The sequence below is a fragment of the Embleya sp. NPDC059237 genome, assembly GCF_042754105.1.
Lineage (GTDB): Bacteria > Actinomycetota > Actinomycetes > Streptomycetales > Streptomycetaceae > Embleya.
In genome coordinates this window covers 40373-95472 of record NZ_JBHZAE010000009.1, presented here as the reverse complement: position 1 = coordinate 95472, position 55100 = coordinate 40373, and the positions used below count along the sequence as shown (strand labels likewise).

49 protein-coding genes and 2 pseudogenes (1 of these 51 cut by a window edge) are annotated in these 55100 nt (G+C 72.4%); 25 read left to right on the top strand and 26 right to left on the bottom strand.

From position 1 onward, the window contains the following. Window positions 1-171 carry the start of a VOC family protein gene (locus tag ACFXKZ_RS27130; RefSeq protein WP_380003621.1) on the bottom strand. Its footprint begins 291 nt before the window's first position, so only the first 171 of its 462 coding nucleotides appear in the window; it begins with the start codon at window positions 169-171; the stop codon falls past the left edge of the window. A 149-nt stretch (window positions 172-320) separates the two neighbouring features. Here ACFXKZ_RS27130 and ACFXKZ_RS27125 point away from each other — a divergent pair, with 149 nt between their 5' ends. Beyond that, a complete protein-coding gene (locus ACFXKZ_RS27125; protein WP_380003620.1) occupies window positions 321-1325 on the top strand; it encodes a helix-turn-helix transcriptional regulator in 1005 nt (334 codons plus the stop codon). 139 nt (window positions 1326-1464) lie between these two features. On the opposite strand, the gene ACFXKZ_RS27120 is transcribed toward ACFXKZ_RS27125, so the two are convergent. Next, window positions 1465-1788: a hypothetical protein gene (locus ACFXKZ_RS27120; RefSeq protein ID WP_380003619.1), complete on the bottom strand. Its 324-nt coding sequence runs from the start codon at window positions 1786-1788 to the stop codon at window positions 1465-1467. Between the two features lie 252 nt (window positions 1789-2040). On the opposite strand from ACFXKZ_RS27120, the pseudogene ACFXKZ_RS27115 reads away from it, so the two are divergent. The 5 genes and pseudogenes from ACFXKZ_RS27115 to ACFXKZ_RS27095 all read left to right on the top strand — a co-directional run. After that, window positions 2041-2242 (top strand): annotated as a pseudogene (locus tag ACFXKZ_RS27115) (family 1 glycosylhydrolase); the annotation flags it as partial. A 92-nt stretch (window positions 2243-2334) separates the two neighbouring features. Next, window positions 2335-2634 (top strand): SH3 domain-containing protein, encoded by a 300-nt coding sequence (locus ACFXKZ_RS27110; RefSeq protein ID WP_380003618.1) that lies wholly within the window; start codon window positions 2335-2337, stop codon window positions 2632-2634. A gap of 289 nt (window positions 2635-2923) precedes the next feature. Beyond that, window positions 2924-3544, top strand: a complete 621-nt coding sequence (locus tag ACFXKZ_RS27105; protein WP_380003617.1) for a GNAT family N-acetyltransferase — start codon at window positions 2924-2926, stop codon at window positions 3542-3544. Between the two features lie 184 nt (window positions 3545-3728). Further along, entirely contained in the window at window positions 3729-4766 is a 1038-nt protein-coding gene (locus tag ACFXKZ_RS27100; RefSeq protein ID WP_380003616.1) for an aminotransferase class I/II-fold pyridoxal phosphate-dependent enzyme, read from the top strand. A gap of 91 nt (window positions 4767-4857) precedes the next feature. Next, window positions 4858-5364 carry a VOC family protein gene (locus ACFXKZ_RS27095; protein ID WP_380003615.1) on the top strand — a complete coding sequence of 169 codons (507 nt, stop codon included), beginning with the start codon at window positions 4858-4860 and terminating at the stop codon, window positions 5362-5364. A 43-nt stretch (window positions 5365-5407) separates the two neighbouring features. On the opposite strand, the gene ACFXKZ_RS27090 is transcribed toward ACFXKZ_RS27095, so the two are convergent. The 4 genes from ACFXKZ_RS27090 to ACFXKZ_RS27075 all read right to left on the bottom strand — a co-directional run bounded on the left by ACFXKZ_RS27090 (window position 5408) and on the right by ACFXKZ_RS27075 (window position 9146). Next, a complete protein-coding gene (locus tag ACFXKZ_RS27090; protein ID WP_380003614.1) occupies window positions 5408-5974 on the bottom strand; it encodes a dihydrofolate reductase family protein in 567 nt (188 codons plus the stop codon). A gap of 129 nt (window positions 5975-6103) precedes the next feature. Beyond that, entirely contained in the window at window positions 6104-7348 is a 1245-nt protein-coding gene (locus ACFXKZ_RS27085) for an RNA polymerase sigma factor (protein WP_380003613.1), read from the bottom strand. 2 nt (window positions 7349-7350) lie between these two features. After that, complete coding sequence (locus ACFXKZ_RS27080; RefSeq protein ID WP_380003612.1) at window positions 7351-7713, bottom strand: YciI family protein; 363 nt, start codon at window positions 7711-7713, stop codon at window positions 7351-7353. Window positions 7714-7895: 182 nt separating this feature from the next. Continuing rightward, entirely contained in the window at window positions 7896-9146 is a 1251-nt protein-coding gene (locus tag ACFXKZ_RS27075) for an MFS transporter (RefSeq protein WP_380003611.1), read from the bottom strand. A gap of 86 nt (window positions 9147-9232) precedes the next feature. On the opposite strand from ACFXKZ_RS27075, the gene ACFXKZ_RS27070 reads away from it, so the two are divergent. Then, window positions 9233-10219, top strand: a complete 987-nt coding sequence (locus ACFXKZ_RS27070; RefSeq protein ID WP_380003610.1) for a DUF5937 family protein — start codon at window positions 9233-9235, stop codon at window positions 10217-10219. A gap of 23 nt (window positions 10220-10242) precedes the next feature. Here the strand turns inward: ACFXKZ_RS27070 and ACFXKZ_RS27065 are convergent, their stop codons facing one another. Beyond that, the gene (locus tag ACFXKZ_RS27065; protein WP_380003609.1) at window positions 10243-11046 is read right to left on the bottom strand and encodes an SGNH/GDSL hydrolase family protein; all 804 of its coding nucleotides are present in this window, start codon (window positions 11044-11046) and stop codon (window positions 10243-10245) included. 233 nt (window positions 11047-11279) lie between these two features. On the opposite strand from ACFXKZ_RS27065, the gene ACFXKZ_RS27060 reads away from it, so the two are divergent. From ACFXKZ_RS27060 to ACFXKZ_RS27050, 3 genes are all read left to right on the top strand, one after another. Further along, complete coding sequence (locus ACFXKZ_RS27060) at window positions 11280-12836, top strand: alkaline phosphatase D family protein (RefSeq protein WP_380003608.1); 1557 nt, start codon at window positions 11280-11282, stop codon at window positions 12834-12836. A 233-nt stretch (window positions 12837-13069) separates the two neighbouring features. Next, complete coding sequence (locus ACFXKZ_RS27055) at window positions 13070-14704, top strand: ABC transporter substrate-binding protein (RefSeq protein ID WP_380003607.1); 1635 nt, start codon at window positions 13070-13072, stop codon at window positions 14702-14704. 115 nt (window positions 14705-14819) lie between these two features. Further along, window positions 14820-15752: a MerR family transcriptional regulator gene (locus tag ACFXKZ_RS27050; RefSeq protein WP_380003606.1), complete on the top strand. Its 933-nt coding sequence runs from the start codon at window positions 14820-14822 to the stop codon at window positions 15750-15752. An 86-nt stretch (window positions 15753-15838) separates the two neighbouring features. Here the strand turns inward: ACFXKZ_RS27050 and ACFXKZ_RS27045 are convergent, their stop codons facing one another. Both ACFXKZ_RS27045 and ACFXKZ_RS27040 read right to left on the bottom strand, forming a co-directional pair. Beyond that, window positions 15839-17968, bottom strand: a complete 2130-nt coding sequence (locus ACFXKZ_RS27045; protein ID WP_380003605.1) for an MMPL family transporter — start codon at window positions 17966-17968, stop codon at window positions 15839-15841. Window positions 17969-18325: 357 nt separating this feature from the next. Beyond that, window positions 18326-19054 (bottom strand): TetR/AcrR family transcriptional regulator, encoded by a 729-nt coding sequence (locus ACFXKZ_RS27040; protein WP_380003604.1) that lies wholly within the window; start codon window positions 19052-19054, stop codon window positions 18326-18328. A 228-nt stretch (window positions 19055-19282) separates the two neighbouring features. Here ACFXKZ_RS27040 and ACFXKZ_RS27035 point away from each other — a divergent pair, with 228 nt between their 5' ends. Then, the gene (locus ACFXKZ_RS27035) at window positions 19283-20905 is read left to right on the top strand and encodes an MFS transporter (RefSeq protein WP_380003603.1); all 1623 of its coding nucleotides are present in this window, start codon (window positions 19283-19285) and stop codon (window positions 20903-20905) included. 78 nt (window positions 20906-20983) lie between these two features. Here the strand turns inward: ACFXKZ_RS27035 and trpS are convergent, their stop codons facing one another. Further along, on the bottom strand, window positions 20984-22111 hold the full coding sequence (gene trpS / locus ACFXKZ_RS27030; protein WP_380003602.1) for a tryptophan--tRNA ligase: 1128 nt from the start codon (window positions 22109-22111) through the stop codon (window positions 20984-20986). A 1613-nt stretch (window positions 22112-23724) separates the two neighbouring features. On the opposite strand from trpS, the gene ACFXKZ_RS27025 reads away from it, so the two are divergent. Beyond that, window positions 23725-24642, top strand: a complete 918-nt coding sequence (locus ACFXKZ_RS27025) for a serine/threonine protein kinase (RefSeq protein WP_380003601.1) — start codon at window positions 23725-23727, stop codon at window positions 24640-24642. A gap of 96 nt (window positions 24643-24738) precedes the next feature. Here ACFXKZ_RS27025 and ACFXKZ_RS27020 read toward each other — a convergent pair whose 3' ends face one another. Further along, the gene (locus ACFXKZ_RS27020) at window positions 24739-25911 is read right to left on the bottom strand and encodes an ROK family protein (RefSeq protein WP_380003600.1); all 1173 of its coding nucleotides are present in this window, start codon (window positions 25909-25911) and stop codon (window positions 24739-24741) included. A gap of 566 nt (window positions 25912-26477) precedes the next feature. On the opposite strand from ACFXKZ_RS27020, the gene ACFXKZ_RS27015 reads away from it, so the two are divergent. Continuing rightward, window positions 26478-27731 carry an MFS transporter gene (locus ACFXKZ_RS27015; protein ID WP_380003599.1) on the top strand — a complete coding sequence of 418 codons (1254 nt, stop codon included), beginning with the start codon at window positions 26478-26480 and terminating at the stop codon, window positions 27729-27731. A gap of 73 nt (window positions 27732-27804) precedes the next feature. Here the strand turns inward: ACFXKZ_RS27015 and ACFXKZ_RS27010 are convergent, their stop codons facing one another. Further along, window positions 27805-28500, bottom strand: a complete 696-nt coding sequence (locus tag ACFXKZ_RS27010; RefSeq protein ID WP_380003598.1) for a type 1 glutamine amidotransferase domain-containing protein — start codon at window positions 28498-28500, stop codon at window positions 27805-27807. Between the two features lie 132 nt (window positions 28501-28632). On the opposite strand from ACFXKZ_RS27010, the gene ACFXKZ_RS27005 reads away from it, so the two are divergent. After that, on the top strand, window positions 28633-29667 hold the full coding sequence (locus ACFXKZ_RS27005) for a LysR family transcriptional regulator (RefSeq protein ID WP_380003597.1): 1035 nt from the start codon (window positions 28633-28635) through the stop codon (window positions 29665-29667). 30 nt (window positions 29668-29697) lie between these two features. Here ACFXKZ_RS27005 and ACFXKZ_RS27000 read toward each other — a convergent pair whose 3' ends face one another. Next, window positions 29698-30750 (bottom strand): 2-dehydropantoate 2-reductase, encoded by a 1053-nt coding sequence (locus ACFXKZ_RS27000; protein ID WP_380003595.1) that lies wholly within the window; start codon window positions 30748-30750, stop codon window positions 29698-29700. A 322-nt stretch (window positions 30751-31072) separates the two neighbouring features. Here ACFXKZ_RS27000 and ACFXKZ_RS26995 point away from each other — a divergent pair. Further along, window positions 31073-31502 (top strand): annotated as a pseudogene (locus ACFXKZ_RS26995) (sigma factor); the annotation flags it as partial. A gap of 130 nt (window positions 31503-31632) precedes the next feature. On the opposite strand, the gene ACFXKZ_RS26990 reads toward ACFXKZ_RS26995, so the two are convergent. Further along, complete coding sequence (locus tag ACFXKZ_RS26990) at window positions 31633-32022, bottom strand: MerR family transcriptional regulator (protein WP_380003593.1); 390 nt, start codon at window positions 32020-32022, stop codon at window positions 31633-31635. Window positions 32023-32086: 64 nt separating this feature from the next. On the opposite strand from ACFXKZ_RS26990, the gene ACFXKZ_RS26985 reads away from it, so the two are divergent. The 3 genes from ACFXKZ_RS26985 (at window position 32087) to ACFXKZ_RS26975 (ending at window position 34913) form a co-directional block, all read left to right on the top strand. After that, complete coding sequence (locus tag ACFXKZ_RS26985) at window positions 32087-33304, top strand: MFS transporter (protein WP_380003592.1); 1218 nt, start codon at window positions 32087-32089, stop codon at window positions 33302-33304. Window positions 33305-33397: 93 nt separating this feature from the next. After that, window positions 33398-34177 (top strand): SDR family NAD(P)-dependent oxidoreductase, encoded by a 780-nt coding sequence (locus ACFXKZ_RS26980; RefSeq protein WP_380003591.1) that lies wholly within the window; start codon window positions 33398-33400, stop codon window positions 34175-34177. 166 nt (window positions 34178-34343) lie between these two features. Further along, window positions 34344-34913: a GNAT family N-acetyltransferase gene (locus ACFXKZ_RS26975; protein WP_380003589.1), complete on the top strand. Its 570-nt coding sequence runs from the start codon at window positions 34344-34346 to the stop codon at window positions 34911-34913. A 39-nt stretch (window positions 34914-34952) separates the two neighbouring features. Here the strand turns inward: ACFXKZ_RS26975 and ACFXKZ_RS26970 are convergent, their stop codons facing one another. Further along, window positions 34953-36419 (bottom strand): MFS transporter, encoded by a 1467-nt coding sequence (locus ACFXKZ_RS26970; RefSeq protein WP_380003587.1) that lies wholly within the window; start codon window positions 36417-36419, stop codon window positions 34953-34955. Window positions 36420-36649: 230 nt separating this feature from the next. Here ACFXKZ_RS26970 and ACFXKZ_RS26965 point away from each other — a divergent pair, with 230 nt between their 5' ends. Further along, window positions 36650-37027 carry a VOC family protein gene (locus tag ACFXKZ_RS26965; RefSeq protein WP_380003585.1) on the top strand — a complete coding sequence of 126 codons (378 nt, stop codon included), beginning with the start codon at window positions 36650-36652 and terminating at the stop codon, window positions 37025-37027. Between the two features lie 72 nt (window positions 37028-37099). Here ACFXKZ_RS26965 and ACFXKZ_RS26960 read toward each other — a convergent pair whose 3' ends face one another. Then, complete coding sequence (locus tag ACFXKZ_RS26960; RefSeq protein ID WP_380003583.1) at window positions 37100-38530, bottom strand: PLP-dependent aminotransferase family protein; 1431 nt, start codon at window positions 38528-38530, stop codon at window positions 37100-37102. Between ACFXKZ_RS26960 and ACFXKZ_RS26955 the strand changes: the two genes are divergently transcribed. Further along, window positions 38529-39446, top strand: coding sequence for a DMT family transporter (locus tag ACFXKZ_RS26955; RefSeq protein ID WP_380003582.1), 918 nt, complete (start codon window positions 38529-38531; stop codon window positions 39444-39446). The two genes, ACFXKZ_RS26960 and ACFXKZ_RS26955, sit on opposite strands and share 2 nt — an antisense overlap. A 32-nt stretch (window positions 39447-39478) precedes the next feature. Here the strand turns inward: ACFXKZ_RS26955 and ACFXKZ_RS26950 are convergent, their stop codons facing one another. Beyond that, on the bottom strand, window positions 39479-40384 hold the full coding sequence (locus ACFXKZ_RS26950) for a LysR family transcriptional regulator (RefSeq protein WP_380003581.1): 906 nt from the start codon (window positions 40382-40384) through the stop codon (window positions 39479-39481). Window positions 40385-40543: 159 nt separating this feature from the next. On the opposite strand from ACFXKZ_RS26950, the gene ACFXKZ_RS26945 reads away from it, so the two are divergent. From ACFXKZ_RS26945 to ACFXKZ_RS26935, 3 genes are all read left to right on the top strand, one after another. Beyond that, window positions 40544-41479 carry an NADP-dependent oxidoreductase gene (locus tag ACFXKZ_RS26945; protein ID WP_380003580.1) on the top strand — a complete coding sequence of 312 codons (936 nt, stop codon included), beginning with the start codon at window positions 40544-40546 and terminating at the stop codon, window positions 41477-41479. Window positions 41480-41690: 211 nt separating this feature from the next. After that, window positions 41691-42359, top strand: coding sequence for an alpha/beta fold hydrolase (locus tag ACFXKZ_RS26940; RefSeq protein WP_380003579.1), 669 nt, complete (start codon window positions 41691-41693; stop codon window positions 42357-42359). Window positions 42360-42547: 188 nt separating this feature from the next. Beyond that, window positions 42548-43186 carry a LysE family translocator gene (locus ACFXKZ_RS26935; RefSeq protein ID WP_380003578.1) on the top strand — a complete coding sequence of 213 codons (639 nt, stop codon included), beginning with the start codon at window positions 42548-42550 and terminating at the stop codon, window positions 43184-43186. Window positions 43187-43228: 42 nt separating this feature from the next. On the opposite strand, the gene ACFXKZ_RS26930 is transcribed toward ACFXKZ_RS26935, so the two are convergent. From ACFXKZ_RS26930 to ACFXKZ_RS26910, 5 genes are all read right to left on the bottom strand, one after another. After that, window positions 43229-43588, bottom strand: coding sequence for a GNAT family N-acetyltransferase (locus ACFXKZ_RS26930; RefSeq protein ID WP_380003577.1), 360 nt, complete (start codon window positions 43586-43588; stop codon window positions 43229-43231). Window positions 43589-43758: 170 nt separating this feature from the next. Then, window positions 43759-43941: a hypothetical protein gene (locus ACFXKZ_RS26925; RefSeq protein WP_380003575.1), complete on the bottom strand. Its 183-nt coding sequence runs from the start codon at window positions 43939-43941 to the stop codon at window positions 43759-43761. A gap of 136 nt (window positions 43942-44077) precedes the next feature. Further along, a complete protein-coding gene (locus ACFXKZ_RS26920) occupies window positions 44078-44467 on the bottom strand; it encodes a hypothetical protein (RefSeq protein WP_380003574.1) in 390 nt (129 codons plus the stop codon). Between the two features lie 250 nt (window positions 44468-44717). After that, window positions 44718-45839, bottom strand: a complete 1122-nt coding sequence (locus tag ACFXKZ_RS26915; RefSeq protein WP_380003573.1) for a hypothetical protein — start codon at window positions 45837-45839, stop codon at window positions 44718-44720. Window positions 45840-45933: 94 nt separating this feature from the next. Continuing rightward, the gene (locus ACFXKZ_RS26910) at window positions 45934-46470 is read right to left on the bottom strand and encodes a helix-turn-helix domain-containing protein (RefSeq protein WP_380003572.1); all 537 of its coding nucleotides are present in this window, start codon (window positions 46468-46470) and stop codon (window positions 45934-45936) included. Between the two features lie 84 nt (window positions 46471-46554). Here ACFXKZ_RS26910 and ACFXKZ_RS26905 point away from each other — a divergent pair, with 84 nt between their 5' ends. Then, a complete protein-coding gene (locus tag ACFXKZ_RS26905; protein WP_380003571.1) occupies window positions 46555-47721 on the top strand; it encodes a pyridoxal phosphate-dependent aminotransferase in 1167 nt (388 codons plus the stop codon). Window positions 47722-47788: 67 nt separating this feature from the next. Here the strand turns inward: ACFXKZ_RS26905 and ACFXKZ_RS26900 are convergent, their stop codons facing one another. Together ACFXKZ_RS26900 and ACFXKZ_RS26895 are read right to left on the bottom strand one after the other, a co-directional pair. Continuing rightward, entirely contained in the window at window positions 47789-48391 is a 603-nt protein-coding gene (locus ACFXKZ_RS26900) for a hypothetical protein (protein ID WP_380003570.1), read from the bottom strand. A 135-nt stretch (window positions 48392-48526) separates the two neighbouring features. Continuing rightward, a complete protein-coding gene (locus tag ACFXKZ_RS26895) occupies window positions 48527-48970 on the bottom strand; it encodes a MarR family winged helix-turn-helix transcriptional regulator (protein ID WP_380003568.1) in 444 nt (147 codons plus the stop codon). Window positions 48971-49026: 56 nt separating this feature from the next. Here ACFXKZ_RS26895 and ACFXKZ_RS26890 point away from each other — a divergent pair, with 56 nt between their 5' ends. Next, on the top strand, window positions 49027-49437 hold the full coding sequence (locus ACFXKZ_RS26890) for a VOC family protein (RefSeq protein WP_380003567.1): 411 nt from the start codon (window positions 49027-49029) through the stop codon (window positions 49435-49437). On the opposite strand, the gene ACFXKZ_RS26885 is transcribed toward ACFXKZ_RS26890, so the two are convergent. Further along, window positions 49434-52697 (bottom strand): BTAD domain-containing putative transcriptional regulator, encoded by a 3264-nt coding sequence (locus ACFXKZ_RS26885; protein ID WP_380003566.1) that lies wholly within the window; start codon window positions 52695-52697, stop codon window positions 49434-49436. The genes ACFXKZ_RS26890 and ACFXKZ_RS26885 overlap by 4 nt on opposite strands. Before the next feature lie 191 nt (window positions 52698-52888). After that, window positions 52889-54886 (bottom strand): CocE/NonD family hydrolase, encoded by a 1998-nt coding sequence (locus tag ACFXKZ_RS26880; protein ID WP_380003565.1) that lies wholly within the window; start codon window positions 54884-54886, stop codon window positions 52889-52891. Window positions 54887-55100 lie beyond the last annotated feature (214 nt).

The following is a 55100-nucleotide window of genomic DNA, read 5'->3' as shown; positions in this document are numbered from 1 at the left end:
CGGGACGCCGATCCGGGCGAGGAAGTCGTCCCAGGCGGCGAGGGGGTCGGCGCCCTCGGGCAGGTCGACTCCGGGCGGGGCGGGGTGCACGTAGCCGAGGGCGTCGCGCCAGAAGGTGGACAGGGCCTTGGGGTCGTGGGCGTCGAAGGTGACCTGGATGTGGCGGCTCATGGGGTGATCCGTTCGTGGGGGTTCGGGGTGTGACTTCGTGGGGGTTCGGGGGTGTTTCTTCATTGGGCTCTTGCTGCTCCTCCCACCTCGGCGATCCTGGCACGCATTGCGGACAGGATCGGTCCGCTGTCTCTGGCACCGTGGACGGCATGGTTGTGGCGAGCGGTGGCGAGTTGGGGACCACGGAGCGGGTGCTCACGTTGCTCGGGTTGTTGCAGCAGCGGCGGGTGTGGACCGGGGTGGAGTTGGCCGATCGGCTTCGGGTCACCGCGCGGACCGTGCGGCGCGATGTGGAGCGGCTGCGAGTGCTGGGGTATCCGGTGCACGGCGGGCAGGGGGTCGGCGGGGGCTACCGGCTCGGGGCGGGGCAGGAGGTGCCGCCGCTGCTGCTGGACGACGAGGAGGCGATCGCGACCGCGGTGTCGTTGCTCGCGGGTGCGGGCGGCGCGGTCGCCGGTGCCGGGGAGGCGGCGCTCCGAGCGTTGACCAAACTCGATCGGGTGTTGCCCGCGCGGTTGCGGCACGAGGTGCGGGCGCTGTCGGGTTCGGTGGAGTTCTTCGGCCGGGGGCGTACGCCCGTCGACCCCGAGGTGGTGATGACGCTGGCGGGGGCGTGCCGGGACGAGGTCGAGGCAGGCTTCGACTACCCGTCCGGGGGCGAGGTACGGCGGCGGCGGGTCGAGCCGTATCGGCTGGTCGCCTCCGACCGACGGTGGTATCTCCTCGCGTACGACCTCGACCGGGACGGCTGGCGCAGTTTCCGGGTCGACCGGATGACCGGGGTGTCGGCGCGGACCTGGCGCTTCCGGCCGCGCGCCGCGCCGGACGCGGCGGCTTATGTACAGGAGGGTGTGGCGAGTCGGGTGTACGCGCACCAGGCCCGCTTCCTGGTCCACGCGCCGGCCGACACGGTACGCGCGCAGATCCCCCCGTCGGCGGCCGTCGTACACCCGCGCGGGGACGACCGCTGCGAGGTCGTCAGCGGTGGGGGCAGCCTCGACTACGTCCTGATGCACGTGGCGCTGCTCGGCCACGACTTCGAGGCGATCGCCCCGCCGGAACTGGGCGCCCGCTGCCGCGAGTTGGCCGGCCGGCTGGCCGCGGCCGGGGCGGCGCTGCCGGGTGGGCCCGGCGGCGACCCGACTCCGGGGTAGGCGTGGGTCGTTCCCCGTCGAGGTGAGTGCCCCGTGAAGTCGCGGGCGGCGGGCGGTCAGGGCATGTGGCCAGGGGCCGGTCGGGTTGCTCGCTCTGTCGTTGGTCGGGGCGCCGCGACCGGTCGGTCACCGGCCCCGGTCAACCATCCGTGGTGCGGGGCCCGTTGACGGTGGGCGGGCGGGGTCGGCCCGATGGGCGGCGGCGGTGTACGACGATCAGGATGTCGGTCCAGGCGATGCCGGCTCCGATGATGGAGCCGATCGCGGCCAGGATCCACAGGGCGCGGGCGCCTGCCGCGTTGGTGTCGGCGGCCACCGCGAACAGGGTGGCGGCCAGGATCAGGACCGGTAGCGCGATGCCGGCCGGGGTCAGGCGGCGGGCGAGTGGGCTGAGATGGACGGGTAGGTGATGGTGACCGCCGGCGCTGCGGCTCGGAGGTGGCTGGGCTGCTCGTGCGGTCATGGTCGACATCTACCCGACGATGCCCCCGCCACGCCAGACCGGAACGACGACTCGGCGGTTTCGTGCCCGGGCGGAGATGGTGTGGGCGAAGGGGTGAGAGCGTCCGGTTCAGTCGTCCTCGGGGATGGGGTTGCCGGCCGCCGCGCTCTCGTTCCATGTCCGGCTTCAGGAGCCACTGGAGCCGAAGGCCGTCGACGGCGGCGAGCAGGATTCGGGCCACCCCGGCGGCGTCGGGTACGGAGCCCGCGCCGGGCGACGAACGACGACACCCGGCGGATCGCCCATACCTCGGGCGCCCTGACCGAATTGGCGGCGGCGCCGGTCGACGGCATCGACGTACGCGGCTACCTGCACTGGTCGTTGCTGGACAACTTACGAATGGGGCTCCTACGGACCGACGTTCGGCCCGGTCACCGTCGACCGGCACACCTTCGCCCGGCCCCCTGAGTGGTGAGTTCGTCGCGAGCGTTGACGGTCCTGCGGAACTCGGCGTACCCGGACGGGGAATCGGCCTCGCCCCGGCACCGGCCCTGCGCGCGGATGTCCATGTCCGCGATGACGGTCCGGTCGGCCTTCTCGGACTGCGCCACCGCAGCGGCGCGAACCGCTACGGTGCAGAGCAGCCCGGGACACTTCCTCGCCGACGGCGTCAACATCCGCAGCGGACCGGGACTCGGCTACACGATCCTGGGCCAGGGCTACAACGGTGAAACATTCACCGCCCACTGCGCCGTGGCCAACGCCGAGGGCCACTGGTACCACCTGACGACCCACAGGGGCAACGTCACCGGCTATGCGGACCAGAACTACCTGTTCAACGACGGTGGCCTCCTGGGCAACTGCTGACGTCAGGCACAAGCGTTCCGGACACGTCGGCACCCGTTGAAGACCACAACCGCGTGCGATCCGTCACCAACCTCCGTGGGCAATACACCTAGCCGTCCGCGGAGTGGCTCGCGGACCTGGGCTGCTCGGGTGCCCTTCCGCACCTGCGCGGCTGACGCACGGGGGCGGGTCCATCCACCGCGCGAATTCGGCCCGGCGGTCGACGGGAATGGGCCCGTACGCCCGCGCATTCGGGCTGACCGGACGGGGTTGGGGCGGGCCGCCGGCAGGGTCGGCCTAGGCTGGGCGTGTGAGCACTTCCCCGTACCAACCCGTACCCGCACGGGTGGCGACGAGCGCGGATGTCGACGCGATCGTCGCCGCCCTGACCACCGCTTTCTTCGACGACCCCATGTGGGGACCGGCGTTCCCCGACGTCGAGCGTCGGGCCGAACAGGCGTCCCAGCTCTGGCGGTTGCTCGCCGGCTCCGCGCTGCGTCACCCCTGGGCGCTGGTCACCGAGCACGTGGAGGCCGCGGCACTGTGGATCCCACCGGGCGCGAGCGAGTTGGCGGCGGAGGAGGAGAGCGATCTGGAGACGTTCCTGGTCGAGCTCACCGACCGCCCCACCGCCGACGCAATCCTGCGCATCTTCGAGCTGCTCGGCGACGCGCAACCGAGCGAACCGCACTTCTACCTGAGCCTGTTGGCCACCCACGACGACCACCGCGGCCGTGGCCTCGGCATGGGCCTGCTGACCGAGAACCTGGCCCGGATCGACGCCCTCGGCGAGCCCGCCTACCTCGAGTCGTGCAACCCGGCCAACAACGCGCGTTACGAACGGGCGGGCTTCACCACTCTCGATACGATCACCCTGGACACCGGCCACGTGGTCACCACCATGTGGCGCCCGGCCCACCCCACGCCCTGAGCCGCCCGGCGCCCCGAGCCACCGCACGCCGACTCGTCCGGCGCCACCACCCACCCCCCGAACCTCACGTTTTGCTCAGATCCCGCCCCTCCCACGCGCCACCCTCCTAGCCTCGTCGCCTACGGGCGATCCCCCGGCCCACGCACCGGATCGGCGGCCCGGCGAGTGCGGCAACGGAGGTGCGATGAGCCCGAGTCGGACACCCGATACGTGGATCGCCCCGGCACGCGTCGACCCCGTGCTGCGCTCGACCGCCCTGCTCGACGAGGTCGCCGACCGCTACCCGCGTGCGGTATCCCTGGCCGCCGGACGTCCCGTCGACCCGGCCCGCGCCGAGCCGGCCGACGGGCATCAGGAGGCGCTGACCCATGCGTTGCGGGCGCTGCGCCGTTCGGATCGCGACGTGGTCCTTGCCGTCGCGCCCACCTACGTCGGCCTCACCCGCGCCGCCCGCCTCACCGAACTGCCGGTACTCCCCGTCGCCGACGGCCCGCGCGGCGTCGACCTCGACGACCTCGCCGCCCAGGTACACGGCGCCCGCGCCGCCGGACTGCGCCCCCGAGCGCTGTACCTGGTCCCGGACTTCGCCACTCCGGCCGGAATCAGCCTGGACCTGCCCGCCAGACACGAACTGCTCGATCTCGTAGCCGACTTGGACCTCCTGCTCTTGGAGGACGACCCCTACGGCCCGGCGCTCGTACCCACCACCGCCGACCCCCACCGCCCACCGGCACTGCACACCCTCGACACCCGCCGCCGGGTCGTACACGTGGACACCTTCACCCGAAGCACCCACACCCCACCCACCAATACGAACACCAACACCCCAGACCGAACCACCTGGGCCGCACGCGTATACCTGCACAACCCCCGTCACCTCCTCGAAGGTCTCGCCGCCCGCTTCGGCCACGGCCCACTGGCCGGCCGAGTGCACTGGCACAGCCCCGCCGGCGGCCTGTTCACCGTGCTGACCGTCCCGTTCGTGGTCGACGACGCGCTGCTGGAGGTGTCCGCAAGGGAGTTCGGCGTGTTGTGGACGCCCATGGCGCACTTCTACGACCCGGGTATCGGACCCGCCCACCGGCTGCGCCTGTCCGGCGGCGCCCTGGACCCGGCCCGCATCGACGCCGGCCTGGACCGCCTGGCCGCCCTGGTCGGCGACCGCTCGGGCCACCACTCCCGCCGCCCGGATCGCCGCGCGTCCACCCACCTCGTCCCCTGACGCGTCCACGACCGACCCGAGCCGATACAACCAGCGATATGGTGTGCTGTGTACGGGAGTTGCCCACAGCTCGACCGGACGGGAGCACACCATGGCAGTACCCGTGGCGATGAATCACCTCGCCTACCAGACCCGGGATCTGGCCGCGACGCACCGCTTCTGGACCGAGGCGGTCGGCGCCGAACTCGCGGGCGCGGTCCGCGAGGAGTCCCGGACCACCAGCAGCGGCGAGGTCACCCCGCCGTTCCTGCACGTCTTCTACGCGCTCGCGAGCGGCGAGTGCATCGCGTTCTTCGACGTGGCCAAGGAGTACGAGCCGGTCCCCGACGGCCTGGAGTGGTGGACTCGGCACGTCGCGCTCGCCGTCGACTCACCCGCCGAGGTCGACGCGATGGCCGAGCAGATCCGCCGACACGGCGTCGAGGTGCGCGGCCCGATCGACCACGAGGGCGTCTGGTACTCCGTCTACTGCTTCGACCCCAACGGCGTACACCTCGAAATCACCCACCAGAACCGCCCGTTGACCAAGCAGGACGCCGACGAGGCCCGGTCCGCGTTCGACGGCTGGCTCGCCGACCGGGCGGCCGGCCGGGTCTGAGGCGCGAGCCCGGGACACCCCCGTAATCCCGGGCTCGACCCGGTCAGCTCTCGACGCGCGCGTAGCGCACCATGACCACACCGGCGTCGAAGGTTCGCGTATCGACCAGGCGCAGCCCACGACGCACGTCGTCGTTCCGGAAGACCGGCTTGCCGCCGCCCAGGATCACCGGGTGCACGAAGAGCGCGTACTCGTCGATCAGGCCCAGTTCGGTGAGCGTATTGGCCAGTCCCGCGCCGCCGCTCAGCAGGATGTCCTTGCCGGGCTCGGCCTTGAGCGCGGCGACGTCCGCGGCCACGTTCGCGCCGATCACCTCGGCGCCGTGCTCCGCCTGCTTCAGCGTGGTCGAGACCACGACCTTGCGGGTGGCCCGCCAGACCGGCGCGAACCGCAGGTCGTGCGGATGGGTGGAGATGGTCTCGACGATCGGCCAGTAGCCGGCCATCATCTCCCACACCACGCGGCCGTACAGGAACGTGTCGACCCCTTCGTTGATGGTCTGCCCGAAGTCGGACAACTCCGGACCCATCGTCGGCCAGTCGAACTCACCGTTGGGGCCCTCGATGTAACCGTCGACCGACTGGTGGACCATGTAGAGGATCTTGCGCATGAGGTGCTCCCTGGGAGGATCGGGGGGCGGGGGATCGGGGGATTCCGGCCGTTTCCGCTGTTCTCATGGTGAGGTCGGACCCGGCGACACGTTCTCGACATCGACGACGAAAAATCCCCCGGAAGTTCTTCAGGCGCCCTCGCCCACCCGTGCCGCGCGTATCTCCAGGTAGCGGCGCTCCGGCAGGCTCGTGGTGCGGCGGGCCGCCTCGCGGTACGCCTCCCGGGCCGCCTCGCGGTCCCCGGCCAGTTCGAGCAGGTGGCCCCGTACCGCCCAGACCCGGTGCCGGCCGGCCATGCGCTCGTCCCCCGCCAGCGTGTCGAGCAGGTCCAGGCCGGCCTGCGGGCCGTGCACCATCGCCGCCGCGACGCTCTGGTTCAGGGTGACCATCGGCCCCGGCGACAGGTGGGCGAGGAGCCGGTACAGCGCGAGGATCTGCGGCCAGTCGGTATCCTCGGCGCGCGCCGCCTCGGCGTGCACCGCGGCGATCGCGGCCTGGACCTGGTACGGCCCCGGCGGCCCCCACGTGAGCGCGTCGGTGACCAGGTCCGTGCCCTCGCGGATGGATTCGGCATGCCAGCGGGTCCGATCCTGCTCGGCCAGCGGGATCAGCGCGCCGTCGGCGCCGGTCCGCGCGGCCCGCCGCGAGTCGGTGAGCAACATCAGCGCCAGCAGCCCGGCGATCTCGCCGTCGTCCGGCCGCAGCCGGTGTATCGCCCGGGTGAGCCGGATCGCCTCGGCGGTCAGGTCGGTGCGGTGCAGGTCGGGGCCCGAACTGGCGGTGTAGCCCTCGTTGAAGATCAGGTACAGCACATGCAGCACCGCCCGGAGCCGCTCGATCGCCTCGGGCCCGGCGGGGGTGCCGAATCGGCCGCCGGCCGCCTTGATCCGCTGCTTGGCCCGGCTGATCCGCTGCGCCATGGTGGCCTCGGGGACCAGGAAGGCGTCGGCGATCTGCGCCGTGGTCAGGCCGCCGACCGCGCGCAGCGTCAGCGCCACCTGCGAGGCCCCCGACAGCGCGGGATGGCAGCACAGGAACAGCAGGGTCAACGCGTCGTCGTGGGCGCCGGTCGGCTCCCCGTCGGGCGCGGGCGCCACGTGCTCGTCGGCCGGCGCCTGGGCGGCGAGCCGCTCCTCGCGGTTGCGCCGGGCACGTTCGCTGCGCCAGTGGTCGATCAACCGCCGATCGGCCACGGTGAGCAACCACCCGAACGGATGATCGGGCAGCCCGTCCACCGGCCACTGCACGGTCGCCGCGAGCAGCGCCTCCTGTACGGCGTCCTCACACGCGTCGAACTGGCCGTGTCGGCGGACGAGCACACCGAGGACCTGCGGGGCCAATTCCCGCAGCAGGTCCTCGGCGGGCGCGTCCATGCTCACATCTCCGTCCCCGACTCGGACATCACCGGCCGTACCTCCATCGCCCACCGCTTGGCGTCCGGCCAGCGGGCGGCGATGTCGGTGGCCCGCTCGGTGCTCTCGCACTCGACGAGGAGATAGCCCGCGAAGTGCTCCTTGGCCTCCATGAACGGACCGTCGGTGACCGCCGGCACCCCGTCCCGCGTCCGGACCGTTTTGGTCTGCGTCGGGTCGGCGAGCGCCTCGCCGCCGAGCAGTTCACCGGACGCGGTCAGTTCGGCCATGATCGTGCCGACCTCGCCGAACAGCTCGTTGCGCTCGGCCTCGGACAGCTCCTCCACGAAACCCGGGCGGTTGTAGATCAGCAACATGAACTTCATGACTTCGCTCCTCGTGCGTGCACTGCGTCGGCCCCTGCGGGCCGCTCGTATCCGGGTCGGAGTCGGCCGACCGTTCTCGACATCCCGGCGCACACAATGTCGGATCGACATCCCGAAGGCGATTTTGCCGCGCGAAGCCGCGCAAAGCCGCGCAGAAGTCGGACCAGTCCCCCACCGGCCGTTCACACCACCGCGGCCTGCGCCGCCGGCACGTCCCCGGGCCGCAACATCCGCCACACCATGGCCGTCCCGACGATCGTCGCCACGCCGGACAGCGCGATCACATGCCCGGGGTCGAACACCCCGGCCAGGGCTCCGGCGCCGGCCATACTCACGCCCTGGAGGGTCATCGTCCCGGTCATCGCCAGCCCCATCGCCTGCCCGGTGCCCGCCTTCGGGACCGCGGCCAGGAACCGGCGTTGCAGGCCGAGTTGGTAGGCGAAGCCCGCGTTGGAGAGCACGAACAGCGCGGCCGTCACCGCCACCGGCGGGCTCGCGGCGACGAACAGCAGCGGGATACCGAGTTGGAGCGCCAGCCACGGCACCAGCCGCTCCCGTCGGGCCGGCCGGACGAAGCGCCCCACGAGCAGATTGCCGAGCAACATCCCGGCGGCGGCCGAGCCGTACAACAGCCCCGCGTGATCGGGCGCGTACGGCACGATCACCCCCTCGGCGGCCACGATCAGGTTCGCCGGCACCCACTGCGCCAGCAGCAGCCCGCGCACGACCGGATCGGCGAGCAGTTCGCGATTGACCCGCCACGTAGCCCGTATCGTGCCCTCGGGCCGAGGCGCCGGCCCGCCGTCGCCGCCCGCCTCAGCCTCGTCCCCCTGCGCCGCCGTCTCGCGCGCCAGCCCGAAGCGCACCACCACCGCCGACACCAGCGCCACGACCCCGGCGAACACCAGCGCACCGCCCGGCCCGACCAGCGCCAGCAACACCCCGCCGACCGCGTACCCGAGCACCTGCATCGCCCCGGCCGTCACCCCGAACACCGAGCGGCCCAGCACATAGGCGTCACCGTGCAGCAGTTCGGGCAGGGTGCGCTGCCGGGCCGCACCCGCGACCGGGCTGACCAGGCCGACGCTCGCGAGCAGCGCCAACACCGCCCACACGGGCAACACGTCGACCGCGAGCACCAGCGCCATGACGCAGCGGATCAGGTCGTAGCCCACCATCGCCGCCCGCACCGGCAGCCGGTCGGTCAGCGAGAGCAACAGCGCCCCGCCGAACGCCTGCGGCACGAATCCCGCCACATACGCGAGCGCGGACAGCGCCGGAGAGCCGGTGCGTTCGTAGACGAGCACCGCGAGCGCGAGCATCCGCACGGTGTCGCCGATCAGCAGGAGTACGTAGGAACCGAAGAGCACCCGGAAGGCGCCCACCGCGAAGATCTCGCGGTAGGTCGCCGGTCTGACGTCGTCACCGATCATGCGGCGAGCCTGCCGAGGCGCGCCGGGCGTGAGCCAAGCTTTCGGCACAGGCCGAAACCTGGGAGGCTGCGGGCGGGAGGTGTCGGGTGCTCAGGATCGAGGTCGGGCCGGCCGACGTGGCGCGCAGCAGGTTCGCGATCTCCCCGCTGGGCGAGACCGTGTTGGTGTTGCGAACCCTCGCGGGCAGTCATAACGCCGGGCCGCTGCGGCCGTGGATCGAGCGGCTGCGGCCCGCGTACGAGCGGCTGCGCCGGGAGATGGCGGCGGTCGCCGCGATGACCTCGCTGTATCGGCGCGGCGCCTACAACGCCGACTTCCTGCACCCGCCGCCGGCGGGGATACCGACCGGCATCGGGGACGAACTCGCCGCGGTACGGGCCACCCCGCTCGACCGGGCTCGGGGCGAGCTGGCGCGCAACCTGGCCGGGATGCGCCCGCCGTCGGCTGCGGCGCGCGCGCTGTTCGAGGCACCCGACGTGGTCGCGCGGCTCGCGGACGCGATCGAGGCGGCGTGGACCACGCTGCTCGAACCGGAGTGGCCGGCGCTGCACGCGGTGTTGCAGCACGATCTGGTGCGCACCGCCGGGCGGTTGACCACCTACGGCTGGGGCGCCGCGCTGAGCGACCTGTCGCCCCGGCTGCGCTGGCACGACGAGGGCACGATCGAGGTGGCCGGCCACCAGGACAACGGCACGATCGTGCTCGGCGGCGCGGGGTTGTTGTTCGTGCCCTCGGCGTTCGGCGCGAGCATCGCCTACGTGGAGCCGCCGTGGCCGTACGCCATCGTCTATCCCGCGCGCGGCGTGGCCGAACTCCTGGGCGCCCCGGCCCCCTCCGACGACGCGGCGCTGGCCGACCTGCTCGGCGGCACGCGCGCGCTGATCCTGCGCGCGTTGCACATCCCGGCCACCACCACCCAACTCGCCGCCCGGCTGAACCTACCCCTGGGCACCGTCGGCGACCACCTGGCCGTACTACGCCGCGCCCGGCTGATCACCGGCCTGCGCGTGGGCCGCTCGGTCCGCTACCAACGCACCGCGCTCGGCGAGGTGTTGACCGAGGGCCCGACCTGAACCACACGCGGGCCGCGCCCGGCTCACCCCGCCACCGCGACCAACCCCGGCAGATACCCCTTCGCCTGCCCCGTCGCGGTCGGGTGGTACGACTCGTCCAGGGGCAACGTCACTCCGTGCAGCCACTCGTCGGCCCCGCAGACCCCATGGCCGGCGAACCGGTCCCGTACGTCCGCGAAGTCCGCGCCGGCCGCCGCCGCGCGCCCGGCCGTGGTCTCGTCCAGAACGTCGGCCGCCTCGTCCAGCACCCGCCGCTTGGCCTCGCTCAGCCCGAACAGGCAACCGCCCAACTCGAACAGGCGCGGATACCCGAGCACCACCAGCCGCGCATGCGGCGCGAGCAGCCGGATCCGCGCGTAGGTGGCGTCCAGGTCGGCCGGCAGCCGGTCGCGCGTATACGCCGTCGACGTCGCCACCGCGTCCGCGCAGTCCCGATCGGCGCCGAGCACACACGTACGGATCGTGTCGGCGAAGCCGACGTCGTTGCCACCGACGCTGATCGTCACGAGCGTGGTGTCGGCGTTCAACACGGACGTCTGCCCGCCCAGCACCTGCGCGGTGGTCGCGCCGGAGCAGGCGGCGAAGGCGAACTCCGCCGCCGGGTGCGCCCGATGCCACAGCGAGGGGTACGCGTTGGCGCTGCGCTTGCAGTCGCCGCCGCCGGGCAGGTAGTCGCCCGCGCCCACCCCCGAACTGTACGAGTCGCCCAGCGCCGCATAGCTCGACGTCGGCGCGGCCGGCGCCGAATGCGCGGTGGGCGCGGCGAGCCCGGTGAGCACGAGGCCGGCGGCGGCGAGGGGGGCGGCGACACGGGCGAGCGAGGGCACGAGTGGGTCTCCTCCGGAACGTGGGCACGTCGTCGGAGGTATCGGCCGCGCGGCCGACCGACTTGACCACGATCACCCCCCGGAAGGACCCGGGCGAGCCGCCGCCCCCGCACCGGCCGCCTCCTCGACCGCAGGCCGGCGGGCGGATCCACCCCCGGCCCGCCGACCAGTCTTGACGAACCGTCAAGCCGGCGTTCGCCCCCGCTTCGCCCGACGCCACTACACACATGTCCATGACATCAGTGGACAGAAGGACCCTCCTGCGTACCGGCTCCGTCGTCGGCGCCGGCCTGGCGATCGCCCCCGTCCTGGGCGCCGGTTCCGCCTCGGCCTCGACGTCGGACGCGCCCGCCTTCGTCGCGTCCGGCCGGCCCGCGCTGAGCCACGGCGTGCAGAGCGGCGACGTCACCGCGTCCTCCGCGATCGTGTGGGGCCGCGCCGACTCGCCCGGTCGACTGATCGTCGAGTACGGCACCCGGCCCGACCTGCGCGACGCCTGCCGCGTCCGCGGCCCGTGGCTGACCCCCGACGGCGACCTGACCGGCCGGGTCCGGCTGCGCGATCTGCCGGCGGGCAAGCGGATCCACTACCGGGTCCGGGTCGAGGGCGAGCGCGGCGCGGCCGGCGAGGCGATCACCGGCTCGCTGGTCACCGCGCCGCACGAGCACAGCCGCTCCGATGTGCGCTTCCTGTGGTCGGGCGACTGTGTCGGCCAGGGCTGGGGCAGCAACCCCGACCTGGGCGGGATGACCATCTTCGAGCAGATGCGCCGGCTGCGCCCGGACTTCTTCCTGCACAGCGGCGACACCGTCTACTCCGACGGCCCGCTGGTGGAGAGCGTCAAGCTGCCCGACGGCCGGATCTGGCGCAACGTGGTCACCCCGGAGAAGTCCAAGGTCGCCGAGTCGCTGACCGAGTACCGCGGCCAGTTCGCGTACAACCTGCTCGACCGCAACTACCGCGCGTTCACCGCCGAGGTCGCCCAGATCAACCAGTGGGACGACCACGAGGTGCGCAACAACTGGTACCCGGGCCAGATCCTCGACGACGCGCGCTACACCGAGAAGCGCATCGACGTGCTCGCCGCGCGTGCCAAGCAGGCGTTTCGCGAGTGGGTGCCGATCGGCGACGACCGGGTGTACCGCAAGTTGTCCTTCGGCCGGCACCTGGACGTGTTCGTCCTGGACATGCGCACGTACAAGGACCGCAACGACGACAACCGCTACGCCGACCCCAGGCGCGGCATGCTCGGCGACCGGCAGCGCGAGTGGCTGATCGAGGGTCTTTCGCGCAGTCGGGCCACGTGGAAGGTGATCGCCAACGACCTGCCGCTGGGCCTGGTGGTGCCGGACGGCGCCAATGCGCAGGAGGGTGTCGCGCAGGGCGATCCCGGCAAGCCGCTGGGTCGGGAGATGGAGTTCGCCACGGTCCTGCGCACCGCGCAGCGCCGGGGTGTTCGGGGCATCGTGTTCCTGACCGCCGACGTGCACTACACGGCGGCGCACCACTACGACCCGTCGCGGGCCGCGTTCCAGGACTTCGACCCGTTCTGGGAGTTCGTCTCGGGCCCGCTGAACGCGGGCGCGTTCGGCCCCAACGCGCTGGATGGCACCTTCGGCCCGAAGGCCGAGTTCGTGCACGCCCCGCCGCGCGCGAACTTCTCGCCGCTGGAGGGTTTCCAGCACTTCGGCGAGGTCGAGATCGACGGCCCGTCGGGCAACCTGACGGTCAATCTGCGGGATGCCACGTCCACCGTCCTGTGGAGCAAGACCCTGCGCCCGATCCGCTGACGCACCGTCAGTCCGATACTGACGTACCGTCAGTTTCATCCGCTGACACACCGTCACGGGAGCCCTCGTCGGCGGACGAGAGCTCCCGTTCGGCGGGCAACTCACCCCATGCATACGGCGAAACGTCCATCACTACCCGAAAAAGCGCGACAAAGATCGTTCGCCGCTTCGATTACGCTCCGCCTCCGACCGCCCCTAAGGGGTCGAGGCACCGAGCGAAACGAGGCGCACGCATGGACATCGCACGTGAGCATCCCGACCTGGCCCGCCCCGGCGCCCGAGCGGGCGCGCCCGTCGGGCGAATCGTGCGCACCGTGGTCCCCGCCGTCGCCGCCTGTCTGGTGCTCGGCGCGTGCGGCGGCGGTGACGACGCGGCGGGCAAGGACGCGGACACCTCCACGGTGGCGCCGGGGCCCGGCGGCACGCTGACCGTGGCGATGGCGAGCGACATGCGCTCGATGGACCCGTTCGGCGCGCTGAGCAATTCGTACACCGACAACAGCCGGCTCAACGCGGTCTACGACTCGCTGTTCTGGCACGAGGCCAAGACCGGCAAGGTGATGCCGCAGATCGGCGAGAGCCTGACCCCGGACCCGGGCAACGCGTCCTGGACGCTCAAGCTCAAGCCGAACGTCAAGTTCTCCGACGGCACCCCGTACGACGCGGCGGCGGTCAAGTTCACCTGGGACGAGCACGCCGCGCCGGCGCGCAAGTCGTATCAGGCGGGCACGATCGCGGCGGTCAAGGCGACCGAGGTGGTCGATCCCACCACCCTGAAGATCACCCTGACCGGCCCGAACGCCAACTTCGACCACATCGTGGCCTCGAACCTGTCGTTCATCGTCTCCCCCACCGCGTACCGCAAGGACCCGGCCGGCTTCGCCCGCAACCCCGTCGGCGCCGGCCCGTACACCTTCAAGGAGTGGACCACCGGCGACCACATCACCTTCGTCAAGAACCGCGGCTACTGGCAGGGCACCGCCAAGCCGTACGCCGACACCGTGGTGTTCAAGGTCATCCAGGACAGCACCCAGGGCCTGGAGACGGTCTACTCCGGCGGCGCCGACATGAAGGTCTCGGTCAACGCCGAGGACCCGGTCAAGGCCAGGCAGAAGGGCCTGGAGACCAAGATCGTCACGATCATCGGCGGCGAGTCGATCTACTTCAACAACAAGCGCGCGCCGTTCGACGACGTGCGCGCCCGGCGTGCGGTGCAACTCGCCCTCGACGCGGACGAGGTGAACAAGATCTCGTTCAGCGGCAACGGCACACCCACGCACAGCATCTTCCCGCCGGAGAGCCCGCTCGTGGACGCGGGCACCGAGACCGTCCAGCGCACCGACCGTGCGGAGGCGCAGCGGCTGCTCGACGAGTTGGCCGCGGAGGGCAAGCCGCTCGACTTCACCTACTCCATCCCGCAGAACGCCAACGCGCAGCGGACCGCCGAATACATCATGACCTCGCTCCGCGCGCTGCGGAACATCGCGGTCAAGATCGCGCCGATGCCGATCGCCGCGTTCCAGACCGACATCGTGATCAACAAGAACTACCAGGCGGCGATGTTCAGTTACTACCTCTCGGATGCCGAGCCCGGGCTGTACGTGAACCTCTACAGCACCAGCCCGAACAACTACCTGCTGTACGCGAACCCCACCGTCGACCAGAACCTGGACCGGGCCCGGACGACCAACGACCCGGCGCAGCGCAAGGCCGCCTACACCGCGGTCGCCGCGCAGCTGAAGCAGGACGCACCGCTGTGGACGTACCAGTCGTCGGTGGTCACCGCGTTCCACCGGTCGACGGTGGTGGGCATGGTGTTGAGCAACGACGGCATGGTGCTGATGGACCGGATCGGGCTCAAGGGCTGATCCGGTCCGGGGCCGGGGGACGGGGGCCGGGTGCCGATCCGGCCCGGCCTCGGCGGCCATACCCTCGGGGTTCGGACTTGAGTCTCCACCGGGTGGAGACGGCACGGTGAGGGACATGGACGGCGCGCCCCTGTATTCGATCGGCGACCTGGCTCGACGGACCGGTCTGTCGGTCCGCACGATCCGGTTCTACGCGGACGCGGGGGTCGTGCCGCCCACCCGACGAAGTCCCGCCGGCTACCGGCTGTACGACGTCGACGCACTGGCCCGTCTCGAACTCGTGCGCACGCTGCGCGACCTCGACGTCGACCTGGCGACCATCCAACGAGTGTTGGCCCGCGAGGTCACCGTCGCCAAGGTCGCCGACGCGCACGCGCGGGCGCTGGACACGCAGATCGAGACGCTGCGATTGCGTCGGGCCGTACTGCGCGCGGTGGCCGGGCGGGGTTCGAGTCCCGAGGAGATGAATCTGATGCACAAACTCGCCCGACTGTCCGACGAGGAACGCCGGAAGTTGATCACCGACTTCCTCGACGCGACCTTCGCCGACCTGGACGTGGACCCGGACTTCCTGGCCCGGATGCGCTGCGGGCTGCCGAGCCTGCCGGACGATCCGACCCAGGAGCAGTTGGAGGCGTGGGTCGACCTCGGCGAACTGGTCACCGACCCCGACTTCCGCGCGTCGATCCGGCGAATGGCGGAGTACCAGGCGCGCGACCGCCCGAACGAGCTGCCCCAGGGCACCTACGAGCGGCTGTCCGAACTCACCCGGGAGCGTGTCGAGGCGGCCCGCGCGGCCGGGATCGAGCCGACCTCGACCGCGGCCGAGCCGGTGGTCACCGAGCTGATCGCGGCCTATGCGACGGCCTTCGGCCGCCCGGCCGACGCGGCCTTCGTCGCATCGCTGGTGGAGCGGATGGAGGTGGGCAACGACCCGCGCGCGGAACGCTACTGGACCCTGCTCGGCATCATCAACGGCTGGCCCACCCGGCCCAGCGCGGCCCCGGTCTTCGCATGGTTCACGGAGGCGCTGCGCGCCCGGGCGTAGGCCCGAGCCGACGGCCGGGGAAAAACGCGAAGAGGGTGGTGGGCGGGGGAAATCCGCTCACCACCCTCCGGTCTTGCGCTACCGGATCAGCCGACCAGTACGCCCTCGCGGGTGTCGCCGCCGCCGGGCTCCGGGTCGTCCTCCTCCGGGTGTTCGGCCAGCTTGCTCGGCCACCAGATCTTGCGGCCGATGTCCAGGGTCAGTGCGGTGACCAGGACCGAGCGCACGATGAAGGTGTCCAGGAGCACGCCGAGCGCGACGGTGAAGCCCATCTCGGCGAACGCGACGATCGGCAGCGTGCCGAGCACCGCGAAGGTGCTGGCCAGCACCAGGCCGGCCGAGGTGATCACGCCACCGGTCGCGGCCAGGCCGATCTGCATGCCGCGTCGGGTGCCGTGTCGCTTCGACTCCTCGTGGACCCGGCTCATCAGGAACACGTTGTAGTCGATGCCGAGCGCCACCAGGAACACGAACACGAAGAGCGGGAAGCCGACGTCCGTGCCCTTGAAGCCGAGCAGGTGCTCGAAGGTGAACACGCTGATCCCGAGGGCCGCGGCGAACGACAGCACCACGGTGGCGATCAGCACCAGCGGCGCCACCACCGCCCGCAGCAGCAGGCCGAGCACGATCAGGACCACGAGCAGGATCAGCGGAATGATCACCATGTCGTCGTGTTCGGACGCCGAGGTGATGTCCATGCGGGTCGCGGTACCGCCGCCGACCTTGGCCGCGGCGTCCGGAACCCCGTGCACCGAGTCGCGTACCCGATCGACGGTGCCGTTGGCCGCCTTCGAGTCGGGCGACGCGATCATCGTCGCCTCGATCTGGACCCGGCCGTTCACCGCACCGGTCTGGTGCACCTGGCCCGGAGCGATCCCGGGGGTGCCCTGGATGGCCTGGATCAACGCCGCCGCGGCGGACTCCTTGCCGATCACCACGATCGGGTCACCGGAGCCCGCGGGGAAGTAGCGCTCCGACACCTCCTGGCCGTGGATCGACTGCGGCTTGTTGGTGAAGGAGTCCTTGTTGGCGATGCCGTCGCCGTTGAGGTTGGTCAGGCCGATGGTCATCACACCGAGGATGACCGCGGTGATGATCCACACCACGCGGGGACCGCCGGAGATCTTGCGGCCGACCCGGGCCCAGACGCCCTTCTCGTCGTGCGTGATCGCGTCCGGCTCGAACTGCGGACGCACCGGCCAGAACACCCAGCGGCCGACGATCACGAGCAGCGCGGGCAGCAGCGTGGTCATCGCGATCAGGCCGACCAGGACACCGAGCGCGCAGACCGGGCCCAGGCCCTTGGTGGACTGCATCTCGGCGGCCATCAGGCACAACATGCCGACGCCGACGGTGGCGGCGCTGGCCACGATCGCCGGTCCGGCGCGGAACATCGCCGCCGCCATGGCCTCGTGCCGGTCCTCGTACCGGTGCAACTCCTCGCGATAGCGCGCGATCAGCAGCAGCGCGTAGTCGGTTCCGGCACCGAAGATCAACACGGTCAGGATGGCCGCGCTCTGCCCGTTGACGACCAGGCCGGCCTTGGTGAACAGGTACACCACGGCCTGGGCGCTGAACAGCGCCACCACCGCCGAGATCACCGGGAGCAGCCACAGGACGGGACTGCGGTAGGTGAACAGCAGGATCAGCACCACCACGCCGAGGGTGGCGTAGAGCAGTGTGCCGTCGATGCCCTCGAACGACTCGGCCTGGTCGGCGCCGAGCCCGGCGGGGCCGGTGACGTACGACTTCAGGCCCGTCGGGTTGTCCTTCAGGGCTTCCTTGAGCTGATCGACCGCGTCACCGAGATCGTTCCAGCCGCCGTCCTTGATGCTGATCGGAACCAGGATCTGGGCGGCCTTGTGGTCCTTGTCGAAGCTCGTGTCCTCGATCTTGCCGGTCACGCCCTTGGCGGTGCCGAACTTCGTGCGGTCGGCGAGGATCGCGTCCTGGTCCGCCTGGGTCAGGCCCGACGAACGTTCGTAGACCACCACGGCCGGCACCGTGGTGTCGGGGCGGAAGTCCTTCTGCTCGTTGATCACCTTCGTGGACTCGGCGTCGGCGGGCAGCCACGACGAGACTTCGTTGTTCTGTGCATCGGTCAGCTTGCTTGCCAGCGGCGCCGCCGCAACGAGCAGCACCACCCACAAGGCCAGCACGACCCACTTGGATCGGCGCCCGCACGGCAACGCCGCAAGCGCCTTGATCCGGTCCATGTATCCCCCAGCTGATGGGCTGATTCCGAACGGAAGCAGCGGTCGATCGACTTCACGGATTCAGCTCTGTGCCGGGTTCGAGAACACGCGGCCAAGGCTGTCCGCAGCACCGCGCGTAGCCAACCGTGCGGTGCTGTTGTTGCTGTGTGCCATACCGAGATTCGGACCGTCCGGCGCCCCGAAACTCATCGCTTGCCGGCGGTCCGACGGCGGATTGTCCTGGATGGACTGCCCCACCGTCCACCGAATACCGCCCTGTTGGGCACAGGACGGGTTAATAGCTGGTGAACTCACCGCACGGGCGGGGCGGATCGGCGGGCGAATCGTGACGCAGCGGACGGGTGGGGTCGCGATCGGTCATGCGTCGGCGGCTGCCGGCGGCTCGGTTTTCGGGCGGCGCGGCAGCGCGACCAGGCCGTCCAGGAAACGTTCCAGGACGAAGGTGAAGCGCTCGTCGATGTGCGGGCCGGTGAGTTCGCGAGCCGCCGCGACCAGGTGCGGGTAGGTGTCGGCCGGGAACGCCGCGATGGTGTCGCCGATCGCGGACACCGCCTCGCCGATGGGCACCCCGGCGGCCACCGCCGCGGTGATCGGCCGCTGTTCGCTGTACACGAATCCGCTCACCAGCAGGCTCAGGCCGTAGGTGATGTAGGCCGCGTCCTGCCGGTCGAAGCCCGCCTCGTCCAGCACGGCGAGCTGATGCTCCATCACCGTCGCCATCCCGGGCCCGGATGGGAAACGACCCATCAGGACCCGCACCGAATCCCGGTTGGACTTGAGGAACTTCCGGAAGGCCCAGGCGAGTTCGCGCAAATCGAGACGCCAGTCGCCGAGCCTCGGCGGCAGTTCGCGGGCGCCGCGGCCGAGCAGGCCGTCGGCGAGCAGGTCCAGCAATTCCTCCTTGTCCCGCACGTGCCAGTACAACGACGGTGCCCGCACCCCCAGTTCGGCCGCCACCGAGCGCATCGACAGCGCGTCCAGGCCGTCGCGTTCGAGCACGGCCAGGCCCGCCTCGACCAACGCGTCGAGGGTCACCGCCGGCCGCTTGCGCGCACCGTCCGGTCGTGCCCGGCCCTTGCCCGTCATGTCCACTCCTCGTCGTCGACTCCGCCGAGGGCGTTGCCGCCGACCTCGTGCGGTCGATCCTCCCTCGGAATCAGGTCGATTCCCTTCCGCATTCGGGTCGCGTCGCGGCACGTCGCGAACCCGACTGCGGATCTGTTCGGATCGGTTCGGATCAATCCTCTTGCGTCGGGGGGCGACGCGATGCAATCTAACACCATTAGGGATCGACTAACGCTGTTAGGGAGAGCTATGTCGCAGGAGTCCTCCGAGTCGGGCGCGGGGCCGATATCCGGGTCGGATCGCGCCGGCGCGCCCCGCAAGGGACTGATCCTGGCCACGCTGTGTGTGGCGCTGTTCGTGGCGATGCTCGACAACGTCGTGGTGTCCAACGCGCTGCCGAGCATCGACCGTGATCTCGGCGCCGGGGTCAGCGGGCTCCAGTGGGTGATGGAGGGCTACAGCCTGGTCTTCGCCGCGCTGCTGCTCACCGGCGGCACGTTGGGCGACCGGTACGGCCGGCGCCGGGTGTTCCTCATCGGCCTCGGCATCTTCACGGCGGGATCGGTGGCATGTGCGCTGGCCGGGTCGTTGGCGACGCTGATCGCCGGGCGCGCGGTCCAGGGCGTCGGCGGCGCGCTGTTGTTGCCGGGCAGCATGTCGATCATCCGGCACGTGTTCACCGACGATCGGGAGCGGGCCCGGGCGATCGGCATCTGGTCGGGGGTCTCCGGCGCGGGGCTGGCGCTCGGCCCGGCGATCGGCGGTCCGCTGGTGGACGCGTTCGGGTGGGCGAGCGTGTTCTGGATCAACGTGCCGATCGGCGTGGCCGGGATCGTGATCGGCGCCCTCGTGCTCCCGGAGTTCGCCGAACGGCGCGGTCGCTTGGACGTGCCGGGCGTGCTGCTCGGCGTACCGGCCGTCGGCGCGCTGGTGTTCGCGCTGATCGAGGGCCCCGCCGAGGGTTGGACCTCGGCCCGCGTACTGGGCGCCGGCGCACTGGCCGTGGTGGCGCTGGTCGGCTTCGTGGTGGTCGAGCTGCGGGCCGCCCAACCGATGCTCGATGTCGGCTTCCTGCGCGACCGGGTGATCGGCGCCGCCGTGTGGGGCGGATTCGCGGTCAGCTTCGGGATGTTCGGCGCGTTCTTCTTCCTCGGCCTCTACCTCCAGGACGTGCTCGGGTACACGCCGACCGAGGCCGGGTTCGCGTCGTTCCCGTCGACCCTGGCGATCATGGTCGCGGCGCCGATCTCCGGGCGGGTGGCGGGCCGGATCGGGCCGCGGGTGCCGCTGGTGATCGGACTGACGATGTGCGGGATCGCGCTGGGCGGGCTGTCCTTCTACGGCAAGGACGTGACGTATCTCGAGTTCTGCTGGGTGTTGCCGTTCCTGGGTGGCGGCATGGGCCTGTGCTTCACGCCGATCTCGATCGCGGTGATGTCCCGGGTCGAACCGGCCCGGGCCGGCATGGCCTCGGCGATCTCCAACACCGCGCGCGAACTGGGCGGCGTGGTCGGCATCGCCGCGCTCGGCGCGATCCTCACGGCGCGGATGTCGAGTCGGCTGGGCGACCTGCTCGACCGGGCGAACGTACCGCCGGACCAGGCCCGCAAGGTGGTCGACGCGAGCACGTCCGGTGGCGGCGGGGGCATCGGGCACCTGGGTACGGCGCCGCCGGTCGTGCGCGAGGCCGCCTCGACGGCGTTCATCGACGGCCTGCACCTGGCCCTGTGGACCGGGTCGGCGGTGCTGCTCGGGTCGGCGGTGGTGGTGGCGTTCCTGATGCGGGAGCGGACGGTGGAGACGGGGACGCGGGGGCGGCGGCGGAGCGAACGGGGGTGGCGGCCTGAGAGGCGGGACGGGGTGGCGGCTTGAGGGGCGGGGCGGGGTCGCGGCGGGTGATGCCGGGGCCGCGACCACCGTCCGGGCGGTGCTTCGGTTGCCGCCTTCCCTTCAGTACATGCTGCGCATCGCCGTTCGGACCTCGCGCAACGTCTCGTCGGCCACCGCGTTCGCCCGCTCGTTGCCGGCCCGCAACACGCGCCGGACCTGCTCGGGATCGCGGGCGAATTCGGCGCGCCGGGCCCGGATCGGGGCCAGGAACTCGTTCACCGCCTCGGTGACGGTCCGCTTCAGCGCGGCGGCTCCGGCGGCGCCGATCTCCTCGGCCACCTCGTGCGGGTCGCGCCCCTGGCACAGCGCGGCCAACAACACCAGGCCGGCCACGCCGGGCCGGGCGACGGGGTCGTAGGTGATGTGCCGGTCGGCGTCGGTCCTGGCCGCGCGGATCAGCCGGGCCGTCTCGTCCGCGCTCGCCCCGAGCGGGATCGCGTTGCCCCGGCTCTTGCTCATCTTGGTGCCGTCGGTGCCCAGCAGCAGCGGCGCGGCCGACAGCAGCGCGTCGGGCACGGGGAAGACCGGCCGGCCGCCCGTCGGGTAGCGGTCGTTGAACCGGCGGGCGATGGACCGGGTGAGTTCGACGTGCGGCAACTGGTCCTGGCCGACCGGGACGAGATTGCCCTTGCAGAACAGGATGTCGGCGGCCTGATGGGCGGGGTAGGTGAACATCAGCCCGCTGACGGCGGCCTGCCGCGAGTGCGCGATCTCGTCCTTGACGGTCGGATTGCGGTTCAGCTCGGCGACCGAGACGAGGCTGAGGAACGGCAGCAAGAGTTGGTTCAGCGCCGGGATCGCGCTGTGCGTGAAGATGGTGGTGCGGTCGGGGTCGATCCCGATGGCCAGGTAGTCGAGCACCAGGCCCTCGACGTATTCGACCAGGCGCTCGGCGACGTCCCGGTCGGTCAGTACCTGGTAGTCGGCGATGATGAGGAATCCCTCGACGCCGAGGTCCTGGAGCCGCACCCGGTTGTGCAGGGTGCCGAAGTAGTGCCCGAGGTGGAGGGGGCCGGTCGGGCGGTCGCCGGTGAGCACCCGAAACCGGCCGGGCTCGTGTCGGATCCGCTCCTCCAGTTCGGCGCTGCGAAGCTGCGCGGCGGAGGTACCGATGGCGTCGGTCGGTGTGGTGGGGGTGGTCGCGCCGGCGGCCGTGCCGGCCGTGGTGGTGTCGAGCAGGTCGTTCATGATCCGTCTCCCGGTGGGTGGTCGGCGAGCCGCCGCCGGAACGACACCCGCCCGCCTCCCACTTCGGGACACGAAAAAAGGGCCGTCCGTACGAACGACCCTGGTCAGGCCCGAATGGGCGGTCGCTCCTAAGCGGAGCGCCACCAACTCGTACCCAATACACGATGCATCCCCCGAGCATAGCGCGCGGCCGATGCCGTGGTGAGGTTTCCGGTGGTCCCGTCGGTGCGAACGCCCGGACCGGCGGAGGTGTTGCGCAGCGGAGACGTGACCCGTGGCAGTCGGGGTCTGCGCACCCGCCGATGAGCCGAAGATGCTCGACCGCCGATGCGCCGCTCTGGGCGGAATGGGCGGGTCGCGGCGGTCGAGTGGCCGGGCGAGTACGTCGGGAGGCCGGAGTCGTGGCATGCGCGAAGCGGCGGGCGGGGGTCGCGGGTTGAGCAGGGGCGGGGCTGGGGTCGCGAGATGAGCCGAGGGGAGCGCGCCGAGGTCGCGTGTGCGGCGCAACGGGGCACCGGAGTCGCGTGTGCAGCGTTGCCTTTTTTGGGCGCTTCGCGCCGGCTCGCGAGGCACCACTTTTTTCTCTCCCCGCTTCGCTCCGGGCCACCCGGCCCAAGTTCTGCGGCTCCGCCGCTCTCCGCGCTTCGCGCGTCGGTCTTCAGGGTCGGTCCGAGTCGTGGGCGCTGACGCGCCATGGGGGAGCGGCCGTGGGGGTGGGCCGGGTCGTGGGTGGGTTGCGGTGGTGGCGGGGACGCGAGGGCGTGGCGTTGGCCGTCGGACTCGAAGTGATGGGCGGATAGGGGGTGTTCCGCGTCGGGTGGGGCGGTTCGGGTCGGTGGTAGGGAAGTTGGTCGATCCGTACACGATCCTGTTCGCCCTGACCGTCGTGAAAGCGCTCATGGGGGCGCATGTGGTCTCGGGTGGTGAACTCCGGTGCCAGGGCGTGGCGTTGGTCCGGGTCCGGGTCCGGGTCCGGGTCCGGGTCGGGGTCGGGTCGGGGTCGGGTCGGGGTCGGGGGTTGGGTTGGCGTGGCTGAAGTGTGGGCTTGTGTCTGGGAATCGTCTGTTGGAGGGGGTGTGGGCGGGGCTACCGTGGCAGGGGCTCGAAGCGGCGTCGTGGCTGGTCCGATCCGGTGTACCGGCAACTCCCCCGTCCCCGAACGCGATCGCGGCATCGTGTGCCGATCGATCCGGCGGGGTTCGGCCCGAACCGGATTGAATAGCCCCGCGGAACGCCTTTGGGGAGGCCCCTCCGTGGTGCGGCGGGCGAGGCGGAACGCGGCGGACGCCCCGCGCTCCGCCTCGTCGGGGCGGGGTCGGCAGGGCGAGGTCGGCGGGTCGGGGGCGACGCGCACCGCTGTCGCGCCGGTGCGGGCGAGGCGGGCGGGTCGTGGCGGTGCCATCGCGGGCGGGCGGGCGGATTGTGCGTGGGTACGGCGATGGGTCGCAACGCGCCTGCGCAATTGTCGCTTTCAGGGCATCGGTGTCCGAATTCCTGTTCCCTTCCGGGGTTGTCGCGGGGCTTCCAGGGCCCTCATCTGCGGGGCTTCCGGGGAAAACGCCCCATCGCTCTTGCCGGGGGCGCTACCTTCGGCATAAGGACCCGAAGCCCACATGTTCGATCCGTCCACGCTGCCGACCCCCGGGCGGCGGGTCCCGGACACCCGTCAGGAAAGGCCGATTGCCGTGCCGCACCCATTGCTCGACGCCGTCGACACCCCGCAGGATCCCGCCGCTTTCCTGCGCTCGATCGGAACCGTGCACACGACCTTCGGTGACCAGGACTCGGGTGCGGTCTCCTACGGAGTGCACGCCGAGGGGAACTGGTTCGTCAAGACCGGCCCCAACCCCGCGTCCGCGCTCAGCCTGCGTCGCGCGATCGACCTGCACGCGCATGTCCGCCACCCGGCGATCGTGCCCATCCTGCACACCTTCACCGCCGGCGGCGTGCCCGTGACGGTGGGGCCGTGGCAGTCCGGCGAGGTGCTGTACCACGCGACCGTCAAACGTTCGGGCAAGCTGCTGCGCACCGGCGCGGCCTCGCCGCTGGCCCGCTTTCGGGCGCTGCCGCTGGACGACGTACACGCGGCCCTGGACGCGATCCTCGACGCACACCGGCTGATCGACGCGGCCGGCTACGTCGGGGTGGACTGGTACGACGGTTGTGTGCTCTACGACTTCCCCGCGCGTCGGGTGCACCTGATCGACCTGGACGAGTACCGCAGCGCGCCGTTCGTGCTCGACTGCGCTCGACTGTCCGGGTCCACCCGCTACATGCCGCCCGAGCACAGTCGGCGCGGCGCGCTGGTCACCCGGGCCGGCACCGTGTTCCTGCTCGGCCGCACGCTGCGCCTGCTCCTGGACGCGGGCGACGAGGAACGCGCGTGGCGCGGCACCCTGGCGCAACTCGCGGTGGTCGAACGGGCGACCCGGCGCGACCCGGCGGAGCGCTACTCGAACGTCACCGAACTCTTCGACGCGTGGAGCGCGGTGGCGCCGGCGGGCATGCTCTCGGGTACGTATCGGGTGTGATCGTCGGGGACGCGGGCCGGTCGGGCGTCGCGTGGGTCGGGCTCGGCTTCGGGCCCGGCTTCGGAAACGGCGACCGGGTTCCCGGTGGGCTCACGCTCAGCGTTGCGGGCTGCCGAACAGGGCGTCGCGGGCGTCGTCGAGGGCGGTCAGGACCGCCCCGTCCAGGATCGCGCTGCCCGGGACGGTCCCCGCGAGTACCCGGGTGGGCAGGGGCGTCAGCTCGGCGAGTCGGGACTCGACCCGCCCGGCGAGGGCCGTGCCGCCGGCCCGGCCGGTCTCCCCGCCCAGCACCACGCAGCCCGGGTCGAGGATGACGGCGAGCGCGGCGGCGGCGAGTGCCACCCGGTCGGCGAGTTCGTCGAGGAACGCGGCACCGGCTCCGGTGTCCCGCTCCGCCGCGGCCCGTACGCACTCCTCGGCCGTACCGGTGAGGCCGTGCCGGGCGGCCAACTCCTCCACGGCGGCGCCCGAGGCCAGGCTCTGGAAGCCGCCCTCGCAGTCCACCCGCGACGGCAGTCGACCCGTCCCCGGGACCGGTAGGAAGCCCAACTCGCCGCTGCCGCCCGACATGCCGCGACGCAGCCGGCCGTCCAGCATCACGCAGGCGCCGATCCCCTGGCCCAGCCACACCAGGACGAATGTGTCCAGGCCGCGGGCCGCGCCGAAGCGCTGTTCGGCGATGCCGGCGAGGTTGGCCTCGTTCTCCAGGACCACCCGGCCGCGGTCGCGGAGCGCGGCCGGCAGGAGGGCGTGCCAGGCCGGGAGGAAGTCCTCCACCCCCAGGTTGCCGGTGACGGGGTCGATCAGGCCGGGTGCGCCGACGCCGAACGTGTGCAGTGTCTCGGCCCCGGCGCGGGCGGCGGTGGCGTCGACCAGGGCCAGGACGTCGGCGATGGCGCGGGTCGGCTCCCGGTTCGCCGGTATCGCGAGCGTGCCGGACGCGGCGATCCGGCCGGTCAGGTCGGCGACGACCACCTCGACGCCGCCCAGGCGCACATCCAGGCCGGCGATGTAGGCGCGCTCCGCGACGATCCCGTACAGCCGGGCGTTCGGGCCGCGTTGGCGGGTGCCCGATTCGCCGGCCAGGTGGATCAGTCCCGCGCTGCCGAGGCGGTCGACCAGGTCCGCCACGGTCGGGCGGGAGAGCCCGGTCAGCGTCTTGAGCTGGGCGGCGGTGAGGGGGCCGTGCTCGATCAGCAGATCGAGGGCCAGGCGGTCGTTGATCGCACGACACGTGCTCGGCGTGGCGGTACGGGCGGTGACTGTCATGGGAACCGATCCTACGCAAAGTCTTTCTTTCAGGAACCCTGCCTGATAATTTTCCGGCCATGACCGAGACGAACATCTGCCAGACCCCGCCCACTCCGCATTCCCGAGCCAAAACGCCCCCGGGCCACCCACCCTCGCCACCCCCGCACACGGCCGGTGGGCTCACGGGGGCCGACGCAACCGGGGAGCCGGGCTCAACCGAGCGGGGCGCCACACACGAGCCGGCGAGCACGGGGCGGGTAAACGACACGGCCGAGCGCGCGAACACGGGCACGTCGGAGGGTGCGTGCGAGGGGGCCGGCGCGGGCCCGGTGCGCGGTGTGGGCGGATGCGTGGCCGCCGTTGCGGGGGGCAGTGCGCGCGAGGGGGTCGACGCAGGTCGGGTGCGCGGTGCGGGCGGGGGTGTGAGCACGGGTGAGGTGGGCGGTGTACGCGGAGCGGGAGGCGGGGGGCCGCTGGACGGAGCCGCCGAGGTGGGCCCGGCGGGTGATGCGGGTGGGCGGGCGAAGCCGAGTGTGGATGGGGAGGCCGGGCGGGCTCGGGTGGCGGCTTGTTTGATATTTGCGGTGCATGGATCCGTGGGGGGTGGGTTCGCGGCGCGGTTGCCCTGGTTGCAGGGGCATCTGGATTTGAGTGCGGGGCAGTTGGGGGTCGCGCTCGCGGCGCCTGCCGTGGGGGCGTCCCTCGCCATGCCGTTGGCCGCGTCGCTGGTGCATCGGCACGGGGGGCGGACCGCGCTGCGGTGTCTGATCGCGGTGTGGTGCGCGGTGCCGCTGTTGCCCCTGTCCGCACCGGGGCTGGTCTGGTTGTGCGCGGCGCTGCTGGTGTTCGGCGTCGGCGCCGGGATGTCCGACGTCGCGATGAACACGCAGGGCCTCGTGGTCGAGCAGCGGGTCAAGCGCTCGACGTTGCCGCTGCTGCACGGGATGTGGAGCGCCGGCGCGCTGTTCGGCGCGGGCGTGGGCGCGGCGGCGGCGTTCGCCGGACTCGACGCCCGCCTGCACATGGCGGGCCTGGCCGTGCTGCTCGCGGTCACGGGCTGGTTCGCCGGCCGCAACCTGCTCGACGCGCGGCCGGCCGCTGCCGGCGGCGGCGGTGGCGCCGACACCGAGGCCCCACCGCGCTTCGCGCTGCCGTCCAAGGCCGTACTCGCGATCGGCGCCGTCGGCTTCTGCGGGGTGTTCGCCGAGGGCGCGGGCGCGAACTGGAGCGCGGTCCACCTGAAGGAGGTGGCCGGCGCCTCCCCCGGCGTCGCGGCCCTCGCGTTCACCGGATTCGCCTGCACGATGGCCGTCGCCCGACTGCTCTCGGGGATGGTGGTGGACCGCTTCGGGGTGACCCGTACGATCCGCGCCGGTGCGGCCCTGAGCACCGTCGGCGCCGTCGTTGTCGCCGTCTCGCATTCCCCCCTGCCCGCCGCGCTCGGCTTCGCGCTGCTCGGCGTCGGGGTGGCCGCGGTGCTGCCGCTGACCTTCGCCGCGGCGGGCCGGGTCGGCGACAATCCGAGCCGATCCATCGCCGGCGTTGCCACGGTGACCTACACGTCCGGCCTGATCGCCCCCGCGATCGTCGGCGCCATCGCCGACCACGCCTCGCTCAACACCTCGTTCGCCGTGGTGGCCGTCCTCACCGCGGTCCTGATCCCGACCGCGCGGCTGCTCAACCCCTCGGCGCCGCCCCCCGCCGGCGGCCGACCCGCCCCGCCCGAGGCCGCGCCGCCCAAAGCCGCACCGCCCGAGCCCGCCTCGGGGTCGATCCGGATCGGCACCTCCCCGTCGGGCGCCGCCACCACCGTGCTCTTCCCGCCGCCTGAGCGCTGATGGGGCGCGAATGCCGACCGCGCCACACGGCCCGGGGCGCACCCACGCCCCGGGCCGTGCCGCGCGGGCCGGATCAGCCCAGGGCCTTGACGATCTCCCGGGCGAGCGGGGCCGCCGAGGCCGGGTTCTGGCCGGTGTACAGGTTGTCGTCGACGACCACGTGCGGCGCCCACGGGCCACCCTCGCGGAAGTCGACGCCCAGGTTGATCAGCCGGTCCTGGAGCAGCCAGTGCGCCCGCTCGCCGAAGCCCGCCTGGATCTCCTCGGCATTGGTGAACGCGGTGATCCGACGGCCGGCGAACGGCGACGTGCCGTCCGCGTCCGCCGTGGCCAGCAGTGCCGCCGGCCCGTGGCAGACCACACCCAGCGGCTTGCCCGAGGCCAGCGCCGCGACGAGCAGCGCGCCGGACGTCGCGTCGACCGCCAGGTCCTCCATCGGCCCGTGTCCGCCCGGGTAGAACACGGCCGCATAGTCGGCGAGTTCGACCTCTGCCAGGTTCAGCGGCGCGCGCAGCGCGGCGAACCGGTCCAGGCCCGCGGCGACCTCCGCGGCCCCGTCCGGACCGCCGTTCACATCCGGGGCCAGGCTCGCCGCGTCGACGGTCGGCACCACCCCGCCGGGCGTGGCCACCACGACCTCGTGACCGGCCGCGGTGAACGCCTCGAACGGGGCGACCGCCTCGTCCGCCCAGAAGCCGGTCGGATGCCGGGTACCGTCGGCCAGCGTCCAGTGGTCGGACCCGGTGAGCACGAACAGGATCTTCGCCATCTGTCATTCCTCCATTCGGGGCGGCCGAGCGGGGTATGCCCGGGCGTCCTCGTGCGATCGGCCGGCACGCCCTCGCGCCGTCGCGTCGAACGTAGATCGCCCACCCATCAGGGTTCAAATAGGCTCTCCATCATGAGCCATGCCAATTCCGATGGATCGGTGAGCGCGGAGCCGGCGTCGGAGCCGACGTCCGCTCCGACACCGACGTCCGTCCCGACGCAGGCATCCGACCCGACGCAGGCGTCCGCGATACCGGACGTGCGCGGCCCGCTGGACCTGAGCCTGCTGCGCACCTTCCTGGCCGTACACCGGGCCGGCTCGTTCACCGGTGGCGCCCGGGTCCTGGGCCTGTCCCAGCCCACGGTCACCACCCAGATCCGGGCGCTGGAGCGGCGGCTGGGTCGCACGCTGTTCGAGCGGCTGCCCCGGGGCGTGGCGGCCACACCCGTCGCCGACGACCTGGCGGTGCGGGTGGCGGCGCCGCTGGACGCGCTCGCCGAGGTGACCGAGCCGGACCGGTTCGGCGTCGACCCGCCGGCCGAACCGGTGCACCTGGCCGGTCCCGCCGACATCCTGTGCACACTCGTCCTGCCCGCGCTGGTCCCGCTGATCGAGCGCGGCGTGCTGCTGCGGATCGCCACCGGGCTGACCGACGACCTTCTCGAGGGGTTGCGCGCGGGTCGGCACGACCTCGTGCTGGCCACGATCCGGCCGCGCGGCCGGACGCTGGCCGCCGTACCGCTGATGGACGAGGAGTTCGTACTGGTCGCGGCGCCGGTGTGGGCACGCCGGGTCGACCCGGCGCGGATCGCCGCCGAGGGCCCCGCCGCGCTGCGCGGAATCCCGCTGGTCAGCTACGCCGAGGACCTGCCGATCGCCCGCCGCTACTGGCGACACGTGTTCGGCACCCGGCTCACCGAACGTGCCGCGATCACCGTCCCGGATCTGCGCGGCGTACTGGCCGCGGTGGTCGCCGGCGCGGGCCTGACCGTCCTGCCGCGCTATCTGTGCGCGGCCGAGCTGGCGACCGGCGCGCTGGTACCCCTGCTCACCCCCGACGACCCGCCGATCAACACCGGCTTCCTGGTACGCCGTGCGGGCGCGGCGCAGCACCCGCATCTGGGCCTGGTGGAGCAGCGGTTGATCCGGGCCGCACGGGGGTGGTGAGGCGGGCCGCGATGGGTCGAGCCGCCTCGATCAGGCCGCCGCGACCGCCCGGGTGAGTTCGGCGAGCAGGTCCGCGCCGCTCCAGTGGCGGGATTCGCCCGGCGGGGCGGCCTCGGCCTCGCGGATCAGTTCGATCAGGCGCGCGTTGGCCGGGGCGGTCAGGCCGTTGCGCTCGGCGATGGCCAGGATCTCGCCTTGGACGCTGTCTATCTCGGTGGGCCGGCCGCGTTCCAGGTCCTCCCACATCGAGGAACGCGCCTGCGCGTCCACCCGCAGGGTCGAACTCGCCAACCGGCGGAACAGCGGGTCGGGCAGCGAGAGCAGTTGTCGGGTGCGCGCGGCGGAGGCGGGGCCGAGCTTGGCCGGGTGGATGCCCGCGGCCCGGAAGGCGGCCAGCGCCTCGCCCTGGCACAGCGCGAGGCAGGCCCGGTAGTCGCGCCGGCCGAGTTGGTCGCGCAGCGGCAGGCCGGACAGCGCGTTGATTGCGTTGTTCAGGTTCATCAGCAGCTTGGCGTGTTGTACCTCGGGCATGTCCTCGCGGACCTGGATCGGTACGCCCGCCTCGACCAGCACGTCGACCAGCGGCAGCGCCCGGGGGTTCGCGTCGATCATCAACGCGCCCGAAGTGCCCTGGTGGAACACGGCGGGCTCGGTGCGTACGACGTTGAACGGGACCATGCCGGCCAACACGGTGTGCGCGGGCAGCGCGGCGCGCAACACGGCGGGATTGCGCACCCCGTTCTGCAGGCTGACCACGAGCGCGGCCGGGCTCAGCCGCCCCGCCAGTTCCCGGCCGGCCTCGGCGGTCGCCGCCGACTTGACGGTGACCAGCACGAAGTCGGCGCCGGCGACCGCGTCGGGCGTGGTGGCCACGGTCAGCCGCTCCGGTTCGACCACCGTCGGGGGCCGGCCCCCGCCCGTGACCGTCAACCCGTCCCGGAGCGCGTCGGCGAGGGCCGGTCGGCCGATGAGCGTGACGTCGGCGAATGCGGCGAGCCGACCGCCCAGGTAGCCGCCGATGCTGCCGGCGCCGAAGATCGCGATCCGGGTACGGGGCCGCGAACGGGGAGCGGGTTGGGACATCTACAACCTCCGCCTACGGGTGGCACGGGCCAGGGGCCGGCCAGGGAACCAATCCGCAAGGGTACGTCCCCGCACCGCACCCGTGTTCGAGGTGTCCGGGGCCGGCGCGTGGGCCGATGTGCGCTCGACCCTGCCGTTGGCGGCAGGGTCGGAGCATCGCCCCATGAACACCACCGAAACCCCCACCGCCGGCCCCCGCATCGTGCTGATCACCGGCGCAGGCACCGGCATCGGCCGGGCCACCCGCGCGTACGCCGCCGAAGGCGCGCACGTGATCGCCGTCGGCCGACGCCGCGAACCCCTCGCCGAGACCGACGGCGTGATGTTCCGGGAAGGCGTCGGGGCGGCCCGCACCCGGGAGTTCGAGGAGTTGCGGCCGCTGCTGTTCTCGATCGCCTACCGCCTCCTCGGCAGCGTCGGCGAGGCCGAGGACGCGGCACGGAGACCTGGCTGCGCTACGAGACGTCGCCGACCCGGCCCGTGTCGGCGAAGGCGTTCCTGTCCGCCGTGGTCACCCGGATCTCGATCGACGTGTTGCGGTCGGCGCGGGTGCGGCGGGAGGAGTACGTCGGGCTTGGTTGCCCGAGCCGCTGCCGACCGACCCGTACCAGGACCCGGAACGGTCGGCGGAATCGGCCGACTCCATCTCGATGGCGGCCCTGTTGTTGCCGGAGCGGTCGAGTCCGCTGGAGCGCGCGGTCTTCGTGCTGCGCGAGGTGTTCGCGTTCGGCTTCCCGGAGATCGCGGCGGCTTGAACGGGAAGGGTGGGCAAGGGGCTTGGGGCCCGGGGGGACGGCCCGGGTGCGGAGTTGGTGGGCGTGTTCGAGTGGTGTGGGGCAAGGGACGGGCCCGGGCAGGGGGCGGTACCCACGCCGGGGGTCGTCAGGAGGGGGCCGTGGTGGTTTCCAAGGGGCGGTCGGTGCGGACTGCGTCCAGGTATTCGGCGATCGCGTCTCGGTTGCGGATCAGGCAGTTGACGCGTTCGGTCATTCGATCGCGCTCGTGTTCGAGCGTGGCGATCATCTCCGGCGTCGCGTCGGGGAAGTGGATGATCCTCGGCTTGTCGAGGCAGGGGAGGATCTGTCGGATGATCCGGGTCGGCAATCCGGCGTCGAGCAGGCCCCTGATCTGCATCACCCGGTCCACGAAGAACTCGTCGTAGTCCCGGTATCCGTTCGCCGAACGATCGGCGACGATCAGGCCCTGTTCCTCGTAGTAGCGCAGCAGTCGTCGGGGGGTACCGGTGCGCTCCGACAACTCTCCGATACGCATGTGATCCACCTCACGTCTCGTCGCTTGACCTTCACATCAATGTGAGGGTTCGAGCATACGCAGCATGAGCAACGACATCACCGCACAATCACCTTCCCACACCACGATCGCCCACCGAAAGCTGCCGATGGGCGCGCTGTTGGCACTGGCCACCGCGGTGTTCACGACCAGCCTGACCGAGACGCTGCCGGCCGGGGTGCTGCCCGCGATGAGTTCCGATCTCGGGGTCGGCGAATCCGCGATGGGCCAATCCGTGACGATCTACGCGATCGGCACCGCGCTGACCGCGATCCCGCTGTCGGCCGCCACCGCCGGCTGGCGTCGCAAGCGGCTGTTGCTGACCGCGATGGGCGGTTTCGCGGCGGCCAACACGGTCACCGCGGTCTCGGCGAACTACCCGCTCACCATGGTCGCCCGCTTCGTGGCCGGCGTGGCCGCGGGCGTGGCCTGGGCGCTGCTGGCCGGATACGCCCGCCGCCTGGCGCCCCCGCACCTTCAGGGTCGGGCGATCGCCATCGTCATGGCCGGCATCCCCGTCGCGCTGTCCCTCGGGGTACCGGCCGGCACCTTCCTCGGCGACGCGTTCGGCTGGCGCACCACCTTCTGGATCATGACCGCGCTGGCGGTGCTGCTGATCGGCTGGATCGTCGCGCTCGTCCCCGACCACCCCGGCCAACGCCCGGACGAACGTAAGCCCCTGCTGCGCACGGTGGCCATTCCCGGGGTGGGCCCTGTCCTGTTCGTCACGCTGGTGTTCGTATTGGCGCACACCATCCACTACACCTACATCGCCTCCTACCTCGACCACGTCGACATGGACGGCTCCACCGACCTGGTCCTGCTCGTATTCGGCGGCGCGTCGCTGGTGAGCATCTGGATCGTCGGCGCGCAGATCCACGGGCGGCTGCGCGCGCTCACCATCGCCGCCACGCTGCTGTTCGCCGCCGGAGCCGGGGTGCTCGCGGTGCTCTCCGACAGCCACGCCATGGTCTATCTCGCGGCGATCCTGTGGGGCCTGGGCTGGGGCGGCGCACCCACGCTCCTCCAGACCGCCGTCGGCGAGGCGGGCGGCGAGGACGCGGACGCGGCGCAGGCCATGCTCGTCACGCTGTGGAACGTGGCGATGGCCGGCGGCGGTGTGGTCGGTGCGATCCTGCTCGACGCACTCGGCGCCACGTCCTTCCCGTGGAGCGTGTTGGTGCTGCTCGTCCCGGTCCTGGCCGTGGTGATCGGCGCCCGTACACACGGCTTCCCCGCCCGACGCGGCTCCTCCGGCGAGTGATCCGAAACGCCGGTCGACGCCCCTGCGGCACCGCCCGACGACCCGGCCCGACCCCCGCCTCCACGACGGGGATCGAGTCACTAGGGTGCGGACATGAGCGCGCAGGGATATCTCTCCGAACTGTTCTCGCTGGACGGCCGGGTCGCCGTGGTGACCGGCGGCAGCTCCGGCATCGGCCGGGCCATCGCCGGGGCGCTCGCCCGGGCGGGCGCGAGTGTCGTGGTCCTCGCCCGGCGCGAGGCCGAACTGGTGGCCACCGTCGACGAGTTGACCGCCCGAGGAGCCAAGGCGGCCTGGGTGAGCGCCGACCTGGGCAGCCGCGCCGGGGTACGGACCGCGGCCGACGCGGCGGCCGAGATCTTCGGTGAACCCGACATCGTGGTCAACAGCGCCGGGATCAACCTGCGCCCGCCGATGGGCGACATCGACGACGACGTGTGGGACACCACGATGGCGGTGAACCTGACGGCGCCCTACCTGCTCGGGCAGCGGTTCGGCCCCGGCATGGCCGAGCGCGGCTACGGCCGGCTCATCCACGTCTCCTCGCAGCAGGCACACCGCGCGTTCGTGCAAAGCGGCGTCTACGGCGTGTCCAAGGGCGGGTTGGAGTCGCTGGCCCGCTCCCAGGCCGAGGCCTGGTCGCCGCACGGCGTCACTGCCAACACGCTGGTGCCGGGGTTCGTGATGACCCCGCTCAACGCCCGACTGTCCGCCGACCCGGAGCGGGTCGCCGCGCTGGCCGCCCGCACCATGGTCGGACGCAACGGCGTGGCCGAGGACTTCGCCGCCGCCGCGGTGTTCCTGGCGAGTGCCGGTTCGGCGTATGTCACCGGCCAGTCGATCTTCGTCGACGGCGGACTCTCGGTGCATTGAGCCCTTCGGGCTCGGCGGGGTGAAAGCCCGGGGAGCGGCGCGGGAGCGCCCGGTCCCGGGGTGGGCGAGGTCGGCGCGAGGCGGGGCCGCGTCCGAACGGGCGATTGCGGCAGGGGCGGCGGGAAATGCGATGGACGGCCGCTCGACCGTCGCCGATGATCCGCTGGTGAACAATCCCGCTGATGCCTCCCGACCCCCGTCCACCACCTCCGAGCGGCAGGTCCGCTGGATCCCGCTGGTCGGCCGACCGCTGACCGCCCTGCTGGCCGGGAACTTGGCCGAGGCCCGTGAGCAGACCGGCCTCGACCTGCCCGAGTTCTTCGTGTCCGAAGAGGCGCGTTGGTTGTGGCGATACCGCTTCGACCAGGTGACCGCCGACCCGGCGAGCGCCCCGTGGCTGGTCCGGGCGGCGGTCTCCGAACCGGACGGCGCGGTGGTCGGCTACGCCGGCTATCACGGGCCGCCGGACGAGAACGGCATGGTGGAGATCGGCTACACCGTGGTGCCGGAGGCGCGCCGCCGAGGCTACGCGCGGGCGATGCTCGGGTCGCTGCTCGTACGCGCGGCCGAGGAGCCCGACGTGCGGATCGTCCGGGTGACCATCTCCCCCGACAACTCCGCGTCGCTCGCGACCATCCAGGGCTTCGGCTTCGTCGAGACGGGCGAGCAGATGGACGAGGAGGACGGCCTCGAAATCATCTACGAGGTCCCGGCCGATCGCATCCCGACCACCTGACCGACCCCGTCCCGGGCGGTGCGGCCGACCCACCCGTGGTCAGGACGCGCCGGCCCGGGAGCCCTCGGCGGCCGAATCCCGCCCCGCCGCCCGGTCGCCGCTCCCCGCCCGCCGGAAGTTCAGCGCGACCAGCGCGGCTGCCCCCGCACCGACGGCCGCGCCGAACACCGCGACGCGCAGGCCGTGTGCGGTCGCCACCCGCAGCGCCTCACCGCTCCGGCCGCCGCCCGTCCCGGAGTTGGCCAGTGCGACCAGTACGGCCAGGCCCATCGCCCCGCCGACCTGTTGCCCCGTGGACGCCATTCCCGACGCGACGCCCTGCTCCGCGGCCGGCACACCGGTCGCGGTGGCGGCGAACATCGTGGTGTAGACGACGCCTTGGCCGAGCCCGAAGACCAGCAGGCCGGGAACCAGGTCGAGGTAGGCGCCGTGTGCGGAGATACCCAGGCCGATCGCGACCAGGCCGAGTGCGCTCGCGGCCAGACTGACGAGCAGCGTGGACCGTACGCCGAACCGGGTCGCCGCCCGGCCGCCGAGCAGCGAGCCGAGGAAGCCCCCACCCAGCGGGATCAGGAACGCGAAGCCGGTGCGCAGCGCGCCATACCCGTGTACACCTTGAAAGTAGACGGTCAGGAAGTACGGCAGCGTGCCGAGCGTGGCCATGAACAGGAACGTCACGGCCATCCCGGTGCCCAGGTTGCGGTTGCGCGGCAGGTGCGGCGGCATCAGCGGGTCGGCGGTGTGCCGCTCGATCGGCGACAACGCGGCGAGGGCGACGATCCCGACCGCGCCGGCGGCGAGTACGCGCGGTGCGGTCCAGCCCTGTTCGGGCCCCTGCACGAGGGCGAAGACGATCGACGTGGAGCCGACCGTCGCGGTCAGCGCTCCGGGCACGTCGAAGCGGCGGCCGACGGAGCGGTCCGGATCGGCCGGCAGTGCGACGAACGCGAGCAGCGCGGCGCAGCCGGCCAGGGGCACGTTGACGAAGAACACCGCCTGCCAACCCAGCGCCTGGGTGAGTACGCCGCCGAGCAGCGAACCGAGGATCAGCCCGCCGGAGCCGGTCGCGGCCCACACGGAGAGCGCCCGATTGCGCGCCCGGCCCTCCGCGAACGTGGTGTTGACCAGGGACAACGTGGCGGGGAAGAGGAGAGCGGCGCCCAGGCCCTGCCCGGCGCGGGCGGCGATCAGCGCTCCGGGGACGCCGGCCAGACCGCCCGCGAGGGAGGCGATCGCAAACAGGCCCATGCCGAGCACGAACATCCGCCGCCGGCCCAGCAGATCGGCCATCCGGCCGCCGAGCAGCAAAAACGCGCCGAAGACCACCGCATACGCACTCACCACCCACTGGAGGGTCTGCGCCGAGAAGCCGACGCCCGCGCCGATGTCGGGCAGCGCGACATACACGATGTTGTAGTCGAGCGAGGTGATCAGACTCGCGAAGGCGAGCAACGCAAGGGCGGCGCCGGGCCGGCGCAGACCGGGAGCGGTGTCGGATGCGGGCATGGCGAAGCCTTCCGGGCAGGGCGGGGAGGTCGCCGGTGGCCGTCCGAAAGGCGCCGGCGGTGACTGTCCGAACGCTGCCACGACCACGCCCCACGCAGCAGTGGAGCGCCCACCCTGGGATCGCCGGTCCCTGGATGTCCGGGTCTCTGCCGGCCGGTCGTCCGGCGATCGAGGATCAGGGGACACGGCGCGGGCCGGCCCCCGACGCGCCGCCCAGCCGAGGAGTCGAGATGCCGGTACAGCTCAACCACACCATCGTCGTCGCCACCGACAAGCGCCGCTCCGCCGCCTTCCTGGCGCATGTCCTGGGTCTGACCGTCGGCGCGCCCTACGGCCCGTTCCTCCCGGTCGGCACGGCGAACGGGGTCACCCTCGACTTCTGGGACGCGCCCGAGGAGCGGGTGACCCCGCAGCACTACGCGTTCCTGGTCGAGGAGGCCGAGTTCGACGCGATCGTGGACCGGCTGCGCAGCGCCGGGGTGAGCGTGTACGCCGATCCGCACCGGCGCCTGGCCGGACGAATCAACACGTGGAACGGCGGCCGAGGCGCGTTCTTCGCCGACCCGGACGGCCACAACATGGAGATCATCACCCGGCCGTACACCTGACGGTGGCGGTCGATGGGCGAGGCAAGGGTGGTTCCGAAGCATGCTCCCGGTCGGGCGGGCCCGACCGGGCCCTCAAGCCTGCCCGGTGTAGGCCCGATACAGCCGCTCCACGCCCTCGACGAGCCGCTCCGGGCCCTCGGCGCACGCGTACCCCACGCGCAGGTACGGGGCCGGGGGCTCGGCGGTGAAGTAGCCCGGTCCGGGCGTGACCGCGACGCCCGCGCGCAGCGCGGCCGAGGTCAGCGCCCGGACGTCCCGACCGTCGGGCAGCCGCAGCCAGAAGTGGTAGCCGCCGTACGGCAGTCGGGCCGGCAGCAGTTCGGGCAGCAGCCGGGTCAGCGCGTCGACCACGACCCGGCGTCGATCGCGCAGCGCGATGCCCAGCGTGCGCAGGTGTTGCGGCCAGCCCGGGGCGCAGACCAGTTGCAGGGCGGTCTCCTGGAGCACGCGCGGCACGAAGAAACTGTCCACCGCCAGGACGGCGCGCAGCCGCTCGAACGCCGGTCCGCGCGCGACGAGGGCGGCGACCCGCAGGCTGGGCGAGCCGGCCTTGGTCAGCGAACGGATGTGCACCACCACGCCGTTCGGGTCGTCGGCGGCCAACGGCGCGGGCAGCGGCGGCGCGTCGGCGTGCCCGAGCCGGCGGGCGAAGTCGTCCTCCAGGACGAACGCGCCCGCCGCGTGCGCGATGCGCACCACCTCCGCGCGCCGCTCGGGGGCGAGCACCGTACCGGTCGGGTTCTGGAACAGCGGCTGGCAGACGAACGCGCGCGCCCGGGTGGCCGCGAACGCGTCGGCGAGCAGATCGGTACGCACCCCGTCGGCGTCCACCGGCACCGGCACCGGGCGCAGCCCGGCGGCCTGGGCGACGGCCAGTATGCCGGGGTAGGTCGGCGATTCGACCAGTACCGGCGACCCGGGCGCGACCAGCGAACGCAGCGCCGTGGTCAGCGCGTTCTGCCCGCCGGCGGTGATCAGCACATCCGAGCCGGCGACCGCGCCGCCGATGTCCCGGGCGAACCAGGCACGCAGTTCGGTCAGGCCCTCGATGGGCGGGCGCTCCCACGCGCCGGGGCGCCGGCCGGCCCGGGACAGCGCGGCGGCCAGCGCGCGCTCGGGTTGCAGCGACGGGTGCAGATAGCCGCTGTTGAGGTCGATCACCTCGGGCGGGGCCACCGCGAGCGCGGACAACACGCCGGTCGCGTCCGGGCTGCGCCGGGGCGGGAGGCCGGGTTCGGCGCTGAGCGCAACCTCCTGCCAGGAGGTGTCGCCGGTCGCCGGCACCCGGCGGGTCGGCTCGGCGCGGTAGACGCCGGCACCGGGGCGGGAGACGACCAGGCCCTCGGCGGCGAGTGCGGCCATCGCGCGGGAGACGGTCACCGGGCTGACCCGATGGCGCTCGACGAGCGAACGACTGGACGGCAGCTTCTCGCCTACCGAGTAGCGGTCCAACTCACCACGCAGGAGCGCCACCAGATCGACCGCACCGCTACTGTTGTGCATGACAGCACAGAATAGCGCTATCCGCCCGGCGTCGGTAGCGGCCGGCGGAACGGCCCTGGCCGCACTGGCGATCCTGGCCTTCTCGCTCAGCTTCCCGGCCACCGTCTGGGCCCTGGAGAGCTTCGGCCCGTGGAGCGTCACGGGTCTGCGCGGCCTGCTCGCCGCGCTGTTGGCCGGGGCGGCGCTGCTCGCCGTACGCGCGCCGCTGCCCGGTCGGGCGGACCGGCTCGGCCTGGTCGTGGTCGCCGTCGGCTGCGTCCTCGGTTTCCCGCTGCTCACCACGCTCGCGCTGCAGACCTCGTCGACCGCGCACTCCGCGGTGGTGATCGGCCTGCTGCCGCTGGCCACCACGGTGTGCTCGGTGTTGCGCACCGGCGAGCGGCCGAGCCGGACCTTCTGGGCGGCGGCGCTCGCGGGGGCCGCGGTGGTCCTGGCCTTCGCGGTGACCCGGAGCAGCGGCGGCATCGGCCTGGCGGACGGGTACCTGTTCGCGGCCCTGGTGTTGTGCGCGGCCGGCTACGCCGAGGGCGGCCGACTGGCCGGACACCTCCCCGGATGGCAGGTGATCGCGTGGGGCGTGGTGGCGGCGTCACCGTTCACCGCGGCGACCGCCGCGGCGGGCCTGGCCACCGAGCCGGTCCACCTCGGCGGCCACGGCGTCGCCGGCGTGCTCTACCTCGCGGCCGTCTCGCAGTTCCTCGGCTTCGTGGTGCTGTACCGGGGCATGGCGAGCATCGGCGTCCCGGCCGCCAGCCAACTGCAACTGGCCCAACCGCTACTGACGTTGCTCTGGGCGGTACTGATCCTGAACGAAACCCTGACCCCCTCGACACCCCTCACCGCCCTCGCCGTCCTGGCCTGCATCGTCCTCACCCAACGCACGAGATCGACACCGCCGCAGGGATCGAACGACTAGGGTGCGGGCGCGAGTTCGGGGCGGGAGGTGGATCACGTCGAGGCGCCCTCCGGGATGCCGGCGACCTCGCGCACGGTCTCGACGAACGCGCGTACCCGGGGCATCTGCCCGGCGCTCGGCCACAGCAGCCCGTAGGCGACCGGTGGGGCATCCCGGAAAGGGACGAATGCGACGCCGGGGCGGGCGTGGTAGTGGGCGGCGCGGGCGGAGACGGGAAACACGCCCTTGCCGGCCGCGACGAGGGTGAGCACTTCCGGCCAGAACGTGGTGACCGGTCCTCGGGGTATCGGCCGGCCCGAGGGCGTGTGGGTCGGGAAGTGGTGGTCCAGCCAACCCTGCGGAATCCTTCCGGCGACCGTCACCAGCGGTGCGTGGGCGAGGTCTTCCAGCGACAGGGTCTCCCGCCGGGCGAAGGGGTGGGCGGCGGGCACCATCAGGGCCCGAAGTTCGGAGAAGACCACGGGACCGGCCCGGATGTCGGGCTCGTCGATCGGGAACTCGGTGATCTGGAGCTGGAGTTCACCGGACCGCAGGGCGCCGAGCGGATCGCCGAGCCCGACCTCGCGCACCCGGACGTCACAGTCGGGATGACGGGCCCGGAACACGTCGCCGGCATGGACGACGAGATCACCCACCCACGGCGTGGAGTAGCCGACGTGCACGGTGTCGGTGATCCCCCGCCCGGTCGCGATCGCCCGCGCGATCGCGCGTTGGGTCTGCTCGTATGCGGGCAGCAGGTCGTCGCGGAGCTGCCGCCCGGTCGGGGTCAGGGCCACCCGACGGCTGGTGCGTTCGAACAGCGGTACCCCGATGCGGCGTTCCAGCTTCTTGATCGTCTGACTCACCCGACCCTGCGCCAGCCCCAGCCGCGCGGAGGTCCGCCGGAAGTGCAGCTCCTCGGCGAGCGTCAGAAAGGTCTCGATTTCGTGCCGTTCCACCGTCGCCTCCATTGGTGAGTTCGGATCACCGACCCTTGCACACTTCGGCCTTGATCCGAACCGGGCGAAGATCGACAGTGATCACGATCGAAAAAATCGTGCGGACCGACCGTGCGAGCAGCGCGCTCTCGTTCCGGAGGGCCGGAAAAGGAGCGGACCATGCGTGCCATCGGCCAGGACTCGTTCGGCGGCCCCGAAGTGCTGAGGATCGTCGAGGTGGCGCGCCCCGAGCCGGGGCCGGCCGAGGTACTGGTGCGAGTACACGCGGCGGGGGTCAACCCGACCGACTGGTGGCACCGCGCCACCGGTGGACTGGCGGGCGACGTCCCGATCCGGCTCGGCTGGGACGTGTCGGGCGTGATCGAGGCCGTCGGGCCCGGCGTGACCCTGTTCGAGCCCGGCGACGAGGTGTTCGGCATGCCGTGCCAGCCGCGTCCGGCGGGGACGTACGCCGAATACGTGGTCTCGCCCGCACGGCACCTGGTCGCCAAACCGGCCGGGCTCTCGCATGTGGAGGCCGCCGCGTTGCCGCTGGCCGCGCTCACCGCGTGGCAGGCGCTGGTCGACACCGCCGATGTTCGTCCCGGTGGGCGGGTACTGATCCACGCCGCGGCGGGCGGTGTCGGGCATCTCGCCGTACAGATCGCCAAGGCCCGTGGTGCGTACGTGATCGGCACCGCCCGTGCGGCCAAGCACGACTTCGTGCGAGGGCTGGGCGCCGACGAGACGATCGACTACACCGAGGTCGACTTCGCGTCGGCGGTCGCGGACATCGACGTCGTGCTCGACACCATCGGCGGCGACTACGGACCACGCTCCCTTCGGACGCTGCGCACGGGCGGCATCGTCGTCTCGCTCGCCTCCCCGGCCGAAGCGAACCTGGCCGTCGAGGCCCGCTCCCTCGGACTGCGCTCCACCTTCATGATCACCGAAGCCGACCAGGCCGGTATGCGGGAGATCGCCTCCCTCGTGGCCTCCGGCCTGCTGCGGGCCGAGATCGCCGCGACCGTGCCCTTCGACCAGGTGGCCAAGGCGCACGAGATCGGTGAGACGGGCCGCACCACCGGAAAGATCGTGCTCACCGTCGCCGACTGATGCGATCGAGTGCTCGTCAGGACGCGTGCGCGGCGTCCACGCCGGCCACCAGGGGTGTGAGCTCGTCGGCCGGCCCGCGGCCAAGCGGGGTCGGCGTCACCCGACGGGTGTACCGACCCGTCCGACCGAACCCCCTCCCGGGGCCACCGAACCGCCGAAAGGATCGCCCTCCCATGCCCGATCACTCCTTCCCCGCACCACGAGGCGACCGATGACCACCTTCGTCCTCGTCCCCGGCGCCTGGCACGGCGCCTGGACCTTCCAGCCTCTGGCCCGGCGGTTGCGCGAGCACGGCCACGACGCCTACCCCCTGACCCTGACCGGCGTCGGCGACCGGAAACATCTGCTCACGGCCTCGGTCAACCTCGACACCCACATCGACGACGTGCTGAACCTCCTGGCGGACGAGCGGATCACCGACGCCGTACTCGTCGGGCACAGTTACGGCGGAATGGTGATCACCGGCGCCGCCGACCGGGCGCCGGATCGGGTGCGAGGGCTCGTCCATGTCGACGCCCTGGTGCCCCAAGACGGCGAATCGTGCTGGTCCCTGGTCAACGACCAGGAGCGCGAGTGGTATCTCCGGGGCATCGGCCGCGACGGATACTCCAGTGCGCCCCTGCCGTTCTTCGATCCACGGGCCACGCCGCACCCGCTGGCCTCGCTGATGCAGGCTGTGCGGCTCGAAGGCGGCCTCGACCGGGTGGCGCGGCGGGACTTCGTATACGCGACCGGCTGGGACGGAGAGTCGCCCTTCGAGGAGGTTCATCGGCGACTGGCACAGGACCCCACCTGGCATGTGCACAGCGTCGCGTCCGGCCACAACGTGATGCGCGACGCCCCGGACGAACTCCTGAAAATCCTCCTCGACGCCGCCTGATCGCTCATCGTGCCGCCCGAGAGCCTCCTGGATGTCCAGGAGCTCTACGACACCTACTTCACCGACAGCGTGTCCTGGAACGCGCGCCAGGTCCTGAACCCGCCTCCCCGAGACCGCCGTCACACTCCCGGCGCGGCGCCCGGGGAAATGGGTGGCCGGGCGGGTTGTCTCGGGGTCAGGATGCCGGGATGACTCATACGTTGTTGGCGTTTCTGGGTGCCTGTGCGTTGATCGCGGCCAGCCCGGGGCCGAGTTCGGTATTGATCATTCGGCATTCGTTGCGAAGTCGGCGGGCCGGGTTCGCGGCCGTGCTCGGGAACGAGAGCGGGGTGTTCCTCTGGGGGCTCGCGGCGGCCTTCGGGCTGACCGGGTTGTTGGCGGCGTCGCACTTGGCCTACGACATCATGCGCATCGTCGGGGCCGTGGTGCTGGTCGGGTTCGGGGTGCAGGCCATCCGGGCGGCGCGGCGGGACGGGCTGACCGGGTTCACCGCCGCGGCCGAGGGGGCGGCGGGCGAGGAGGAGTCGGGCGGCGGGTGGCGGGCCTATCGGGCGGCCTTGACGCTGAACCTGGCCAATCCGAAGGCGGCGGTGTTCGCGATGTCGTTCCTGCCCCAGTTCGTCCCGAGCGGTTCGCCGCAACTGCCCACGATGGTCGTGCTGGCCGCGATCTGGGCCACCTTCGAGATCGGCTTCTACGGCCTGTACGTGTGGTTCGTCGGCCGCATGCGCACCGTGCTCGGCCGGGCCAAGGTGCGGCGCCGGCTGGAGCAGACGTCCGGCGGGGTAATGGTCGCACTGGGCATCCGGATGGCCGTGGAGTCGTAGCCGGGACGGGTCCGCGGGGCCGCCGTCCGCCGCGGCCGGGGCTTACACCCCGAAGGCGTCGCGGCGGTCCTCCGGGACCAGGTGGGTGTACTCCGGGTGCTTGGCGATCCAGTCGCGGATGAACGAGCAGTACGGCAGCACCGCCAGGCCCCGCTCGTGCACCGCGTCCAGCGCCGCGTGGGTCAACCGCCCGCCGAGACCCCGACCGCCGAAGCGCGGTTCGATCTCGGTGTGCGTGAAGGCGACCTCGTCGCCGCTGACGAAGTATTCGGCAAAGCCCGCGAGTTCGCCGGCCCGCAGCGGCGGCGCGACCGGGCCCGAAGCGCCCTCTGCGGCGTTGTCGGCGGCGATGAATATCTCGTAGCGGGACTTCGCCGGGTTGTCGACGACGCGCGTTTCCATGCTGCTGCCTCCTGGCTCACGATCGAACGGTCGAGTCGGCGGCCCGGGAATCCGGACCCACGCGCACGCCCTCGGTCACACCGATCGCCGCTCGCGAACCCCAACCGTATCGACCCGGCGAGCGGGGCCCGCGGGCCGCTCCACGGGATCCGGCCGGCGGGATCCGCGCGTCACTCCTCCTCGTCGACGTACACCTTCGTCCCGTCCGGATACACCTTGTACACGCGCCCGTTCTCCCCGCCGATCGCCGGCAGACCCGCCGCGTGCAGGTCCGCGACGGCCTTCTCGACGGCCTTGGTCACCAATTCCGCGGCCCGCTCCCGGCCGATCTCGTCGATCAAGGACTTCGTCATCGATGTCTCCTCGTCTCCTCATCTCCGTAACCCCGTGCGGCACCCGCGACTTCGCGGCCCCACCCCCAGGGTGCCAGGCGTGTTGCCACCCCGACACCCCCGCACCGGGCGGCTCGGTCGGCGAACGGATGTGCGGTCAGGCGGGGTCGACCAGTTCGGTCCGGTCCGTGCCGCCCGATCTGACCTCGAACACGGTGAACCCGTGCGGCCCGGCCAGCACCTGGTGCACGCAGCCGGACGGGATGAACACGACGTCGCCCACCCGCATGTGCACTCCGCCGCTCAGCCCGTCGCCGGAGAAGACGTCGCAGCTGCCGGCGGTGAGCAGCACGACGGTCTCCTCCCCCGCGTGGTGGTGCACGGCCGTACGCTCGCCCGGTCCGAGCGTGGCGAAGAAGCCGCACAGGCGTCCGGAGCCCACCGTCGCGGTGGATACACGTTCGCTGATCCGGATGCCCTGCGCACCGACGAGGTCGGCGCCGGCGGGCACGAGCACGGCTTTGGTCATCGGTTCACGGTCACCCATGAGTTCAGGGTCGACGCCGCTCGAAGCCGGGAAACACACAGGAGAGCGAACCACACCGAATGGGCGAGTGTCGGCCTTCACCGCGCTAGGCCCTGTCCGGCGGATCTTGGTGGATCAGGCCGCGTCGTCCGGTGCCGTGCATCGGCGTGCCGGAGAAGCAGCCGCATAGTGGTTCTATTCGGCTGTTTCTCCGGTGCGGCGAGGTGCGGTGCCGGGCGGCGCGGACCCGCCAAGATCCGCCGGACAGGGCCTAGCGGGCGATGCGCTTCTCCACCTCCGTCGTGACCCGTTCCACCCCTCGGGCCAGGTCCCGCACGAGCCCGTTCACCCGGAGCGCCAGCGCCGACGCCACCGTGCCGGCCGCGCCGACGAGGTCGCCGGCAACCGCCGCCGGCACCGCTGCCGCCGCCGCGCCGCGTACCCCCGCCGGCGCGGCGGGGAACGGCAGCGGCAACGGCCCCGCCACCGAGCGCAGGTCGGAGAGTACGCCGCTCGCCAGCGCCAGCAGCGCGTCCGCGCCGGACACGTGGGCCTCGCAGTGGCCGTATCCCTTCAGCGCCGCGTGCAGGAAGGCGGTCGCGTACACGTTGGTGATCGCGTGCTGCTCGGCGAAGGTGATCGAGGGCTTGCCGTCCCGAGGCAGCCCGGGCAGGTGGATGTCCACGTCGCACGGGTCGAGGAACTGCACGTGGTTCCCGCCGGAGATCTCGACGTACGCCTTGTAGCCGCGCGGAACCAGGTCGAGGTAGTGCAGCCCCGATCCGGGGGAGATCCGGTCGTTCTGACCGGACACGATCAGCGTGGGCGTGGCCACCGTGCGGATCTCGACGTCGATCCCCGCGTACAACGCGGCCTGCTTCACGTTGCGGCCCGGCGCGAAGCCCAGCACCGCGCGGATGCGCCTGTCCCGCGCCGCCGCGAGCAGCGCGCCGGCCCCGCCCAGGGACACCCCGACCGCCGCGAACGCGTCCCTTTTGATCAGGCCGCGCAGCGGGTTGAACCGGTCGTCGTCGATGTCAAGCAGCTTGTCGATGGCGTCGCCGATGGTGTCCGCGTGCATGTGCGGGTCGAGCGCGAGGATGTTCTCCGGGAAGTAGCGGAAGACGATGTAGCCGTGCCGCACCACGTAGTCGGTGAACCAGTCGTACATGTTCGAACCGGTCCAGGTCGCGGGCGCCATGATCACCGACGGGTACGAACCCTCGGAGGGGTCGGCCGGGGCCAGCCAACCGTCGTATTCGGCCGGGTAGCTGATCTTGGCGAGGGTGAACCCCGGCCCACCGGTCCAGAACGGGAACTCGATGGTGCCGATGTGGAAGGGTCCCGGCAGGTCCGGCCGAACCGGATCCCCGAGGACGAAAGAGGATGCCATAGCGGGAGTCAACCGCCCCGAACTCGCTGCGATACGACGAACGTTGGTCACAGTACGGTAACCCCGCCCACATCCGGCGGCGCCGGCGCCGGGGTCAGTGATGCACCATCAGCAGCACCGCCCGATTGTGCTCGTCCAGCCCCCGGTACACGTGCGGCCGGGCCGCGTCGAAGCGGATCGAGTCGCCCGCCGCCAACTCCCGCGGATCGGCGGCCGGTCCGATCTCCACCCGGCCCTCGGTGACCAGCAGGCACTCCTCCACGCCGAGCCGGTGCGGGTCGGACACCTGTTCGGTGGTGTCCACGTCGAGTTCGTACAGCTCGACCCAGCCGCGCACGTGCACCCGATGCAACAGGCGGCCCCGGACCGCGTCGCCGCGCACCGTCGGACCCTGGTCGGCCCGGACCACCGTGACGGCCGACGCACCGCCGTCGAGCAGCCCGCCGAGCGGAACGTCCAGCGCGGCGGCGAGCGCCCACAGCGTGCTGAGCGTCGGGTTGGCCTCGCCCTGTTCGATGCCGTGCAGCGTGGTCTTGCTCAGCCCCGCGCTCGCGGCGAGGTCGGCGAGCGAGTGGCCGGCCGCCTCGCGGAGGACGCGGATGTTGTTGCCGATGTCGCGCGCGATGGTCATGCGGGTTCCCTTGCGATGGTCATGGCGTTCATTATACTGGACCGACGTACCAGTTTACCGGCATGTTCGAGGGAGATCGGCATCATGGTCACTCGGGTAACCCGCCTCCGGCACATCCCGGGCATCGGCGTGGACAGGGTCGGCGACGCCGCCGACGCCGCGCACGACCCGGAGCTGTTGCGCCTGGAGAACCTGGACACCGACATCCGCCCGCCGGCCGTGGCGCTGGCCGCCACCCGGGCCGCGATCGACGACGACGACGCCAACAGCTACCTGCCGTTCCACGGCTCGGCGCGGCTGCGTGCGGCCGTCGCCGCGCACGTGGGCCGGATCGCGGGGCGCACGTACGACCCGGACACCGAGGTGGTCAACGCGGCCGGTGGCCTCAACGGCGTGCTCGACGTGCTGCTCGCCACCGTCGAGCCCGGGCGCGAGGTGGTGATCGCCGACCCGATCTACGCCGGCCTGGTCAACCGGATCCGCCTCGCCGGCGGCGTCCCGCGCCATGTGCCGTGCCAGCCGAGCGCCGCCGGCTGGCACACCGACCCGGACGAACTCGCCGCCGCCGTCGGCCCGAACACCGCCGCCGTGCTGGTGATGGCGCCGGCGATGCCCACCGGCGCGCTGCTGGACGGCGGCCACTGGGACGCGCTGGCCCGGGCGGTCGCCGCGCACGACTGCTGGGTGATCTACGACGCGGCGATGGAGCGCATCCGCTTCGACGGCAAGGCCCCCGACCACCCCGCCGCGCATCCGGGTCTGGCCCACCGCACGGTCACCTGCGGCGCGGCCTCCAAGGAGCTGCGAATGATCGGCTGGCGGGTCGGCTGGGTGGTCGGCCCCGCCGAGCTGATGGCCGACGTCAAACTCGTCGGCCTGAGCAATGTGGTCTGCCCGGTCGGCATCGCCCAGGAGGCGGTCGCCGCCGCGCTGTCCGCACCGGACGCCGACGCCGATGTCGCCGCCGCGACCGCGATCTGGCAGGGCCGCTGCGCGACGATCCTCGACCGGCTCGCCGACTATCCGTGCGTCCGCCCGCACGGCGGCTGGTCGCTGCTGATCGACACCGTGGCGATGGGCCTGTCGCCCGAGGTCGCCGCCGAACGGCTGTTCCGGCTCGGCCGGGTCGCGGCCACGCCGATGAACGGGTGGGGGCCGGCGGGCGACACGTACCTGCGCTTGGTGTTCGCCAACGAGCCGGCCGAGCGGCTGGACGACCTGCGCACGCGGTTCGTGGCGGCGTTCGGCTGAGCGGGCGGGGCGGGTGTGGCGGGCGGGGCGAGCGGGGCGGGTGCGGCGGGCACACCGGGGGTGCTCCTCAGCAGCTCGAATCCTCCGACACCAGGCGCAGGATCGGCCTGCCGGACTCGGTACGGCGCAGGTCGTCGGCGCCGAAGCCGAGTTCCGGGTCGGCGTCGTTGAGGATGCGACACATCGCCTCCCTGGACTGGTTGCCCTCGGCCAGCAGCCGCCGTATCAGCGGCTCGTCCTCCGGCCGGTCGGCCCGCTCCGGGTCGGCGCTGCCCTCGTACAGCCGCTGCACCAGGTCGAGCAGCGCGTGGTCCTCCGGCCGGAGCGCGCCGGGGCGTCGGTTCCGGCCCGCCGGGTGGTTGCGCCGCAGCGCCGCGCCGGCGGCCACCGCCCGGAGCGAACTCACGTCCCGCATCGCGGCGACGGCCCGTGCGGCCCAGGCACGCGGGCTCTGCCGGCGTCGGTAGTCGAGCCGGTGTTCGGGCGGCGCGATGCCCCGCCGGCCGGCCCGTACGGCGGCCACGTGGGCGCGCATCCGGTCCACCGTGGGCCCGTCGACCCACTCCAGGCCCCAGGCCGCGAATCCGTCCACGACAAGTCGGACCTCGACACCCGCGACACGTGCCAACTCCCCGTCGAGGCCGTACTCCCGGATCCCGCGATCGCTCACTGGTGTTCCTCTCCGAGCGCGTGATCTTCGTCCGGCCACTGCACCGGATCATGCCCATGCCCGGATACTCGAACACACTTTGAATCCGCAGACCAAATCGGCGCCTCGGGGGCACGGGCACCGCCCGGTCTCGGATCAGCGAAGCGGCAGTTCGTGGTGCATCCGGAGCAGGAAGTCGTGCAGGAGCGCACGTTCCTCGCCGTCCAGCGGGGCCAGGATCTCCTCCTGTACGGCGCGCGCCGCCGCCTCCTGCTCGGCCAGCGCGGCGCGCCCGGCCGGGGTGAGCGTGACCCGCAGCCGGCGGCGGTCGGCCGGATCGCGTGTGCGCTCCACCCAGCCGGCGGCGGTCAGTTCGTCGAGGACCTTGACCACGTCGCTGGCATGGATCCCGAGGCGTGCGGCCAGGTCGCGCTGGGCATGCGCGCCGAAGTCGGCCAGCGCGGCGAGCACGGCGGTGTGCCACAACCGCAGCCCCCGCAGCGCCAGTTGCTCACCGAGCCGACTCCGGGCTGCCTTGCCGACGCGGGAGAGCAGGTAGGTGCTGAGCGCGGTCAGCGTCGGGGGTGTGGTCTCGTCCATGACGTTATTGTAGGGTCACACCAATCATTGGTGCACACCTATGAATAGGAGTTCCGATGGACGCCCTTCACCCACGCCTGCTCGTCGACCGGTTCACCGAGTGTTTCCGCTTCTACGACGCGGTACTGCCCGCGCTGATCGGCGCCACCCGGGCCAGGGGCGACGAGAACGGCCCGTACGCGAGCTGGGACGTGGGCACCGAGGGTGCGCTGGTCCTGTTCGACCGGGCGATGCTCGCCTCGGTGGTCGGCACCGAGGACCTGCCGGCCGCCGCCCCGGGCCCGACCCAGGACCGCATCATGCTGGTCAGCCGGGTCACCGACCTGGACGCGGGCTACGCCCTGTGCCTGGCGCACGGCGCCCGCCCCGTCACACCGCCCACCCACCGCCCGGCCTGGGGCCCCACCCTGCACAGCGCCCACGTCCGCGACCCGGACGGCAACCTGATCGAACTCCAGGTCTACTAGCGCGGGTTCGGCGCCGAGTCGGCTCGGGCATCGGGGGTGAGCCGGGCGGTCAACGCGGTCGCCGCCGCATCCCGGGACAACGTCGCGCCCCGGTCGTAGGCCGCCCGGTGGTCCTCCTCGCCCAGGATCGCGACGAGTCGGTCGACCAGGGCGCGCAGATCCGGGCTGCCCGCGTCGAAGATCCCGCGCAGGGCCGTGCCAAGGCCCAGCACCTCGGCCGCGTCGACGGGCTGCCCCGTCGCCTCCAACAGCGCGGCGAGCAGCTCCGCCGTCGGCGCGACGTCGGCGAAATCGCCTCGCCGGATCGCGCCGGCCGAGATGGTCGCCAACAACTCCCGGACCCGCGCGGACACATCGTCGCCCTCGCCCTTTGCGGCCCGGGCCAAAAGGGTGGCCACGCGGCCCTTGGCGACCAGGTCGCCGACCATCTCGGCGGGCAGGGACAGGCTCTCGGCAAGCACGTCCAGCCGGTCGAGCGCCGCTTCGGCCGCCGCGAAATCGCCCATCCGGCGGTGCAGTTCGGCGCGACCGGAGAGCACGGTCAACTCCAGGTGCCGGTGCCCGCGCTCCCGTGCCCGCGCCTCGGCGACGTGCAACTCGCGCTCCGCGCCCGCCAGGTCGCCGGCGCGCATCCGCTCCGCCGCGAGCATGCCCCGGTACATGGCCAGGTCGTCCTCGGAGCCGAGTTCGGCCATGAGCGCCACCGCCTCCTCGAAGGCGGCGACGGCCTGCGCGTGTTCGCCGCGGATCGAGTGGTGCGAGCCGACGGCCATCGACACCGACGCCAGGCCCCACCGCTCGCCCAGTGCCCGGAATCCGCGCAGCGCCTCGGCCCGCGCGGACGCGCCCGAGGTCCAGTCGCCGCGGTCGCTGCACACGAAGTCCGTCGCCCAGTGCGCGCATGCCCGGGCCCACGGGTCGGACCCGTTCGACATCCGGGCCAACTCGCGTTCGCCGACCTCGACGTTCCCGGACAGGAACGCGGCCAGCGGCAGCCCGACGGCGAGCGCCGGATAGCGCGCGACCACGTCCGTCCGGGCGCATTCGGCCAGCGCCGCGCGCAATTCCTCGCTGTCCGCGAGCCGGGGCACGGTGATCGCGGCCAGCACGTGCATCGCGCCGAACGCGGCCCGCGCCGCCTCGGGCAGCGCATCGCCGAAGCCCAGCACCTCCGGGACGATCGTCTCGAACGGCGCGCCGATCCCGCGAATGCCCCAGTACCAGAACAGCGCGGCGGCGAACCGCGCGGCGGGCTCGGCCGCGCCGGCGTCCAACGTGGCGCGCAGCGCGGCCATCAGGTTGGCGTATTCGGCGTCCAGGACCGCCAGCGCCTGCAACTGCGCGGCGGTGCGCAGGAGCGGGTCGTGCCGCTCTGCCAGGTCCAGGCACCAGCGCTCGAACCGGGCCGCGAACTCGGCGCGTTCCCCGGCGCGGTCCAACTGCTCCGCCGCGTAGGCGCGTACCGTCTCCAGCATCCGATAGCGCGGTTCGCCGTCGCCGACCGCGTCCACGATCGACTTCTCCACCAGCGAGCCGAGCACGTAGAAGACGTCGTCCGCGGCCAACTCCCCGCCCGCGCACACCGCTTCGAGCGCGTCCACGGTCGCGCCGCCGGGAAACACCGCCAACCGGCGGGCGAGCATACGCTCCGGTTCGGCGAGCAGGTCCCAGCTCCACTCCACCACCGCGTGCAGCGTGCGCATGCGCGGCGCCTCGGCCCGACTGCCCGCGTTCAGCAGCCGGAACCGGTCGTCGAGCCGCCGGGCGATCTGCTCCACGCTCATCGCCCGCAGCCGGGCGGCGGCCAACTCCAGGGCCAGCGGCATCCCGTCGAGGCGCCGGCAGATCTCCACCACCGGGCCGATGGTGGCCGCGTCCAGTCGAAAGCCCGGCCGCACGGAGGCGGCCCGGTCCAGGAACAGCCGTACCGACGCGGCCTGCGCGACCGTGTCCGGGTCCGGCCCGGCGCCGTGCTCGGGGATCGGCACCGGTATCGGCAGCGGTCCGACCCGGCACAGCGCCTCGCCGGTGATCCCCAGCGGCTCGCGGCTGGTGGCCAGCACGGTCAACCGCGGCAACCGGTCGAGCAGGCCGTAGGCCAGCTCCGCCGCCGCGTCGACCAGGTGCTCGCAGTTGTCCAAGACCAGTACGGCCTCACCCACGTCGAGCAGTTCGGCCACCCGCTCCAGCGGCGAGCCGGTCCGGCGCGGGCGGGCGTCGGAGGAGCGCAGGTCCCAGGAGCCGAGCGCGGCCGACACCGCGTCGACCACGCCGTCCGCGCTGCGCACGCCGGCGAGCGGTACGAACCAGACCCGGCCGCGCCCGTGGGCCGGATGCCGGCTCACCGCCTCCACGGACAACCTGGTCTTGCCCGCGCCGCCGGCGCCGACCAGGGTGACCAGGCGGGAGCCGGCCATCAGCTCGCCCAGCAGCCCCAGTTCCGCGTCGCGGCCGAAGAAGCCGGTCAGCCGGGTCGGCAGGTGATCCGCGACCGGCTCGGGGCGGGTGACGGCGGGGCCGGCCACCTCGCCGCGCAACACCGCGAGATGGGTCTCGCGCAGTTCGGGCGAGGGATCCACGCCCAACTCCCCGGCCAGCCGGCCGCGTACCTCCTCGAACACGGCCAGCGCCTCGGCCTGGCGGCCCGCCGCGTACAGCGCGCGCATCCGCATCGCCGCGCTGCGCTCGCGCAACGGATGTGCGGCGCAGGCCGCTTCCAGGTCGGCCAGCACCTCGGCGTGCCGACCGAGCCGCAGTTGTGCCTCGAACCGGTCCTCGGCGGCGTCCACCCGCAACCCGTCCAGGCGGGCGGCGACCGAGCGCGCGAACGGCGCGTCGGCCAGGTCGCCCAGCGCCGGCCCCTCCCACAGGGCCAGCGCGTCGGCCAGCACCGAGGCCGCCGCGGCCGGGCGGTCCGCCGCCAACTCCCGTCGACCGCGCGCGGCCAGTTCCTCGAAGCGGCGCACGTCCACGTCCTCCGGGCGCAGCGCGAGCCGGTAGCCGCCGCCGACCAGGTCCACGGACACTCCGGCCGCCCGCAACACCTTGCGCAGCCTCGACACCAACGTCTGGACCGCGTTGCCGGCGTCCGCCAGGGGTTCGGTGCCCCACAGCCCGTCGACGATCGTGTCGACCGACACGACGTGCCCGGCGTCCAGCGCGAGCCGGGCCAGCAACATGCGCAGCCGCACGCCCCCGATCTCGATCGGCGTCCCGTCGTCCCCCTGAGCCCGAACCGTCCCGAGCAGTGCCACGCGCATCCGCCCAGGATCCCAGAGCCGCGAAACCGCCCGACGACCGGTGGTCGCGGGCGGCACGGATCGGCGCGACGCGGGTCACGGGTGGCGTGCCGGCGCGGCCGGCACACGGGCACGCGCCCGGTCGGGGATGCCTCCCCCGGCCGGGCGCGTGCGAGTCATGCCGTCATCGGGCGGTCATCGAGCGGGCACCGCTACGGGCACACGCTCGTGCACGCCGTGCCGAACGCCGAGGCCGGCGCCAGCGGGATGGTGACCGACGACGGGTTGGCGGGACCGGACTTGAGCTGCCAGATGCCGGCGAGCAGGCCCGGCGTCTGGGTCAGCGTGGCGGACAGGTGCGGGGTGTCCGCGGTGGTCACGTTCACCCGGATCCGGTGGCCGGGGGCGATCGAGGCGAAGGTCGGGAAGACCTCCACGTCGTAGCGCACGACCTGGTTCGTCGGCACGGACGACGTGGTCGCCTGGGTCGACGGGTGGTACGGCATCAGCATGCTGCCGTCCGGGGCGTACCAGCTCTTGGCCGGGTCGATCGCGCGGTGCGAGCCGGCCAGGGCGCCGGAGCTGAGCGGCACCGAGGAGCCGTCGGGGGCGACGTCGGTGACGGTCACCACCCAGTGCGTCTCGGGGGTGTTGGACTGGGCGTACAGGGTCGCGCCGATCGGGCCGGCGAGCACCTTGGTCTCGGTCATCGGGGCCGTGGTGTAGACGAGCGAGCCGGTCCCGGTCTCCCGCGCGGTGTTGCTGTCGGTACAGGCCGGGTCCTTGATGAAGCCACCGAGCCACTGGGCCGTCGAGCGGGTGCACGGGCTGTTGTTGGCGGTCCAGCTGATCCACTCGCTGCCGTTGGCGGTGGGCGCGGTCGTGCTCAGCCCGCCGTCGTTGGCCGAGGCCGGGGCGCTGCCGGTGCGGCCCTTGTCCAGGTACAGGCGGGTGGGGTCGGCGCCGGTGAACGGGTAGGCGCGGGTGTCCAGCCAGCGGTTGGTGCCCAGTTCCTTGACGTGCAGCGGGTTGGGGTTCGCGGCGCCGGTGATGCCGGTGTCGATGCCCTTGAGCCACTTGTCGTACCAGCGCAGGTGCAGCGCGGGCAGGTCGAGCGTCGGGTCCTGGCGCGGGTCGTGGTACCAGGGGCCCATCAGGAGCTGGTAGCGGTCGGTGACCGGCTGGTCGGCGGTCATCGGCGCGCCGACCGGGCGACCGGCCCACGCGTTCTGCAGCCCGGCGTAGTTCATCAACGCGCCGCGCTGGAACAGGTCGTACCAGCCGCCGACCAGGAACGCCGGCACGCCGTTGGCGACCACGCTCGCCAGCATGTCGGCGGGGCGCCGCTGCTGCCAGAAGGTGCCGTCGTATGCCTGCGCGCCGCCGCCGAGCAGGCCGGTGAGGATGGGCAGGTTGGACTGGGCGACGCCGCCGAGGTGCTGGATCTCCAGGGTGAGGGTGTCCAGGATGTTCTGGGTCGAGCCCTCGCGCAGTGCCTCGGCCAGCGGCGCGGTCATGTGCGAGATGCCGGTGTAGGTGAGCCAGAAGGACATGAACTGGGAGTCGGGGATGCCGCCCATGGTGACCAGTTCGCGATACAGGTCGTTGCCCGCCACGAGCGGGAAGATCGCCTTGATCGGCGAGTTCGGGCCGACGGCGGCGGCGGTCATGATCTGGTTGATGCCGGCGTACGAGCCGCCGTACAGGCCGACCTTGCCGTCGGCGTGCGGCAGCGCGGCGGCCCAGTTCGCCAGTGCGGCGCCGTCCTGGCCCTCGATCGGCGCCCACGGCGACCAGGAGCCGGCCGAGGTGCCGGTGCCGCGCACGTCGGCGCTGACGGTGATGTAGCCGCGCTGGGTGAACCAGGACAGTTCGGCCTCGACGCTGCCCCGGCCGTAGGGGGTCTGGGTCAGCAGCACCGGGAACGACCCGGCGGCGGGGGTGGTGGTGCCGGCGGCGGCGGGCGTGCGGACGTCCGCCCGGAGCACGGTTCCGTCGGCCATGGTGACGGGGACGTTGAGCTGTGTGGCGACGCCGTACTGCGCGACGCTGCCCTGCACGAGCGGCGTCGCGGCGGCGGGCGTCGAGCCGGCCGGGACCGCGCCGAACAGCGCGGCGACGAGGGCGAGGACCGAGCCGAGGGACACGACGAGGCGGCGTCTGGCCGCGACTTGCCGAGTGGCCCGCTGTCTGCGGATGTGGACGGACACCCTGACCTCCAAAGGTCGTGCGAGGGTGAAAATGAACAAAAATGGATGAAACGGACGAAGATGGCGCGTGTTTCGTCGGGGACGGTGGATCGGGGTGGATGGGGCGTAACGAGGGTGAAGCGAGGGTGGATCCAACCGGGGCGTGGGGTGCGGCGGGCCGGGGCGGGGCCGCCGAGGGCCGCACGGCGCTCGTTCAGGGACCGCACCTCGGGGC

Excerpts from the sequence above, each read along its gene's own strand:
- ACFXKZ_RS26940 (WP_380003579.1), top strand. The coding sequence starts at position 41,691 with ATGACCACCTTCGTCCTCGTCCCCGGCGCCTGGCACGGCGCCTGGACC.
- ACFXKZ_RS27110 (WP_380003618.1), top strand. The coding sequence starts at position 2,335 with ATGTCCGCGATGACGGTCCGGTCGGCCTTCTCGGACTGCGCCACCGCA.
- ACFXKZ_RS26905 (WP_380003571.1), top strand. The coding sequence starts at position 46,555 with ATGGTCACTCGGGTAACCCGCCTCCGGCACATCCCGGGCATCGGCGTG.
- ACFXKZ_RS27005 (WP_380003597.1), top strand. The coding sequence starts at position 28,633 with ATGAGCCATGCCAATTCCGATGGATCGGTGAGCGCGGAGCCGGCGTCG.
- ACFXKZ_RS27055 (WP_380003607.1), top strand. The coding sequence starts at position 13,070 with ATGGACATCGCACGTGAGCATCCCGACCTGGCCCGCCCCGGCGCCCGA.
- ACFXKZ_RS26895 (WP_380003568.1), bottom strand. The coding sequence starts at position 48,970 with ATGGACGAGACCACACCCCCGACGCTGACCGCGCTCAGCACCTACCTG.
- ACFXKZ_RS26990 (WP_380003593.1), bottom strand. The coding sequence starts at position 32,022 with ATGCGTATCGGAGAGTTGTCGGAGCGCACCGGTACCCCCCGACGACTG.
- ACFXKZ_RS27120 (WP_380003619.1), bottom strand. The coding sequence starts at position 1,788 with ATGACCGCACGAGCAGCCCAGCCACCTCCGAGCCGCAGCGCCGGCGGT.
- ACFXKZ_RS27100 (WP_380003616.1), top strand. The coding sequence starts at position 3,729 with ATGAGCCCGAGTCGGACACCCGATACGTGGATCGCCCCGGCACGCGTC.
- ACFXKZ_RS26885 (WP_380003566.1), bottom strand. The coding sequence starts at position 52,697 with ATGCGCGTGGCACTGCTCGGGACGGTTCGGGCTCAGGGGGACGACGGG.
- ACFXKZ_RS27040 (WP_380003604.1), bottom strand. The coding sequence starts at position 19,054 with ATGACGGGCAAGGGCCGGGCACGACCGGACGGTGCGCGCAAGCGGCCG.
- ACFXKZ_RS26915 (WP_380003573.1), bottom strand. The coding sequence starts at position 45,839 with ATGGCATCCTCTTTCGTCCTCGGGGATCCGGTTCGGCCGGACCTGCCG.
- ACFXKZ_RS27050 (WP_380003606.1), top strand. The coding sequence starts at position 14,820 with ATGGACGGCGCGCCCCTGTATTCGATCGGCGACCTGGCTCGACGGACC.
- ACFXKZ_RS27125 (WP_380003620.1), top strand. The coding sequence starts at position 321 with ATGGTTGTGGCGAGCGGTGGCGAGTTGGGGACCACGGAGCGGGTGCTC.
- ACFXKZ_RS26960 (WP_380003583.1), bottom strand. The coding sequence starts at position 38,530 with ATGCACAACAGTAGCGGTGCGGTCGATCTGGTGGCGCTCCTGCGTGGT.
- ACFXKZ_RS27090 (WP_380003614.1), bottom strand. The coding sequence starts at position 5,974 with ATGCGCAAGATCCTCTACATGGTCCACCAGTCGGTCGACGGTTACATC.
- ACFXKZ_RS27025 (WP_380003601.1), top strand. The coding sequence starts at position 23,725 with ATGTTCGATCCGTCCACGCTGCCGACCCCCGGGCGGCGGGTCCCGGAC.
- ACFXKZ_RS27095 (WP_380003615.1), top strand. The coding sequence starts at position 4,858 with ATGGCAGTACCCGTGGCGATGAATCACCTCGCCTACCAGACCCGGGAT.
- ACFXKZ_RS26935 (WP_380003578.1), top strand. The coding sequence starts at position 42,548 with ATGACTCATACGTTGTTGGCGTTTCTGGGTGCCTGTGCGTTGATCGCG.
- ACFXKZ_RS26890 (WP_380003567.1), top strand. The coding sequence starts at position 49,027 with ATGGACGCCCTTCACCCACGCCTGCTCGTCGACCGGTTCACCGAGTGT.
- ACFXKZ_RS26980 (WP_380003591.1), top strand. The coding sequence starts at position 33,398 with ATGAGCGCGCAGGGATATCTCTCCGAACTGTTCTCGCTGGACGGCCGG.
- ACFXKZ_RS27035 (WP_380003603.1), top strand. The coding sequence starts at position 19,283 with ATGTCGCAGGAGTCCTCCGAGTCGGGCGCGGGGCCGATATCCGGGTCG.
- ACFXKZ_RS27075 (WP_380003611.1), bottom strand. The coding sequence starts at position 9,146 with ATGATCGGTGACGACGTCAGACCGGCGACCTACCGCGAGATCTTCGCG.
- ACFXKZ_RS26970 (WP_380003587.1), bottom strand. The coding sequence starts at position 36,419 with ATGCCCGCATCCGACACCGCTCCCGGTCTGCGCCGGCCCGGCGCCGCC.
- ACFXKZ_RS27045 (WP_380003605.1), bottom strand. The coding sequence starts at position 17,968 with ATGGACCGGATCAAGGCGCTTGCGGCGTTGCCGTGCGGGCGCCGATCC.
- ACFXKZ_RS26985 (WP_380003592.1), top strand. The coding sequence starts at position 32,087 with ATGAGCAACGACATCACCGCACAATCACCTTCCCACACCACGATCGCC.
- ACFXKZ_RS26945 (WP_380003580.1), top strand. The coding sequence starts at position 40,544 with ATGCGTGCCATCGGCCAGGACTCGTTCGGCGGCCCCGAAGTGCTGAGG.
- ACFXKZ_RS27085 (WP_380003613.1), bottom strand. The coding sequence starts at position 7,348 with ATGGACGCGCCCGCCGAGGACCTGCTGCGGGAATTGGCCCCGCAGGTC.
- ACFXKZ_RS27000 (WP_380003595.1), bottom strand. The coding sequence starts at position 30,750 with ATGTCCCAACCCGCTCCCCGTTCGCGGCCCCGTACCCGGATCGCGATC.
- ACFXKZ_RS26920 (WP_380003574.1), bottom strand. The coding sequence starts at position 44,467 with ATGGGTGACCGTGAACCGATGACCAAAGCCGTGCTCGTGCCCGCCGGC.
- ACFXKZ_RS27060 (WP_380003608.1), top strand. The coding sequence starts at position 11,280 with ATGACATCAGTGGACAGAAGGACCCTCCTGCGTACCGGCTCCGTCGTC.
- ACFXKZ_RS26955 (WP_380003582.1), top strand. The coding sequence starts at position 38,529 with ATGACAGCACAGAATAGCGCTATCCGCCCGGCGTCGGTAGCGGCCGGC.
- ACFXKZ_RS27020 (WP_380003600.1), bottom strand. The coding sequence starts at position 25,911 with ATGACAGTCACCGCCCGTACCGCCACGCCGAGCACGTGTCGTGCGATC.
- ACFXKZ_RS26910 (WP_380003572.1), bottom strand. The coding sequence starts at position 46,470 with ATGACCATCGCGCGCGACATCGGCAACAACATCCGCGTCCTCCGCGAG.
- ACFXKZ_RS26930 (WP_380003577.1), bottom strand. The coding sequence starts at position 43,588 with ATGGAAACGCGCGTCGTCGACAACCCGGCGAAGTCCCGCTACGAGATA.
- ACFXKZ_RS27080 (WP_380003612.1), bottom strand. The coding sequence starts at position 7,713 with ATGAAGTTCATGTTGCTGATCTACAACCGCCCGGGTTTCGTGGAGGAG.
- trpS (WP_380003602.1), bottom strand. The coding sequence starts at position 22,111 with ATGAACGACCTGCTCGACACCACCACGGCCGGCACGGCCGCCGGCGCG.
- ACFXKZ_RS27010 (WP_380003598.1), bottom strand. The coding sequence starts at position 28,500 with ATGGCGAAGATCCTGTTCGTGCTCACCGGGTCCGACCACTGGACGCTG.
- ACFXKZ_RS26965 (WP_380003585.1), top strand. The coding sequence starts at position 36,650 with ATGCCGGTACAGCTCAACCACACCATCGTCGTCGCCACCGACAAGCGC.
- ACFXKZ_RS26925 (WP_380003575.1), bottom strand. The coding sequence starts at position 43,941 with ATGACGAAGTCCTTGATCGACGAGATCGGCCGGGAGCGGGCCGCGGAA.